This window comes from Nitrosospira sp. Nsp18, from assembly GCF_900103145.1.
Classification (GTDB): Bacteria; Pseudomonadota; Gammaproteobacteria; order Burkholderiales; family Nitrosomonadaceae; genus Nitrosospira.
The window spans coordinates 1-46,039 of record NZ_FMWY01000030.1; the positions used below are offsets into that span (position 1 = coordinate 1).

39 protein-coding genes are annotated in these 46,039 nt (G+C 52.9%); 17 read left to right on the forward strand and 22 right to left on the reverse strand.

All coding sequences use genetic code 11. The features are described from left to right. Positions 1–563 precede the first annotated feature (563 nt). Positions 564–830 (forward strand): hypothetical protein, encoded by a 267-nt coding sequence (locus BLS94_RS14645; protein ID WP_143021694.1) that lies wholly within the window; start codon positions 564–566, stop codon positions 828–830. A 643-nt stretch (positions 831–1,473) separates the two neighbouring features. On the opposite strand, the gene BLS94_RS15345 is transcribed toward BLS94_RS14645, so the two are convergent. Then, positions 1,474–1,599 (reverse strand): hypothetical protein, encoded by a 126-nt coding sequence (locus tag BLS94_RS15345; protein ID WP_256325414.1) that lies wholly within the window; start codon positions 1,597–1,599, stop codon positions 1,474–1,476. A gap of 71 nt (positions 1,600–1,670) precedes the next feature. Here BLS94_RS15345 and BLS94_RS12040 point away from each other — a divergent pair, with 71 nt between their 5' ends. Further along, positions 1,671–2,828, forward strand: a complete 1,158-nt coding sequence (locus BLS94_RS12040) for a sensor histidine kinase (protein ID WP_090961386.1) — start codon at positions 1,671–1,673, stop codon at positions 2,826–2,828. A gap of 328 nt (positions 2,829–3,156) precedes the next feature. On the opposite strand, the gene BLS94_RS12045 is transcribed toward BLS94_RS12040, so the two are convergent. The 6 genes from BLS94_RS12045 to BLS94_RS12070 form a co-directional block, all read right to left on the reverse strand. After that, entirely contained in the window at positions 3,157–4,509 is a 1,353-nt protein-coding gene (locus BLS94_RS12045) for a c-type cytochrome (RefSeq protein WP_090961389.1), read from the reverse strand. A gap of 5 nt (positions 4,510–4,514) precedes the next feature. Further along, positions 4,515–4,973, reverse strand: coding sequence for a hypothetical protein (locus tag BLS94_RS12050; RefSeq protein ID WP_256325415.1), 459 nt, complete (start codon positions 4,971–4,973; stop codon positions 4,515–4,517). A 7-nt stretch (positions 4,974–4,980) separates the two neighbouring features. Continuing rightward, entirely contained in the window at positions 4,981–5,580 is a 600-nt protein-coding gene (locus BLS94_RS12055) for a cytochrome c oxidase subunit 3 (RefSeq protein ID WP_090961392.1), read from the reverse strand. After that, the gene (ctaD, locus tag BLS94_RS12060; RefSeq protein ID WP_090961394.1) at positions 5,573–7,603 is read right to left on the reverse strand and encodes a cytochrome c oxidase subunit I; all 2,031 of its coding nucleotides are present in this window, start codon (positions 7,601–7,603) and stop codon (positions 5,573–5,575) included. The genes BLS94_RS12055 and ctaD overlap by 8 nt, the downstream gene beginning before the upstream one ends. Positions 7,604–7,851: 248 nt before the next feature. Next, a complete protein-coding gene (gene coxB, locus BLS94_RS12065; protein WP_090961397.1) occupies positions 7,852–8,919 on the reverse strand; it encodes a cytochrome c oxidase subunit II in 1,068 nt (355 codons plus the stop codon). A 754-nt stretch (positions 8,920–9,673) separates the two neighbouring features. Continuing rightward, positions 9,674–11,263, reverse strand: a complete 1,590-nt coding sequence (locus BLS94_RS12070) for a porin (protein ID WP_090961400.1) — start codon at positions 11,261–11,263, stop codon at positions 9,674–9,676. A 428-nt stretch (positions 11,264–11,691) separates the two neighbouring features. Here BLS94_RS12070 and BLS94_RS12075 point away from each other — a divergent pair, with 428 nt between their 5' ends. Continuing rightward, on the forward strand, positions 11,692–12,021 hold the full coding sequence (locus tag BLS94_RS12075) for a hypothetical protein (RefSeq protein WP_256325416.1): 330 nt from the start codon (positions 11,692–11,694) through the stop codon (positions 12,019–12,021). A 267-nt stretch (positions 12,022–12,288) separates the two neighbouring features. Here the strand turns inward: BLS94_RS12075 and BLS94_RS12080 are convergent, their stop codons facing one another. From BLS94_RS12080 to fur, 14 genes are all read right to left on the reverse strand, one after another. Next, on the reverse strand, positions 12,289–12,609 hold the full coding sequence (locus BLS94_RS12080; protein WP_143021695.1) for a hypothetical protein: 321 nt from the start codon (positions 12,607–12,609) through the stop codon (positions 12,289–12,291). 112 nt (positions 12,610–12,721) lie between these two features. Next, on the reverse strand, positions 12,722–13,162 hold the full coding sequence (locus BLS94_RS12085; RefSeq protein ID WP_090961407.1) for a hypothetical protein: 441 nt from the start codon (positions 13,160–13,162) through the stop codon (positions 12,722–12,724). A gap of 390 nt (positions 13,163–13,552) precedes the next feature. Beyond that, positions 13,553–14,419, reverse strand: coding sequence for a carbonic anhydrase family protein (locus BLS94_RS12090; protein ID WP_090961410.1), 867 nt, complete (start codon positions 14,417–14,419; stop codon positions 13,553–13,555). 181 nt (positions 14,420–14,600) lie between these two features. Beyond that, positions 14,601–16,019 carry a glucose-6-phosphate dehydrogenase gene (gene zwf, locus BLS94_RS12095; protein WP_090961413.1) on the reverse strand — a complete coding sequence of 473 codons (1,419 nt, stop codon included), beginning with the start codon at positions 16,017–16,019 and terminating at the stop codon, positions 14,601–14,603. A 1-nt stretch (position 16,020) separates the two neighbouring features. Then, positions 16,021–17,040, reverse strand: a complete 1,020-nt coding sequence (gene gnd / locus BLS94_RS12100) for a phosphogluconate dehydrogenase (NAD(+)-dependent, decarboxylating) (protein ID WP_090961416.1) — start codon at positions 17,038–17,040, stop codon at positions 16,021–16,023. 89 nt (positions 17,041–17,129) lie between these two features. Then, on the reverse strand, positions 17,130–17,417 hold the full coding sequence (locus BLS94_RS14945) for a cation efflux transmembrane domain-containing protein (RefSeq protein WP_176767870.1): 288 nt from the start codon (positions 17,415–17,417) through the stop codon (positions 17,130–17,132). A gap of 193 nt (positions 17,418–17,610) precedes the next feature. Next, on the reverse strand, positions 17,611–19,311 hold the full coding sequence (gene pgm, locus BLS94_RS12110; RefSeq protein ID WP_090961420.1) for a phosphoglucomutase (alpha-D-glucose-1,6-bisphosphate-dependent): 1,701 nt from the start codon (positions 19,309–19,311) through the stop codon (positions 17,611–17,613). Between the two features lie 74 nt (positions 19,312–19,385). Then, positions 19,386–21,479 carry a transketolase gene (gene tkt, locus BLS94_RS12115; protein WP_090961423.1) on the reverse strand — a complete coding sequence of 698 codons (2,094 nt, stop codon included), beginning with the start codon at positions 21,477–21,479 and terminating at the stop codon, positions 19,386–19,388. Positions 21,480–21,727: 248 nt separating this feature from the next. Beyond that, on the reverse strand, positions 21,728–23,368 hold the full coding sequence (gene pgi, locus BLS94_RS12120; RefSeq protein ID WP_218124801.1) for a glucose-6-phosphate isomerase: 1,641 nt from the start codon (positions 23,366–23,368) through the stop codon (positions 21,728–21,730). Then, positions 23,365–24,138, reverse strand: a complete 774-nt coding sequence (pssA, locus tag BLS94_RS12125) for a CDP-diacylglycerol--serine O-phosphatidyltransferase (RefSeq protein WP_256325417.1) — start codon at positions 24,136–24,138, stop codon at positions 23,365–23,367. The genes pgi and pssA overlap by 4 nt, the downstream gene beginning before the upstream one ends. 267 nt (positions 24,139–24,405) lie before the next feature. Continuing rightward, on the reverse strand, positions 24,406–25,422 hold the full coding sequence (gene ilvC / locus BLS94_RS12130) for a ketol-acid reductoisomerase (protein ID WP_090961425.1): 1,017 nt from the start codon (positions 25,420–25,422) through the stop codon (positions 24,406–24,408). 86 nt (positions 25,423–25,508) lie between these two features. Next, positions 25,509–26,000, reverse strand: coding sequence for an acetolactate synthase small subunit (gene ilvN / locus BLS94_RS12135; protein ID WP_072766586.1), 492 nt, complete (start codon positions 25,998–26,000; stop codon positions 25,509–25,511). A gap of 3 nt (positions 26,001–26,003) precedes the next feature. After that, complete coding sequence (locus BLS94_RS12140) at positions 26,004–27,725, reverse strand: acetolactate synthase 3 catalytic subunit (RefSeq protein ID WP_256325418.1); 1,722 nt, start codon at positions 27,723–27,725, stop codon at positions 26,004–26,006. Between the two features lie 303 nt (positions 27,726–28,028). Next, positions 28,029–28,484: a ferric iron uptake transcriptional regulator gene (gene fur / locus BLS94_RS12145; RefSeq protein ID WP_090961428.1), complete on the reverse strand. Its 456-nt coding sequence runs from the start codon at positions 28,482–28,484 to the stop codon at positions 28,029–28,031. A gap of 53 nt (positions 28,485–28,537) precedes the next feature. On the opposite strand from fur, the gene BLS94_RS12150 reads away from it, so the two are divergent. The 5 genes from BLS94_RS12150 to greA all read left to right on the forward strand — a co-directional run bounded on the left by BLS94_RS12150 (position 28,538) and on the right by greA (position 35,594). Continuing rightward, positions 28,538–29,284, forward strand: coding sequence for an outer membrane protein assembly factor BamE (locus BLS94_RS12150; protein ID WP_256325419.1), 747 nt, complete (start codon positions 28,538–28,540; stop codon positions 29,282–29,284). Positions 29,285–29,454: 170 nt separating this feature from the next. Next, complete coding sequence (dapB, locus tag BLS94_RS12155; protein ID WP_090961435.1) at positions 29,455–30,270, forward strand: 4-hydroxy-tetrahydrodipicolinate reductase; 816 nt, start codon at positions 29,455–29,457, stop codon at positions 30,268–30,270. Positions 30,271–30,430: 160 nt separating this feature from the next. Continuing rightward, positions 30,431–31,570, forward strand: coding sequence for a glutamine-hydrolyzing carbamoyl-phosphate synthase small subunit (gene carA / locus BLS94_RS12160; RefSeq protein ID WP_218124802.1), 1,140 nt, complete (start codon positions 30,431–30,433; stop codon positions 31,568–31,570). Between the two features lie 209 nt (positions 31,571–31,779). Then, positions 31,780–35,064 carry a carbamoyl-phosphate synthase large subunit gene (gene carB, locus BLS94_RS12165; RefSeq protein ID WP_256325420.1) on the forward strand — a complete coding sequence of 1,095 codons (3,285 nt, stop codon included), beginning with the start codon at positions 31,780–31,782 and terminating at the stop codon, positions 35,062–35,064. 53 nt (positions 35,065–35,117) lie between these two features. Next, the gene (gene greA, locus BLS94_RS12170) at positions 35,118–35,594 is read left to right on the forward strand and encodes a transcription elongation factor GreA (RefSeq protein WP_072766580.1); all 477 of its coding nucleotides are present in this window, start codon (positions 35,118–35,120) and stop codon (positions 35,592–35,594) included. Between the two features lie 47 nt (positions 35,595–35,641). Here the strand turns inward: greA and yhbY are convergent, their stop codons facing one another. Further along, positions 35,642–36,013, reverse strand: a complete 372-nt coding sequence (gene yhbY, locus BLS94_RS12175) for a ribosome assembly RNA-binding protein YhbY (protein WP_090961462.1) — start codon at positions 36,011–36,013, stop codon at positions 35,642–35,644. Positions 36,014–36,043: 30 nt separating this feature from the next. On the opposite strand from yhbY, the gene BLS94_RS12180 reads away from it, so the two are divergent. The 9 genes from BLS94_RS12180 to rplT all read left to right on the forward strand — a co-directional run bounded on the left by BLS94_RS12180 (position 36,044) and on the right by rplT (position 45,897). After that, positions 36,044–36,664, forward strand: coding sequence for an RlmE family RNA methyltransferase (locus tag BLS94_RS12180; protein WP_090961442.1), 621 nt, complete (start codon positions 36,044–36,046; stop codon positions 36,662–36,664). Between the two features lie 161 nt (positions 36,665–36,825). Next, complete coding sequence (ftsH, locus tag BLS94_RS12185) at positions 36,826–38,721, forward strand: ATP-dependent zinc metalloprotease FtsH (RefSeq protein WP_072766577.1); 1,896 nt, start codon at positions 36,826–36,828, stop codon at positions 38,719–38,721. 145 nt (positions 38,722–38,866) lie between these two features. After that, a complete protein-coding gene (folP, locus tag BLS94_RS12190; protein ID WP_072766576.1) occupies positions 38,867–39,643 on the forward strand; it encodes a dihydropteroate synthase in 777 nt (258 codons plus the stop codon). 54 nt (positions 39,644–39,697) lie between these two features. Further along, entirely contained in the window at positions 39,698–41,059 is a 1,362-nt protein-coding gene (gene glmM / locus BLS94_RS12195; protein ID WP_090961445.1) for a phosphoglucosamine mutase, read from the forward strand. A 151-nt stretch (positions 41,060–41,210) separates the two neighbouring features. Beyond that, the gene (locus BLS94_RS12200) at positions 41,211–42,215 is read left to right on the forward strand and encodes a PstS family phosphate ABC transporter substrate-binding protein (protein WP_072766574.1); all 1,005 of its coding nucleotides are present in this window, start codon (positions 41,211–41,213) and stop codon (positions 42,213–42,215) included. 384 nt (positions 42,216–42,599) lie between these two features. Further along, positions 42,600–44,516 carry a threonine--tRNA ligase gene (thrS, locus tag BLS94_RS12205; RefSeq protein ID WP_090961448.1) on the forward strand — a complete coding sequence of 639 codons (1,917 nt, stop codon included), beginning with the start codon at positions 42,600–42,602 and terminating at the stop codon, positions 44,514–44,516. Between the two features lie 20 nt (positions 44,517–44,536). Continuing rightward, complete coding sequence (infC, locus tag BLS94_RS12210) at positions 44,537–45,127, forward strand: translation initiation factor IF-3 (protein ID WP_371130291.1); 591 nt, start codon at positions 44,537–44,539, stop codon at positions 45,125–45,127. 201 nt (positions 45,128–45,328) lie between these two features. After that, positions 45,329–45,526: a 50S ribosomal protein L35 gene (rpmI, locus tag BLS94_RS12215; protein ID WP_072766571.1), complete on the forward strand. Its 198-nt coding sequence runs from the start codon at positions 45,329–45,331 to the stop codon at positions 45,524–45,526. A gap of 11 nt (positions 45,527–45,537) precedes the next feature. Next, positions 45,538–45,897, forward strand: a complete 360-nt coding sequence (gene rplT, locus BLS94_RS12220; RefSeq protein WP_072766570.1) for a 50S ribosomal protein L20 — start codon at positions 45,538–45,540, stop codon at positions 45,895–45,897. Positions 45,898–46,039 lie beyond the last annotated feature (142 nt).

A 46,039-nucleotide genomic window follows, 5' to 3' on the forward strand; every position in this document is an offset into this window, starting at 1 on the left:
AAAGCCCCATCCTTCCCTACCATTCCTCACGGGTGGGAGGCGTCCATACCATTTCTCTCAGATGTTGGAGCCTCCTCAAAACCCGGGGCGGTTCAATCTTTTGTAAAGCAGAATAGAAGAGGGGCTCCTAAGCAATTTTCGCGCGAACAGTAAATCGATGGGCTGGGTGCGGCAACACCAACACCGGAGGGAAAGAAAGTCGCCTACTACTCGAGAAATGGCGCCTTCCTTACCTTATTGCCACGAATATTGGTCCCTCTTGATTAAAGGCGCCTACATTTGTACCAACGGGCGCCAAGGGCAGAGTGTATTTGAAACAGGTCAAAGTAGAAAAAGAACAAGGCTAAAAAGGAGCCAATAAAACAAAAGACCAGCAAAACAAAAGACCAGCCGAAGCGGGTTTGAGATGGGAAATATCGGAAAGCTGCTTAAAGCTTGTCGCGCCCGGGAAATCAGATTAATACTTTTTGCTAGCTCATACAGTTTGGACCACGCACTCCTGCAGTCAGGAGTGCGACAGTCGTTGCAGATTCCGGTTATTCAAATGGGGAACAAGGCAGCCAATGCGAGCAGAGCGCATTACGGCCATCGTGCCGCGGCCAAGGATCGTCAACAAGCGCGGCAAGGTACACTTTAGCCGCGATGAGTTCGCCTACGATGCCAAAACGGACAGCTGGCGCTGCCCGGCCGGCGCAACCTTGACCCGATCCAGCGTTTCATTGACCGCGCAGAAGAAGGATTACACCACAAAGGCCTGTGGTGACTGTGCGCTGAAGGATCAATGCACGAAATCCAGGCGGCGGGTGGCATTCTTGAGATTCTCGTCTTGAATACCAAATGTCCCTACTTCTGTGTCGGTAATGATGTGCTCGACGCTTCCCGAAGCGTTGACGCTGGAGGTTGCTGCGTTTTCCCAGCTCTTCCTTTCGTTTTTGTTAATGTTTTTTATTTCCTCTCTGGGGCACTTGATCACTTTTTGGACCTTAAGAGTTGACTGAGTTTAGTTGGTCTCCTTGAGTGTCAAACCGAGAATAAGATGCGATAAAAGGTCGATATTTAGCCCATTGATCTGCTCCCGATAGGCGGAGCAAACAGCTGGGGAACCTTGGCTCAACAGATGGAAAGCAGAAGTTACCTTCGGCCCTTTTGTTTATATCTCCACAAAAAGACCGTTTATTGGAAGGGGCAAGGGGTAAAAATGGAATTAGGTTTGCTGTAAACACTTCATTCCCTTTACTTGCGCCGGCTGCGAATTTCAAGGCCAGGGCTCGGCGCGGTATTTTCATTACAGGAACCTTATGGCTGATTTACCTACACTGAATGTCGCCCACTACCAGATAAAGTAAGTGCCATACTATTGGGAGAACATTTTCTTTTGCAGAAGCATCGCGCGCCGGCTCACGAATGTCCTTGGCAATCTCACAATCTCCTAGACCAAGCCCGTGACGGGACGCTAAAATGCGCGCCGTTCCATCAGTCACCCACCCCGTACCCCTGATCCAGCACGTGGTAAAGCCCAATTTGTTTCCCCTTGATATCCACAGGCAGACATGGCAGCCGCAGCGGCCACACCTCGAATTGCACATTTGGAAACGACATAAGACAGCCCTTGAAAGACCTTACCTGTCAGATGCTGTTTTTTAAATCCCTACAGACAAGAGCAATCATTTATGACTTTAGCAACCGACCAGAATCTCGATCCCCATAGGCTTTCTCCAACTGCCAGAAGAATGCTGGAGCTCCGGGATGATGTCCTTTGGGAATGGGCAGAAAGGGTTCGGCAATCCCTCAAGGAAGCTGAGCAGCTGCCCCACCCGATCCTGATCAATACCTTCCCGTCCCTATACGACAACATCGCAGAAGCGATTACACCGGGCTACCCTAGGGCAACAGGTAATGAAAGCAACACGGTAGCGAGTGAGCATGGCGGCGAGCGCGCGAGGCTGACGAACTACAACGTCCATTCAGTCATATTTGAATATCAAATACTGCGATGGACGATCTTTGATGTTTTAAAGGCGAATGATGTTCAGCTTAACGACAACGAAATTTATCGGATCAATGCTTCCATCGATGGATCAGTGCGTGAGGCCGTAAATGCTTTCGCTCTTGCGCAATTAGCACTGCGCGAAAGATTCATGGCCGCCCTGACGCATGATCTGAGAAACCCATTATCAAATGCAAAACTTGCTGCCCAATTGATTGAACGGTCATCAGATCCCGACAGGATAAAGGAATTTGCGGGACAAATTGTTGCAAGCCTCAAGCGTATGGATGGAATGATTCAGGATTTGCTCGATGCTGCCAAATTCCAGAGCGGAGAACGGCTAAAACTTCGTCTCGAGGAATTCGACATGCAGGAGCTTGCGAAGGAAGTGTGTGAACAATTCACCTTCGCGCATGGACCGCGTTTTCAACTCATTGCCCAATCGGCCAGAGTCTGGTGGGACCGGGAGGCCGTCAAAAGGGTAATGGAAAACCTTCTTGGCAATGCCCTTAAATATGGCACTCCTGACGCTCCTGTAAGGATCAAAATTGATCCGGTGCATGGGCGTGTGATGCTGACCGTGCATAACGAAGGAGAGCCCATTCCTCCGGAACAGATCGAAAGCCTATTCCAGGTATTCCAAAGAGCAGCCGCTGCAAAAGAGGGGAACAGGGACGGCTGGGGCATAGGCCTGCCGTACGTCCGCAGTGTTGCGGAAAGCCATGGCGGAAGTATTGAAGTTGATAGTGCAGAACAGCGTGGAACAACTTTCCTGATAAGCATGCCAGCGGATGCAAGGCCCTATCAACATGCCCCAACACTCGAGGGAAAACGGGAGTGATCCTGCATAGCAGAGTCAGACGTAAAGTTGAATAACTTTTCGACTTCAGGCTTGAAGTCTTTTTTACTCCCGGTGGTTGCATGAAAGGTAGGAAGGGTCTGTCCGCACCTATCTTTCTTTAGGGCTAGCCCTAGTGATAGCAAGTTTAAACCTCCCACAATCCTCTCAATAGATACCGATCTGATTTTTGATTGATCGTCTATCACAGCATCTTTAATCCGTGGGAGGACCAAATGATCATTGGATAAGCAATTACAGCAATCGATTTCCTGCGCTCGTATCACCAACTTATCCTCGTTGCGTCCATCGAAAAAGCGATGGAACCCCGTCACGGTGCGGATTGTGGGAGTCGATCGTCGCGCAGCGCTTTTCGCAATAAGGATACATCGCGCGGTGTCACTGCGGGTGCTGCATTCCCCCAGCTATTGCGTACGAAGGTAAGGACGTCCGCTATCTCGCGGTCAGAAAACTTTTTTTCATAAGCCGGCATCTTTTTCGGTTTCGGCCCATTTTTCGTTAGCGGCGCTTTTCCTCCTTCCAGCATGAGGCGAACGAGGGAGGATGCGTTTTCGGAGAGAACCATCGCGCTACCGCCGAGCCGTGGAATTTGCGGTGACTTGCCTGTGCCATTATCTCGATGGCATTTGGCGCAAAACCCTGAGTAGAGGCCCGCGCCGGGACGTTCAAATTTGCTCGCAACGGTTCCGGTCAGGACGAACTGGCCTTGCATGGCGGGTGGTTTGTAGGACGTCTTTCCCTTCTTCGCCGGTAGGGATTTTAGATAGCGCGCAATGGCATCCAGATCAGCCTTACGTAAATGCTGGGTGCTGTTTTCGATAACGGTGACCATACTGCCGAAGGCGACACTATGTCCGCTATGGCCTGTTTCCAGGAATGTGGAAATTTCCGACTCGGACCATCTGCCCAGACCCGATGCATCCGTTCCAGTCAGGTTCCCGGCAAACCAGTTATCTATCACCGCGCCGCTCAAGTAATCGGGCGATGATTCAGAGTATGCTTTTTCCTGGAAAGCCAAGCCACGCGGCGTATGGCAGGCGCCGCAGTGGCCCAATGATTGCACCAGGTAAGCGCCGCGATTCCACTGCGTATCGCGGTCGGCGCGCGGCTGGTACGTTTTCTGATTGGCAAATGCCGCGCTCCAGAACATCAGGCCCCAGCGCTGGCTGAAAGGAAAAACGAGTCTGGTCTGGGGTGGCATGTGACGAACCGCCTTCACTCCTTTCATGAAGTAGGCATATAACGCCTGTATATCGCTATCCGATATCGCCGCGAACGAGGCATAAGGCATTGCCGGATAGAGGCGTCTGCCGTCCTTGGCGATGCCTTCGCGAACGGCGCGGCTAAAATCAGCATAACTGTATTGACCAATGCCGGTGGCCGGATCTGGCGTGATATTAGTTGAATAAATAACCCCGAAAGGTGAATTGATCGGTAAGCCGCCGACAAAAGGCGGATGATGCGGTCCGGCCGTATGGCAACCGGCGCAATCAGCCACCTTCGCAAGATATTCGCCGAGGGCGATGGTTTCGGGATCGGCAGCCTGGGCGTTTGCCACAATTATCCCCCCTACGGCAACCCGGGCAATCCATGCAACCCATGAACGACCTGCAGCTAAAACCCGGCTTATCCAATCCCTGAATGCCGTTCCTGATATCTTCATCCCTGTTAAATCCATGCGCTGCAAGGTGGCACCAATAAAACAGCGCACCCGGTAAATAAAATTGCGACGATAAACACGAAGCTCGACATTGTCCCCAGCCTTGCCAGAAATCGTGTCTGTCCTCCATCTGCTTCGAAGGCGTGTTCTCCTGCTCCTGTCACGCCTGGCAGGGGGCTAGCTTGTCGCCATAGATTCCACGCAACGTATCCCGAAAGCAAGCCACCCGCCAGACAAATCAGGCTGATCATTGCCAGAATTACCGACAGGTCGGCCCACAACGGGGCGGGGAGCGGAACCTGATATGGATAGCAAGCATAGGCGGCAAGCGGTTCGCTTAAAGACATCTGGCCTACCCAAGAGGTAGGCGCACCAAAAAGTGCCAGCAATGTTCTATATGTACTTACCGAACGATCAGGAGGAGCACGATGTTCTTTCGCTATGTCCTGTTTGCCGGTAGAGCTCATTTGAATTTTAGAGGTAAGGAAATAGGTGCAAAGTAGCGAAAACGAACAACCAGACAACGTCGACAAAGTGCCAATAAACTCCCCCGATGGTGATGGCGACATGGCGTTTCTCGTTAAAGTAGCTGAACGATATCCATACCAGCAGGAGCAACAGGATGGCCAGTCCGATGACCACGTGAAGCAAATGAAATCCGGTGATCGTGAAATATAGCGACCCATACAGATCCGAAGTCATTCCATAAGTCTTTTTATCCCATTCGTTGAGCTGAATTCCGACAAAACAGGCGCCCAGCACGATTGCGAGCGCCATCGCCGCAATGGCCCACTGGGTTTGTTTTTGCCGGATGCAGCGTTCGCTTGCCCAAACGCAGACACTGCTCACAAGCAAAATCGCTGTATTTATGCTGGGCAGGAGCAAATCAGGCAAACCTGCCGGTGGCCAATGCTGCTCGGCTTGAGATGCCAGATAGAAGTAGGCAAACAGCAGATATCCAAATAGCGATCCCTCCGTCACGATCAGCGCCAGAACGCCCCACCACCCACCCGATAGTTTGCCCTTGCTCCCTACGGGTAGTGGCTGTGCCAGCAATTGATCGGCGTTAACCATGGGCTTCTCGCTGTGGTGCGTCAGGCAAGCGTTGAGCAAGCGTTTTTCTGGGCCACATCCAGACGATAAGCGCGACAATGGCCAATATAATCATCAGCCCGGTGAAATTCCACCAGTGAAGCAGCATACCAACGAACACCAGTGAAACGAACAGCCCGACAAAGAAGGGCGTATAGGAGTCATCAGGCATCTTCAGGATGATCTCCGGTGCTGCGTCGATCGGAGAGGTGCCAATCGTTTCCCGGCCTTCCATCAGCAGGTAGCCTTCTTCAAGGCTCGAGCGATTCCCGCTTTCCCGGGTTTCGTCAAGCCGATCCTCCCATAGCGGATGCCGGCTTCCGACAAGGGGAATAACGGCAAAGTTATAGGCGGGGGGCGGCGAGGGTACGGACCATTCCAGCGTGGCGGCATCCCATGGGTTTGCGCCTGCCCGAGCCCCACGCTTAAGGCTGATCGCGACATTTACGAGAAAAATCAGGACACCAACGGCAAATACGAAAGACCCGATGGAGGTGATCATATTGACTGTATCCCATCCCATCCGCGATGAATAAGTGTAGATACGGCGCGGCATGCCCAGTAGACCCGATATATGCATCGGAAAAAACCCTACATTGAAACCGATGAACATGACCCAAAAGCTACATTTACCCATTTTCTCATCCATCATGCGTCCGGTGAATTTTGGGAACCAGTAATAGATGCCGCCTATGACCGGAAATACGTTGATTCCCAGCAGCACATAATGCAGGTGTGCGACGATGAAGTAGGTGTCGTTAAGCTGCCAATCGAGCGATACGGCTGCCGTCATCACACCCGATAAGCCGCCGATCACAAACAGAATGACAAACCCGGCAAAAAACAGAAATGGCGTCTTGAACACCGGCCTTCCAAGCCAGATAGTTGCAATCCACGAAAACACGGCGACCGAGCTCGGGATTGAAATCACCATGCTGGCAGCACCGAAAATTGATAGGGCGACAGTCGGCAAACCAGTAGCGAACATGTGGTGAATCCATACCTCGAATCCAATCAGCATGGTCGCCATGGTAGCAAGGGCCATGGCTGCGTAACCCACCAGGGGGCGGCGGCAAAACGTGGGTAATGCATCCGAAACAATGCCCATCGCCGGAAGCACAATTGCATAAACCCACGGATGGCCAAAGATCCAGAATAGATGCTGCCACAGCAGTGGCTTGCCGCCATTGGCCACGTCAAAGAAGTAGGTGCCCACCTGACGGTCAAGCCACAGAAGAAAAAACGCGAGGCTGACTGCGGGGATAACCAGGAGATTGGCTACGGATGCAGTGAGCGTGCCCCAGACCAGAATGGGTACGCGATTGATTGTCATGCCCGGCGCCCGCATCCGGAATAGCGTAACCACAAAATTGATCGATCCGACGGTTGTCGATATTCCCAGCAGCACCATGCCGAGCGCGAAGACATCGATATTGGGGCCGGTGTTATAGATGGGTCCCGCAAAGGGAACATAGTTGAACCAGCCGGCATTCGGTGCCTGCCCGATGGGGAAGCTCGCATACATGAATATGCCCGCAAATAAAAATATCCAGTAAGAGAGCGCATTCAGACGGGGAAATGCCATATCGCGCGAGCCCAGCAGCAGCGGCCAGAGATAGTTGGAGAATCCGGACAATATCGGCAAGGCATACAAGAAGATCATCGTCACGCCGTGCATCGTGAACAATTGGCTGTATTGTTCCGGCGTCAGCAGCGTAAGGCTTGGTCCAGCGAGCTGCAAGCGCATGATCAGCGCCTCGATGCCGCCAATCAGAAGGAAAATAAATGCCGTGACGATATATCGGAGGCCGATCGTCTTATGGTCGACCGTTGAGAGCGAGCCGCGCCAGCCTGGGGCCGCTTCCCAGATATGGGCGAGGTGCGTTTCGGCGGCCGAACCAAGCGGTGCACGGCCAAAGTCCGGCACGCGGCTCAGGCGATCCTCGCCAAGATGATCGTTTCGGCGGCCATCCGCTGGGCTATGGGGCAAGTCAGAGATAGCCATAAGTATTTTAACCTAAATCCGGTAGTTGACCGCTCATTGGATAGATCAACATTATGATTAATAACAATATTTCATATTATTTGACGCTCACTTTCCGGGTGAGGGCGCTACGGGGAGAATTGCACAGTTTTTGCGGCACATGGCTGCGTTGCAACTTCTTGGAATGGAACGACCATTCCGCATCGTTGCGCCTTGCCCTGCACACCAAAAACCGTACACTTCACCCCGTCCAACTACCGGATTTAGGTTTAATCCAGTTTCGACAAAAATAACGCGAGTGCGGACTTTTCAGATTTTGATAACACCATGCTTGGCATGCGTGACCCCGGCTTGAGTTGTTGTGCGTTAACAACCCACTTCATCACATGTTCAGGCGTATTCGTTAATAATCCTCCTGCAAGCCGACGCCGTGAGTTCAAATGGGTCAGATCGGGAGCATGCTGGCCGGAAGCATGGGTTCCCCGAACCGTGTGGCAGCCAGCGCAACGATCCATGAACAGTTTGTGGCCAGGCATTTCATTCGCCGTCGGTGCGAGCGAAATGGTTTGTCGCTGGGCATCCTGCCATTTTTTAAAATCGCCGGCACTTTCCGCAACGATTTCGAAACCCATGTGAGCATGACCGGCGCCGCAAAACTGGGCACATTGCCCGGTATATACACCGGGCACATCAGCCTGGATCCATTGCTGATTCGTCAGTCCCGGGATCATCTGCGTTTTTCCGGCGAGCTTCGGTATCCAGAAGGCGTGGATAACATCGGCGCTTTTCAACTTGATCAGGACAGGTTGGCCTACAGGAACATGCAGCTCGTTAGCAGTGATGAAGCGTTGCGAAGGATCGTCATGGTCATATTCGATTTTCCACCACCAGTCATGCCCCGTAACAGTCAGCGTAACGGTCGGGGTTTGCGCCGGCTTGGCGACCGCGTTCAGCACCATCATCGCGTAAATAACCAGGCCGAATAATATGCAGGTGGAAATTCCCGTTCCGATATATATCCATCGAAGCCCTTCGCCTTCGCGCCCAATTGTGCGAGGGTCCATGGCTGGACGTTTGCGGAGCAAAGCTCCCAGCAGCAGTAGCGTGATAACGAGGAATACCAGCACCGATAGCCCGGCCAGCACCCATCCGAGATACATTGTCGGCCTGGATGCGGGCCCATAACTGTGCAGGAAATAATTTAGCGGCGCCTCCGCTGCGTCGGCCGCAGGTGTCATTATTACCACTGTGGCGGATATCACAGCCAGCCGTGCAGCCAGGCCTGATGCCTGTTTTAAGGCCGCATGAGAATAAAATCCTGACTTGATAATTTTCATTTTCAGGCTAGGCAACAAAAAACGATCATTCTCCAGCTAATGGCTATAAGGCTTATGGGAACGGACCTCCGACGGTGTGCTCCCAGCAGTGTGGCAGCCCAGTCGTCGGGGTGGTCAGATTGCAGCTGAAGTTGGCAGACATGCGTTGCGGCTCATCAAGTAGTGCCTACTGGATAGGCTGTTGTACTCATCAGTGCCAGCGATGGCTGGCGGGAATCGAGACGGGTAGGTTCGCTGACATTTCCCTTCATTTCGCAATGTCCTGTTTGATCTTGTGGTCTGGATAGGCGACCCCATCGCTGATTTCGTCGTCTTGCTGCAACCTTTCGGCCGAGCCGAGGAGAATGGTTAAATGCTACGCTCTGGACGCAATGTTTCTGTTCGCCATCGCACTCACGACTCAATTTTGCTATTCATAATCGTGAAGCCGGTAGCTGGACGGGTGAGTAAGCAGTTTTTGATTATTGAACTTATTACAAGCGAGTGAATCAGAACAAAAAGCGAAGAGAAGCGGGGTTGGCAGGACCGATTCAGGTGAGTTTAGAATCGAGGGCAAAGTGGGAGAATAAACGAGCGGGTGCTTTGTCTTTATTCTAAGCAGCGTAAAAATTACGGGTATGAGTGAGCAGCGCTAGGTCGAGTCTGCTTTTTAAGTATCGGGAAGAATATCAGGAGAAGGAAAGGATGACCCCAAGCGAGCCTGAACCATCATGGCTGCACTTGGGGCTGAGTGAAGGAGGGAAAAATTGAGTAGCTAGAAGGCGACCTGATATTGCAATACGAACTGTCCTCTGCTGGAAGTTTTGACGATATCGCCGGCAGAGTTGGCGCGGAATATTGGCCTGTTCTGGTAATCAAAGGTGATTTTACTATTATGACCGTGTAGCAGCCAGTTGACGCCACCGTTAAACACGTTCATCTGATCATGGAGTGCGTCCCAGCCTGCGCTTGTTATCGACGTGTAGACCTGCAGTTGGCCATTATTTGACCCAAGCAAGCTTTTAGGCAACAGATATCCCGCCTGCGCGTACCACATGTCGCCCGTGCCAAACATTGGGTAAGTATTGCCGGGACCGTTTCTACTGACGCCAAGGCCTGATCCATTAGCCGAATTCTGGCCATTTCCATTCATGCGAAGATAATTGGGCCCGTAGTTCATGTGGAAGTACCCAACGTAAGCGGATATGGCGGTTTCCTTTTCCTTGTCCAGCGGTGCATCCAGGTAACCGGCAACCGACCAGTGGGTCATGTCATGAAACTGCGGATTATCCAAAGTGCCCGTCCACATGGCGGCTTTCTGTGTGGCAAAACCTGCTTCAAGATTCAGGATGCTCTTCTTGCCGAGATAGGTTCCTTGCATGTAGGGGTTGGTATTTGGTTCCGTGTCCCAGAAATTCCAGTAGAACATCCCCGTGTAATTTTTCTTATGACCAACCTGGGCAAAATTGGCCACCGACGCGTTGATGGCTCCGTCATTCGTTATTCCGTCGGTTGTTATCGGAAAGGAATCATTCGCGGCTATCATGTAGCGAAATTTGCTGATCTGACCGCGAAGATAGACGCCATATTGCCTGTTGAACGAGGATGTCCGTTCCGTCGTGTATTGAGCAAGAAGCGGAACATCCAGTGTCATGATGGTGCTGACGCTGGGCGCACTGAAGCGGGACAGGCCGTTAAACATGCCAAGTCCCCCCCCTATGGTCATTTGATTTCCCTCGGTCAACCGCAGTTCAGCGAAGGCATCATGAAAATAAGCGGCGATGTGTCGATTACCGTTCTGTTGAGTCAGGAAGTTTTGATTATTCATCCCGTATTGGGTGTAAAAGTACACCCTATCGGTAAGCTGTCCTTGTACGACAAGACGGGTCCGGCGCAGACCAATATCTGTTGAATCGTCCACAGGTTGGTCTTGTATCAAGGAGCCTGGATTATTCTGTTCGTACCGTAACTGAACCTGGTTAAGAAGGCCAAATTTGATGTACTGGCTTCCATCGCCGTTCAGGTTCCATTTGAATGGATCTTTATCCTTCCAGTTTGCGAAGCCAAAACCGCCCTCCGGCTTTTTCACGCCTGCTACCGTCGCCCCCGGCCCCATTGGAATGGCTTGGCCAGCTCCCGGGCCCATCTGTACACCGGGAGGTAATGGACCCGTTTCTGCGCTGGAGGCGGGTTTTGCGGGTTTATCTGAAACTCTTTCGAAAGAGCCCATGCGGACGCGATCGACTCCTGGTTCGGCATAGATCTGCTTGGTCTTGGTATCTACATACAGATCAATGGCCTGGGCATATAGAGAAGCTGGAAACAGGCAGCAGGACAAAAGACTTAGGGGAAAGCGAAACTTCATCAGTTACTCCCGATATCAAAGTTGAACGGCAAAGACTTGAAGATTCAAAAAATGTCCATGTTTTATTTGTAAAACTATCTCCGTCAGATGGGAATCGCTCAGTTGATGCTGTTGTTAGGATTTATGCCTGAGTTGAAAAGTAACACTGTGCCCATGAAAAAAACGTTACGGGAATGTGAAAAAAGCGTGAGGAATATTAAATAGAACTGACGAGTTAGTCAAGGCGTTATGCAAAACCACTATGCATAAGGGGTTATCTGTTGCGGTGGGTATAGCGCGTCACGGATAGATCTACCTGATACGATCGTCGTCATCGGCGAATGCAGAACGCGGATCGGCCATGAGAATTTGAAACCATGATATGCAATCATCTGGCAAGATTTCTTTTTACGGCAATACTGCTTTTTAGCTCAGGTTGTTCCGTGTTCATGGCGATTGATCAGCCAGGCAAGAAGAATGTGGATTTGTTCAGGGTAGGAACCCCTGGAAGCGTGCTTCTTGGTGAGTTTGGCGCGCCTGCCGTGTCAGAAACGCGAAGTGGAAGGAAATACGAAATTTTCAAGTTCGTTCAAGGTTACAGCACGGGAGCAAAAGCTGGCAGGGCGCTAGTTCATGGCGCTGCCGATGTAGCCACATTCGGGCTGTGGGAGGTTGTCGGGACGCCCACGGAAGCAATCTTCAGCGGCGACGAGATGGCATACGAGGTTTCATACGATCAGGACAATAAGGTCGACGAGGTCACGACGCTGAAGAAATAAAATAATGGAAATCTGTTCTGCTGCCGCGACAGGCAGTGGCATTTTGCGCTTTCGCTGTCAGCCAGCTTTGCTCGGTAGCTCGAGCATTGAACAGGCAACAAGACGGGAGACGGTGCCGAGAATTCCCCCCAACTAATCATCCCATGACTTTAATAGCAATTTCTAACCGGAGTTTTCGCGAGCCCTCGTCCTCGTAATGCCTGATTAACCTACATCAAGCATGGCAATCCAGCTCCGTTTTTTTCAAGTTGTAAACTTACCCGGAGATTACCCTCCCGCCGCTCCTCCGGCTGAAATATTCGTATCCACGTCGGTATTGGGTCCAGGGGGCGTATTAGGTCCGTAGAGAACCCTTAGAATTTTTCTTAACAGGCTCTCCTTCGGAGGCGCAGCCCAACTTGCGGCTGCCTGTTCTTCACATATCTTGCTTGTTGCGCTTGCCTGATCAGGCGCGTTCTTCGCGGATGTCGAGTTTCCGCTTCCCGACGGGGGAATATCTTGACAGATGACCTTGCCTTTCTCGTCTTGGGAGGTGGGAGGCTCTCCGCCGGCCTGCGCCTGGAGTGGGCCTATTGGAAGGAAAATCATGATAGCAGCAAACAATATAAAGCGAACCACCGCGTTTTTTTCAGCACAAAAAGTATGTTTAATGTTTGCTCTCCTTTATTCGCCTTGTCTGATTATATCCCTGACCGCAAAATCAACCTCCAGCACCGCCAGCCGAGACGTTTTCGTCCATGTCACGGTTCGGCCCGCGTGGCGTCTCAGCTCGATACAGAATTCGTACAACCTTACAGAGAAAACTTTCCTGCTCAGGAGTGGCGTGCTTGCATGAGCCCGATGTCTGCCCACCTGATGACCAGCCTGACGAGGGGTCCGTTTGGCTCGGCGCAGCCTGGGCTGGTGCAGCCTGGGTAAGCGCACCGGTGTTATCCTCGGGAGCAGCAGACCGGCCTGTTACAGGGTCTTTCCAGCCGGAAGCCTGCTGCTCGGCGCCTGAACCAGCCTGCGCGAGCAAATGGGCTCCACCTTGTGCGGCCATACCAGGCTGTGCATGGGATACTCCGACTGCGCCGAAAATAAGGGTCCCGGCAAATATTAAAGACTGGATTGAATTTTTCAGAATGAAAGTATGTTTCATATGCTCCTTTTATTCAGGTCGGGAGAAGACAACAATGAAATTACACACGTTTCTCAAATCTTAACGCAAAGTAGACCAACTGGCAGCCTCATGTTCATAAATTTTGCTCCATTACGCCACAATGAACAACTGGTGAATGCGGGGGTTTGGACAAAAGAGGAGCATGCGGGTTCCATCATTAGTGGTTGATGCGTTCCTGCTTCCTCGTATGGGCGAAAGATTCAAAGATAAACAGGAAAAGAAGACGAGCGGGATTGAGTGACGAACAGAGCCGTTCGTCCCGGGCTAGTGCGAAAATCAGATTGTCGGCAAGAAATTGGATTGGAAGAAGGCTGGCCATCCACCATCTCGCGATGGCGGATGCATATCGTATTTAACTGGCTTTGGCGCTTACGCTATAGACCCGACAAGCCCCGGCTTGCTCAAGCGCCCATTTTTGCGGCGTGCGGCGAAGCCTATCAAGCCCAGTCCGGCCAGCAGCATTGCATAGGTTTCCGGCTCGGGAACCGCTGAAGCGAAGCCCGGTACATCCGTAAGCACGATTCGCCCGTTAAGGTCCTGAATCTCTCGCGCATCTCCATTCGGGAAGAGCGAACTATACGCATTGATTTCAGCCGCGGACATTTGCATCGGCTGAGCAAGATCGATCCATTTTACACCTTCGTTGAAATCAGGCGTCGTTAGTGAGCCATCGTAGCGGAAGGATTCCAGGTTGGTCGGCAGAAGGGCGTTCAAATCGAAGTGGTTGAAAACGTGTGTCTGCGTTGTGGTCTTGGGTAAATCAGCGAAAATAGGTGCCAGCGCGTCGTTGGACGCGCCTTCCTCGACCCACCTGCCGACGACGAGGATGTTGTTGCTAGCGTCATTGAATACCAGATGCATTTCCATCGGAAACACCTTGCCATTCTCCAGATGCTCCGCGGGGGTATGGAAGTGAAACTGGGCCAATTGATAGGTGTCTCCATCAACCGTTACCGATCCGGCACCATCGTCGACATTAGCTCTGGCAGCGGTTTTGAACACACCAGGCGAACCATTATTGATAACGGTTAACTTGGTGTCAGAGCTCAAGTCAAATAGCATCGGCGATAGCTGCTCGAACTTTGTATTCTGGGCAGTGATGTCAATGGGGCTTTGCGCTTCCATTTTGGCCAGGTTCTCCGCCAGTGACGCCGCATGCGCAGCAGGCAGGCCGGACAGGAAAAGGGCGGAAACAATCGATGCCAGCGGTAATAACCGAGTCGATGGTGCATTCATAGTAAGTGTCCTCAAAAGTGTGATGCTCGAAATGAAGGGCATGGGTATGACGTTATGCGATTTAAAAATAACATGCCCGGTGTGAAAAAACAGTCGCCTAAATGTTAAGAATGCGTTAACCCTACTTGCTTAGGTATTAAGCCGTTTGTCATTGCCGAAGGGCTTGGTTGCCTGTTTCATATCAGGTTCCCTTCTGGGGATTTTGCCAGCAATTATCGGGTGCAATCAATGTATCCGCGGCCTCGGGGCCCCAGCTCCCGCGTGCGTAGGGAATGACTGGATGGTGCGTCTTGAGAACATTATCAAGCGTTGCCCAGGCGGCTTCCACCGTATCCTCCCGCGTAAACAGCGCCCCGTCGCCTATCATGGCGTCATGCAACAGCCGTTCGTAAGGCAACTCCTGTCCAAAATGTTCTTCAACCAGGCAGAGCTCCCGCTCGTCGCCAATAAACTCTTTTCCGGTACGTTTAACGCGTGCAGCGATAGCGATGGTGGAAATAGGGGAAAGCCGGAAGCGCAAGTAATTGGCGCCGCAAGTTTTAAGATCGGGTATCGAGTCGGCGAAAAGCTGTTGCGGCGGGGGTTTTAGCTGGACAAGAACTTCCGTTACTGTTTCGGCGAGAAACTTGCCTGAGCGCAAATACCACGGGACCCCCCCCCAGCGCCAGGAGTCGATAAACAGGCGCAAGGCGCAAAAAGTTTCGACGTCGGAGTCTTTTGCTACGTCTGGTTCCTCACGATAACCCGCATATTGACCTCGCACCAGATCATCCGGGTTCAATGGCCGCATTGCGCGGAAGACGTTCGCTTTTTCCCCTTGAACCGCACCGAAGCCCCGGTACGCTGGAGGCTCCATGGCAAGCAGCGCAACGATCTGGAAAATATGGTTTTGAACTACGTCACGCAGACAACCGGCGGATTCGTAAAATCCTCCGCGTCCCTCTACGCCAAAGTCCTCGGCCAGCGTCACCTGTACGCCGGCTATATAGTTCCGGTTCCAGATGGGTTCCAAAAACGAGTTGGCGAAGCGGAAGTAGAGGATATTCATTATCGCCTCCTTCCCCAAAAAATGGTCGATACGGAAAATCGAATCTTCCGAGAATGCCCCGCGTGCGACGTGGTTGAGCTTGCGTGCCGAGGCAAGGTCGCGTCCAAACGGCTTCTCGACGATGACTTTGGCATCATCGGCGAGGCCTGCGGCACCCAGATTTTTTATAACAATAGCGAAAAGAGCAGGAGGTATGGCGAGGTAATGCACTGGCCGCCGCGCGTTTCCCATTGCCTGCTTGAGCACTTTGAAAGTTTCCGGATTATTGTAATTGCCGGAAACGTATCGAAACAAAGAAAGAAGGCGGTCGAGCGCGGGTTGGTCATCGATCTTTCCTGAATGTTTTACGGCTTCCGCTACCCTGTGGCGAAGATGGCTAATATCCCATGGTGACGAGGCGACGCCGATTATGGGTACATCCAGGGAGCCTTGCTTCACCATCGCATAAAGCGCCGGAAAAATCTTTTTGTAAGCGAGGTCACCTGTCACGCCGAACAGCACCAGCGCATCGGACACAGCCTGTTCGTTGTTTGCCTTATTTTCCCCATCCATCTCAGTTCGTTCCTTTTTTCTCGTCATGTCCGCCAAACCGCTTTCTCATCGCCGAGAGCAGCCGATCGGCATAATCGGCATTACCCCGGGATTCAAAACGGCTGAAAAGCGCGGCGCTGATTACCGGTACGGGCACGCCCTCGTCAACGGCTGCCAACGTTGTCCAGCGCCCCTCACCCGAATCCGACACGCGTCCCGAAAACTTGGTGAGATCGGCATCTTCAATCAAAGCCTCCGCTGTCAGATCAAGCAGCCACGACGCCACGACGCTGCCGCGGCGCCAGACTTCCGCGATTTCCGGAAGATCGAGTTCATACTGGTAGAATTCGGGATTGCGCATCGGCGCTGTTTCGGCATCCGCATCGTGCGCTCCCTTGCCGGCGTTGGCGCTATGCAGGATATTCAAGCCTTCGGCATAAGCCGCCATCAAGCCATATTCAATTCCGTTATGAACCATCTTGACGAAATGGCCAGCGCCGTATGGTCCACAGTGAAGGTAGCCTTCCTCGGCAGTGCTGCCGGTTCTGTCGCGGCCAAAGGTACGCGGCGCTGCCCGCATGCCGGGCGCCAGCGCAGCAAAGATCGGGTCGAGGTGCTGGATGATCTGGTTTTCCCCGCCGATCATCAGGCAGTATCCGCGCTCGCGGCCGGCAACGCCCCCGCTTGTTCCTACGTCAACGTAATGAATCCCCCTGGACCGTAGTTCGGCGCCGCGCCTGATATCGTCGTGGTAATAGGAATTGCCGCCATCGATGATGATGTCGTCCACCTCCACAAGGGGTACCAGTTTTGAAAGAATTCCATCAACCGCGGCGGCGGGTACCATCAACCACACTATGCGCGGCTTGCTTAGGCGCGCGACCAAATCTTCCATTGAGCCTGCTCCGATCGCGCCTTTTTGCTCCAGTTCCTGGACAGCTTCCTTGCGGGGGTCGTAAACCACGCATTCATTCCCGGCTTGTATCAAGCGGGCTGCCATGTTGATACCCATACGTCCTAGTCCGATCATTCCGATTTGCATCTTGGTCCTCCTTGCAGTTAAGAATCGAATTCCGTGCACGCTAAGTTGGTCCGAACGTATGGCATATCTCTGCCCGCGCCCCTCGATTGTCATCCTTTCATCGGTGCCACCTCCATGAATATTCTCTTGATGTTGGGGTGGTAACGACGCAGCTGGGAAACAACCTTCGCCAGTTCATTTGCCGACAACGTTAGAACGAATTGGGCCTCGATATTCAGTAATACTTCCTCGGTGTCGGCGGTGGAATGAATGCCTTCGGAAAGCATGGCAGAACTACCAGTATGCGCAGCGGCCAGGAATTTCATCGAGGCGATCACAAGGTTGCCCATGATGGCTACGTAAATGACCAGTTCGGTTTTCGACGAACCCGAAGTCATATCGTTGCCGCCACCATTTGAGACTGGAGTGACGAGGGGCAGCGGGAATAGTTACTTTCCCAACGAACACCGGGATTTCCGCAAAACATCTTCGATGTCTGCATCTCGGGGGAACACGCCTGAACCAGGCAAGCAATTTTCATTTGAGTTCCTCCCCCGGCAGAATCAAGGTGATAAAGTGACTGGAATTGGCTTATTTATTAATTGTCTCGGCGGGTTCGCCGATGGACGCCCCAGCAAGCGCATCGCCGACAATTGCCTGCGCTTCCTCCACGATGCGATGCAGGTGATCTGTCCCCCGGAAGCTTTCCGCATAAATTTTAAAGATATCTTCAGTACCGGACGGGCGCGCTGCAAACCATCCGTTTTCAGCGATGACCTTGATCCCGCCGATAGGCGCATGATTCCCCGGCGCCTGGGTGAGAATATTCTTTATCTTTTCACCGGCCAGGTCCGAGGAGTGAACCTGCCGTGGAGAAAGTTTAGCCAGCAGCCCTTTTTGCTCCCGGGTGGCGGGCGCATCGATGCGTTTAATGACGGAATGGCCAAATTCCCCTTCGAGCTGGCGGTATATCTCGCCGGGATCCCGACCCATGCGCGAGGTGATCTCGGCCGATAGCAGCGCGGGGATGATCCCATCCTTGTCCGTCGTCCAGACCGTGCCGTCCCGGCGGAGGAAAGATGCTCCCGCGCTTTCCTCACCGCAAAAACCGAGCGAGCCGTCGCACAGCCCATTTGCGAACCATTTGAAACCGACCGGCACTTCGTAAAGCTCCCGGCCCAGTTTCGCGGTCACCCTATCGATTATCTGGCTGCTTACCACTGTTTTGCCTATCGCAATGCCACTACCCCATTCTGGGCGATACTGGAGCAAATAATAAACAGCCACTGAAAGATAATGGTCCGCTGGCAGCAGGCCTGCGCTTCGGGTTACGATGCCATGCCGGTCATGGTCCGTATCACAAGCGAAGGCAATGTCGTAGCGATCCTTCAAATTGATCAAGCCTTGCATGGCGTAGCGCGACGACGGGTCCATGCGAATTTTGCCGTCCCAATCGACTGTCATGAAGCGGAAGGTTGGGTCGACAACATTGTTCACCACCGCGAGATTGAGCCGGTAATGGTCCGCAATCGCGCTCCAGTAGTGGACCCCTGCGCCGCCAAGCGGATCGACTCCCATGCTGATATTCGTGCCGCGTATGGCGTCTACATCGATTACATTATGAAGATCATTCACATAAGTGTTGAGAAAGTCATGCCGATGTGTTGTAGAGGCGCGCAACGCGTTTTGAAAACGCATTCTTTTCACTTCTGCCAAATTCTTTTCCAGGAACTCATTGGATTTGATTTCGATCCAGCCAGTGATTTCAACGCCCGCCGGGCCACCGTGTGGCGGGTTGTACTTAAAGCCGCCACTCTCCGGCGGATTGTGAGAAGGCGTAATGACGATGCCATCGGCAAATCCGTCCGTCCGTCCCCGGTTATACGTCAATATGGCGTGGGAAACAGCGGGGGTAGGCGTATATTCGCCATTTTTTGCCAGCATGACTTCAACGCCATTCGCGGCCAGCACTTCAAGTGCGCTGGTATATGCCGGCTCTGAAAGCGCATGCGTGTCAATTCCAAGGAATAGTGGACCATCGATGTGTTGCCGTTGGCGATACAGGCAGATCGCCTGGGTCATAGACAGGATGTGCCATTCATTGAAGCTTGCGTCCAGTGAGGACCCGCGATGTCCCGAGGTGCCGAATGCGACCCTTTGTACCGGCACCGTCCAATCGGGAATCAGTGCGTAATAAGCAGTAACAAGCTTGGGCACGTCTACCAGCATTGCCGTCTGGGCAGGTTTCCCTGCCAGCGGACTGATCTTTTCGGTAATTTTTTCAGCGGCCATGCTGCCTCTCTTCACCGTGCGGTAACCGACGCAAGAGCGTCAACCGGAATTCAGTTTTCCTTGAAACTACTCTTCTACGCATGACGTGCAATTTGTTCCCGGGCTGCGGCAACAACTTGCCCAGGCTCGAATCCAAAGTGCTGTGCAACGGCCTTGCCTGGCGCCGACAAGCCGAAGCTGCGCATGCCGAGAGTGCATCCCGCTACACCGGTGTAACGCTCCCAACCAAAGGTGGAAGCTTCTTCAACTGCAACACGCGCCGGAATTTCGGGCGGCAAAACGTTGTCACGATATTCCTGGCTCTGATTCTCAAATAGTTCCCACGACGGCATGCTGATGACGCGAGCATTGATTCCTGCCGACTTGAGTTGTTCATAAGCCATAATACACAGTGAGACTTCACTGCCGGTAGCCAGCAGCAGCACTTCAGGTTTGCAATTTTCGGCGTCGGCCAGTATGTATGCACCACGAGAAAGCCCGCTTGCAGAAGCATACCGTGAGCGATCCAGCGTGGGTATGGCCTGCCGCGTCAATATCAGGCAAACCGGTCGATCTGTGTAGTGCATGATGACGCGCCATGCCTCGACGACTTCATTCGCATCCGCCGGGCGTAACACAGTCATCCCCGGCATCGCCCGTAAAGACGCAAGTTGCTCGATTGGCTGATGCGTGGGGCCATCTTCTCCCAGACTGATCGAGTCGTGAGTCCAGATGTAGATAACCGGGATTTCCATCATTGCGCTTAGCCTGATCGCCGCGCGGGCATAATCGGAAAAGATCAGAAAGCTCGCAGCGTAGGGCCGAAGCTTTGACAGGCTCATCCCGCTGGCAACGGCGCACATTGCGTGCTCACGAAGGCCGAAATGAAAATTTCGTCCTGAATAACTGTTATCTGGCTTTCCGCCCTGCCCCGGCGCCTGAAAATTGCCGTAGAACGTGTCCTTCCCCTTCAGTTCCGTTTTTGTCGAAGGCGCCAGGTCTGCCGCACCCCCAAGTAGCCAGGGCATTTTTTTCGCAATCGCATTCAGCACCTTGCCTGATGACTCACGCGTCGCAACGCCCTTTTCATCCGCTGGAAATGTTGGTAATGCGCTATCCCAACCGGCAGGCAGGCCGCGCCGTTGCAGACAATCTATCTGTTCGGCGAGATCGCCATATTGCGCCCGGTAGGCCTCCAGCAACCGTTTCCAGGCAGCATGGGCAGCAGTTCCGCGCTCGCCGAATTGCGCTTTAAAATGTTCCCGGACACCTTCCGGTACATCGAATTGCTTATCGGGATCGCAGCCGTAAAATTCTTTCGCCAGCCGTACTTCCTCCGCGCCAAGCGCCTCGCCGTGCGCTTCCTTTGTATCATGCTTGTGGGGTGCGCCATAGCCGATGTGGCTACGCACGATAATAAGCGTGGGGCGATCCGATGTATTCAGGAATGACTCATAAGCATGAGACAGCTGGCCCAAGTCGTTGGCGTCTCCGACACGCGCAACATGCCATCCATAGGCGGCAAAACGGGCGGCCACATCTTCCGAAAACGTGAGATCGGTTGATCCCTCGATGGTGATCCGGTTATCGTCATAAATCCAGCAAAGATCCGCCAGCTTGAGATGCCCCGCGAGGGACGCGGCCTCGCTGCTTATGCCCTCCATCATGTCGCCGTCGCTGCAGAGTGCATAAACATTATTGTTAAACAGTTGGAAACCGGGCCGGTTATAGGTTGCCGCCAGCCATTGGCGCGCGAGCGCCATGCCAACACTCGTGGCCGCGCCCTGCCCGAGCGGGCCGGTAGTGGTTTCGACACCGGAGGTCCAGCCGTATTCAGGGTGGCCGGTGCAGCGGCTTCCCGCCTGCCGGAAGCTCTTGAGGTCATCAAGCATGACAGCCAGCCTGTCAGCTTTGTCATAATGAGGACTCGTCGCTTTTACACCGGTCAGATAGAGAAGGCTGTAGAGTAAGGCCGAGGCATGGCCAGCCGAAAGCACGAAGCGGTCGCGATTCAGCCATTCGGGATCGTTCGGATCGTAGCGAAGAAAGCGCTGCCAGAGGCAATATGCTGTGGGCGCCGCGCCCATCGGTGTTCCGGGATGACCGGAGTTTGCCTGTTGCACCGCGTCGATCGATAGCGTGCGAAGCGTATTGATACAAAGCTGGTCTGATTGCGTTTGTTGGGTCATGGCATGGTTCCAGTGGAGCAAGCCACTACGCTTGCCTGAAAAAGATTTGCCCCTTTAAACTTTTAATCTCCCGCTCTTGTGTCTGCCCTTGTGTCTGTCGTTTGCAGGCCCGGCGTATCGCTATCCTCTATATGAAAGTATTGCAGTTCCCTGAATTGCAGAGTTATTAGAAAACAGGTTTGAGACGGATATTATTCCATATATCAAGCACCGGGCAAGGTAAGGGTCGAGCGATGGGCGACGTGCAACTATTTCAGTTTTTGCCGGTTGTAGCGTCGTATCAGTGCATTGGTTGAGCTGTCATGCTTCAGCGGTAACTCGCTGATACTCTCCAGTTCCGGCATGATGCGCTTAGCCAACGCCTTGCCCAATTCGACGCCCCATTGGTCGAACGAGTCGATGTTCCAGATCGATCCCTGTGTAAAAACACTGTGTTCATAAAGGGCTACCAATGTGCCCAGCGCGTAAGGCGTGAGGCGCTCGATAAGGATGGTGCTGGTTGGACTGTTTCCTTCGAAGCTTCGGTGGGGACATAACCAATCCGGGACCCCCTCCGCTTTCACTTCGTCCGGGGTCTTTCCAAATGCCAGTGCTTCAGTCTGTGCGAACAGATTGGCCATGAGCATGTCGTGATGATTACCCAGCGGCTGCAAAGTCTGGCAAAAACCGATGAAGTCACACGGGATCAGGCGGGTGCCCTGGTGTATGAGTTGATAGAAAGAATGCTGGCCATTAGTGCCCGGTTCGCCCCAGACAATGGGCGACGTCTGGTAGTTAACGCGAGCGCCGTCGAGCGTAACGCTCTTGCCGTTGCTCTCCATTGCGAGTTGCTGCAGATAAGCCGGGAACCGCTTGAGGTATTGCTCATACGGCAGCACAGCAATTGTCTGCGCCTGGAAGAAATTGTTGTACCAGATGGCAAGCAGCCCCATGAGAGCGGGCAAGTTTTTCTCGATCGGGGTGGTGAGGAAGTGCTGATCCATGGCGTGAAAGCCTGCCAGCATGGCGCGGAAATTCTCGGGCCCGATGGCGATCATCGTCGAGAGGCCGACTGCAGAATCCATCGAGTAACGGCCACCTACCCAATCCCAAAAACCGAACATGTTGCCCGTATCGATACCGAACTTGGCCACTTCATCCGCGTTTGTCGAAACAGCGACGAAGTGCGTGGCCACCGCGCGCACGTCTTTTACCTTATCCAGAACCCATTCACGCGCCGAGTTGGCGTTCGCGAGCGTTTCTTTCGTAGTAAAAGTCTTCGAGCAGACGATGAATAACGTTTCTTCGGGATCGATATCCCTCGTGGCTTCTTTGAAATCCGTGCCGTCCACGTTGGATATGAAGCGAAAGTTCATGTCGCGCAAGCTGTAATAACGTAGCGCTTCATAGGCCATCACCGGACCAAGATCCGAGCCGCCTATGCCGATGTTGACAATATTGCGAATTCGTTTGCCGGTATATCCACGCCATTGCCCAGTGCGCAAACCGTCAGCGAAATCGCCCATTCGGTCCAGAACCGCCTGCACCTCGGGTACAACGTCAATGTCATTGACGCGGATTCGTTCGCCCTTCGGGGCGCGTAGGGCAATATGTAATGCGGGACGCTGCTCGGATAAATTAATTGGATCGCCCCTGAACATTGCGTCAATGCGACCACGCAAGTTGCATTCCTCGGCAAGCTGGACAAGTAGCCGGAGTGTTTCGTCGGTTATCCGATTTTTTGAATAGTCCAGATAAATTCCGGCGGCTTCGGCTGTAAATCGTTCGCCGCGGGTAGGGTCATTCGCGAAAAGCTGGCGCAGATGCAGGGCTTTGATTGACTGATAATGCACTTCCAGCGCTTTCCAGGCGGGACGCCCGGTCAGAGTCGGTGTCGCGAATGAAATCACGGTTGCGGCCCATCAGGTATTCTTTTTCTCTTGGTGAACCGCCACATCCACATGACATAGCCCGACAAGGCATAAAGTAAAAAGAGACAGAACAGCACAACCGGTGGATGACTTGGGATCAAAACGAAAAAAAACAGCGCCAGTAGCAAAACGGTGACGAATGGCACGGTTTTGCGTAAATTGATTTCCTTGCCGCTGTAATAGGGGATATTACTGACCATTGTGAGGCCCGCGAATAGGGTGATACACCAGGCGAGCCATCTGATATCCGTACCCGCTATGCCAAAGTCTAGCATTACCCAGACCAGTCCTGCAATCAGCGCAGCCGCGGCGGGGCTGGGCAGCCCCTGAAAAAAACGCTTATCGACGACCTCTATGTTGGTATTGAAACGCGCCAGGCGAAGCGCGGCACAGACGCAATAAATAAATGCTGCAATCCATCCCAGTTTGCCCATGCCTTTCAAGGCCCATTCGTATATGACCAGCGCGGGTGCAGCGCCGAATGACACCATGTCGGACAGGCTGTCGTACTCCGCTCCAAATTCACTTTGAGTATGAGTCAACCGGGCTACCCGCCCGTCCAGCCCATCCAGCACCATTGCAATGAAAATGGAGACCGCGGAATGTTCAAAACGGCCGTTCATCGCCTGCACGATGGCATAAAATCCCGCAAACAAGGCTGCAGTGGTAAACAGGTTGGGCAGTAAATAAATGCCGCGACGGCGCAGTTTGGATTTGAGTATGAGGCGTGGATGAGGATCATGCATCATGTGTGCAATCCCATAGGAGACTGATGCATGTTAGGCGCTTATGAGCCTTTGGTAAACAGTCGGTGCGCGGGACCCGAAATCGGGAGATTCCCAACGTTAAGCGCCCAGCTATCCGCATTACAACCAATCCGGCAGCTTTTCATGAGTTTTTCCCGAATTTGACAGCTATGCGACAGCCGCTTTACTGACAGCTTCCGCTTTGCAAGCCTCAAGCAAAGCGGAAGCTGTCAAACACCCGTATTGATGTACCCGTTGTTTCTTCGTTCCCTAGTTTTTTGCCTGATCAACGAGCTTGTTCTTATTGATCCATGGCATCATGCCGCGCAATTTCGCTCCAACCGTTTCAATCTGATGAGCTGACGCAAGGCGGCGGCTGGCTTTTAGCATGGGCGCTCCGGCACGATTTTCCAGAATGAATTCACGGGCATATTCACCCGTCTGAATTTCGTGCAAAATCTTGCGCATTTCATCCCGGGTGGCATCTGTAACGATGCGTGGGCCCCGCGAAATGTCTCCGTACTCGGCGTTGTTGGAGATGGAGTAGCGCATATTGGCAATGCCGCCTTCGTAGATTAAGTCGACGATCAGCTTCACTTCGTGAAGGCATTCAAAATAGGCCATCTCCGGCGCGTATCCTGCTTCAACCAGTGTTTCGAAGCCAGCCTGGATCAAAGCGGTAAGACCTCCGCACAGCACGACCTGCTCGCCGAAGAGATCGGTTTCGGTCTCCTCGCGGAAATTGGTTTCTATCACTCCACCGCGCGTGCCCCCGTTGGCTGCGGCATAGGATAGCGCCAGGTCTCGTGCCCTGCCTGACTTGTCCTGATGCACGGCAATGAGTGACGGTACTCCGCCACCCTGTGTGTATGTCGACCGCACCAGATGGCCCGGACCTTTGGGAGCGATCATGATGACGTCGAGATCTTCTCTTGGCGAGACCTGGCCATAATGAATATTGAAGCCATGAGCAAACGCAAGCGTGGCGCCTTCCTTGAGATTGGGCTCGATTTCCGATGCGTAAACGGCGGCGATCTGCTCATCGGGCAACAGCACCATTACTACATCGGCCGCCTTCACGGCTTCAGCCACTTCTTTTACAGTAAGACCGGCCTTCTCCGCTTTGCTCCAGGAGGCTCCTCCTTTGCGCAAGCCGACCGTCACCGTTACGCCGGAATCGCTTAGATTATTGGCGTGGGCGTGGCCCTGCGAGCCGTAGCCCACAATAGTAACTTTCTTGTCCTTGATGAGCGACAAGTCGGCATCTTTATCGTAATAAACGTTCATAGTTTCCTTTCTGCTCAAAAATAGAAATACATCAGGGCCAGGCGATAGCGGAAATATTTCGCCATTCCGCAGAGCGCAGAGCGCTGCTACACCTTCAATATCCTTTCACCACGACCGATGCCGGAGGCCCCCGTCCGCACGGTCTCCAGGATAGCGCCCCGTTCCATTGCCTCAAGAAATGCATCAAGCTTGGAACCGGTACCGGTCAGTTCGATCGTGTATGATTTATCAGTCACATCAATGATGCGGCCACGAAAAATATCAGCCATGCGCTTTATCTCATCACGGTCCTTTCCTACCGCGCGCACCTTCATCAACATAAGTTCGCGTTCGATATGGTCGCCTTCGCTCAAATCCACCACTTTGACCACTTCAATGAGTTTGTTCAGTTGCTTGGTTATCTGCTCGACCACGTCATCCGATCCCGCGGTAACCAGCGTCATGCGAGACAGGGTCGGGTCTTCTGTGGCGGCGACGGTCAGCGATTCAATATTGTAGCCACGTGACGAGAACAGGCCGGCTACGCGAGACAGCGCGCCCGCTTCGTTTTCCATCAAAAGAGAAATGATATGTCGCATTGTTTATACCAGAATCATCTCGGAGAGACCTTTTCCCCCGGGCACCATGGGGAAAACGTTCTCGGTCTGGTCCGTTATGAAATCCATGAATACCAACCGGTCCTTGAGTTTGAAGGCCTCTTGCAACGCGCTTTCCACGTCACCGGGTTGGTCGATCTGCATGCCTACATGGCCGTAGCTCTCCGCCAGTTTGACGAAATTGGGCAGCGCATCCATATAGGATTCAGCATAACGATTCCCATGGAAAAATTGTTGCCACTGCCGCACCATCCCCATGTAACGGTTATTCAAATTAATGATCTTCAGCGGCAGGTTGTACTGCTTGCAGGTGGACAGTTCCTGAATACACATCTGGATGCTGGCCTCGCCAGTGACACAAGCCACCATTTCCCCCGGATTGGCAAACTGCACGCCCATCGCTGCCGGAAGACCAAAACCCATGGTTCCCAAACCGCCGGAATTGATCCACCGCCTCGGCAGGTCGAATTTATAGAACTGGGCTGCCCACATTTGATGCTGGCCCACATCCGAAGTGATGAATGCGTTACCTCCGGTCACCTCATATAGCTTTTCCACCACCATCTGCGGCTTGATAATCGAGCTTGCGCGGTCATACTTGAGGCAATCGCGTGCGCGCCATAAATCAATCTGCGTCCACCACGCATCAAGAGCGACCCGATCGGGCTTTTCCTTGCGCGCCCTGATTAATTTTATCAGCTCGTCCAGGACATCGGAGACGTTGCCGACAATGGGAATATCCACTTTCACACGTTTTGAAATAGATGAAGGATCGATATCTATGTGTATTATTTTTCGGTCTTCATTGGAAAAATGCTTGGGGTTGCCTATGACTCGATCATCAAAGCGGGCGCCCACCGCCACCAATACGTCGCAATGCTGCATCGCCATGTTGGCTTCGTAGGTGCCGTGCATGCCCAGCATACCGACAAACTGCTTGTCGGTTGCCGGATAACCGCCCAATCCCATCAGTGTGTTGGTGCATGGGAACCCAAGCATTCGTACCAGATCGGTCAGTTGCGCGGCCGCGTCGCTCAGGATGACGCCGCCGCCCGCGTAGATCATCGGACGCTTGGCTTCCAGTATCAGTTGTACCGCTTTCCTGATTTGTCCGGCGTGCCCCCTGGTGACCGGGTTGTAGGAGCGCATGGTGACACTCGCGGGATAATCAAATTCTGTTTTCTGCTGGCTCACATCCTTTGGAATATCCACCAGCACCGGCCCCGGGCGGCCGGTGGAAGCAATATAGAACGCCTTCTTGATAGTGGCAGCCAGTTCGGTGATATCTTTAACCAGAAAATTATGTTTAACGCAGGGACGTGTGATGCCTACGGTATCCACTTCCTGAAATGCATCCAATCCGATAGCATGGGTTGGTACTTGCCCGCTGATGATGACCAGGGGAATCGAGTCCATATAGGCGGTGGCGATACCGGTTACGGCGTTCGTCACGCCGGGTCCGGATGTCACCAGCGCCACCCCTACCTTATTACTGGAGCGAGCGTAGCCATCCGCTGCATGCACCGCCGCTTGCTCGTGCCGCACCAGCACGTGCTTGACCTTGTCCTGCTTGAACAATTCGTCATAAATGAACAGTACGGCGCCGCCAGGGTAACCAAAAATATAGTCTACCCCTTCCTTTTGCAAGCAACGCACTGCAATCTCAGCGCCCGTCAATTCCGTGCTCATGCTTCCTTGAATTTCCAATGTTGAGTGACAGCAAAAAAATATATGAATAAAAGCTGAACAGTAATGTTTAGGTGGTCTTTGGTCAACTTCTTTGATAAGGGGTCAGCGGGGACATGGCAGGTTGATAACCGCGTATGCCCGGGAAGTCGATTTATCGAACAGATTGCCCCAATCAGTTGAGGACGAGGAGCACGGTAAATTCGGCAGACCGTAAATGGTGCAAGCCGAATCTCAGCGTTTTCCGGGCTAATGAATCGATATCCGGAGCATTCAAGTGCATAACTATAGCCTGAATCTGCGCGCTTCAGAAAAAAATTAAGCTCAGCTTTTCACGTTCCCGCCCTTTTCGTCGGTTTTTCGATAGGGACAAGCAGGTTTAATACAATCCGTGTAAAGTGAAAGCGAGTGTTCATGTATGGCAAAGCCTCGATCTTTGGCAATTTTAATTTGACGCTTCTCGATTTCAGCGTCGTAAAATTCTTCCACTCTGCCGCATTGCAGGCAAACCAGATGGTCGTGGTGACTGCCGCTGGCAAGCTCAAACACTGCCTTGCCGCCTTCGAAGTGGTGGCGTTCGAGCAATCCTGCCTGCTCGAATTGGGTCAACACCCGGTACACGGTGGCAAGGCCGATGTCCTCCCCTTCTCCGATGAGGGTTCTGTAAACATCCTCGGCCGAGAGATGGCGTACCGCGCTGCTTTCAAACAAGCTGAGTATTCTAAGGCGGGGCAGCGTGGCCTTCAAGCCCATGGTTTTGAGATTGTTTGGCTTGCTCATAGCTATATTCATCCGTAAGGTTATTTGCTGTATCATATAACGTTGAGTTCGCTTTGGAAACCTACGTCGTCGCGATGCGCGCAAGAATACTCACGTTAGTCGGTTTGCTATTGCTCGCCGGATGTTCGTCTATTCCATCCTTGCTCTACAAAATCGAAATCCAGCAGGGTAATGTCATTACTCAGGAAATGGTGAACAAACTAAAGCCCGGCATGACTCGGTCGCAGGTACGCTTCGCGCTGGGTTCCCCCATGATTAGTGACGCTTTCCATGAAAACCGCTGGGATTATGTATATCGCCTTGAGCAGAAGGGCAAGCTAGTCGAGCAAAGACATCTGGCAGTTTTTTTTGAAGGCGATAAACTGGTGCGCACGAATGGCACTTTTACGCCTTCGCTTGCTTTTGTTCAGCCGCCGTCAGTCGAGCCTTCCATGCCGGGTGAGTCAACCAGGCCCATGGTAAAGGAAGAAAGCAACACTCAAATTACCAAGAAAGAGGGCGCTGATCAAGTACCCGGCGATATCCCTGCGTCGAGTAAAGAGGAAGGCCTTTCTCACCCCGAGACTCATGCCGTGACCGACATTCCCGCTTCCAATAAAGAAGTATCCGGTGTTCCAGGTTCCAGCGATATCGCCGCCCGGGGAGAAACGCCGGCTGCCGCCAGTATGGCTGCCTCAAGTGGAATTCCATATGTGAGTGAGGCTTCAGGTTTGCTGGAGCCGGAAAAACGCGGCCCCAGGCTGGTGCCATCTCCATCAGCGGATTTGGGCAATAAGGAAGCAGACCTGCAGAAAGAATAGGATCACCTTGGGCGATCCGAAAAAGATATTGCTTAGATAAACCTAAATCCGGCAGCTGACCACTCATTTTTCAGCTCTTTTCAATTAAGCGCTATAACTAAAAAAGATTTCTCATGCTCCATGAGCTTCACCTTCCGGGGTGCGCTCGCTACAGGGCGGATTTAGGATAAATGACGACATTGAATATTGCCATCGCTGGAAGCTCGGGCCGGATGGGGCGCGCTTTGCTGGAGGCTATCGCCCAAGCCCCGGACATGCAATTGAGCGCTGCACTGGAGCGTACCGGTAGCCCATTTCTCGGAAGGGATGCGGGGGAATTGGCGGGTGCGCCGTGCGGCGTTAATATTACCGATGATGTTGCTTCCGGGTTGCGGGCAACCGATGTACTGATTGATTTCACCCGGCCTGAAGGAACGCTCGCGCATCTGGCGGCGTGCCGTGCGGCAGGGGTGAAAATGGTAATCGGCACAACCGGTTTTTCGACCCAACAAAAAGAAAAGCTCAAGGCCGCATCAAAAGACATATCAATGGTATTTGCGCCCAATATGAGCGTGGGTGTAAACGTTACCTTCAAATTGCTGGAGACGGCGGCCAAGGCATTGAACGTGAACACGGGTTACGACATAGAAATTATTGAGGCGCACCACCGGCACAAGGTTGATGCGCCGTCCGGCACTGCGTTGCAGATGGGCGAGGTGATCGCGGGAGCGCTCGGCAAAGAGCTCTCCGAAATCGCAATTTACGCACGCGAAGGCAATACCGGAGAACGCGCGCCCGGCACCATTGGTTTTGCCACCGTGCGCGGCGGAGACATCGTCGGTGATCACATCGTGATGTTTGCAGGGACAGGCGAGCGCATCGAGATTTCACACAAGGCTGGCAGTCGCGCAACTTTCGCCGAGGGAGCGCTGCGTGCTGCGCGATTTCTTGCCGATAGGCAAAGCGGATTGTTCGATATGCAGAACGTGCTGGGATTGCGCGAGTAATCATGTATCAGGTATGCCGTTCACACCTCCGCGATCGCGGGTTACTGCCGGGGTTTCATTGAAGCAGGCAGCTTTTCGAAGTATAATCTCGCACTTATAAAATGGGACAATGGGCAGCTTGTCCCATTTTCATGTCTTGTCTCGTTCGCAGGAGTCTCCCGTGTCACAACGCCCGTATGCCGTTCTCGCACTCGCCGACGGCACAGTTTTCCGCGGCACATCTATCGGCCTCGAAGGCGTCAGTACGGGCGAAGTCGTATTCAACACTTCCATGACCGGCTATCAGGAAATACTTACTGATCCTTCCTATTGCCGGCAAATCATTACGTTGACTTATCCACACATCGGCAATACGGGTACTAATCCGGAGGACGCGGAATCCGGCTGCATCGATCGCGTATATGCCGCCGGCCTTGTGATCCGGGATCTTTCCCTCGTCTCAAGTAATTGGAGGCAGACCCAGACCTTACCGGAATACCTCAGGCAACATGGGGTAGTGGCGATTGCAGATATTGACACGCGCAAGCTTACGCGTATCTTGCGCGAAAAAGGTGCGCAGTCAGGCTGTATCATGGCAGGTTTTCCCGATGAGGCTGAAGCGCTGAAACGCGCTCGGGAATTTCCCGGACTGATGGGAATGGATCTGGCTAAAGTGGTGAGTTGCACTCAGCCTTACGAATGGAACGAAGGCGAATGGAGGTTGGGGTGCGATTACCAGGTCGATAAGAACCCTCGCTTTCATGTTGTCGCGGTGGATTTTGGTGTTAAGCGCAACATGCTGCGCAAACTGGCGCACCGCCGCTGCAAGGTTACGGTATTTCCTGCTCAAACTACCGCTGACGAGATTCTGGCATTACGGCCCGACGGCGTATTTCTTTCCAATGGACCTGGCGATCCGGAGCCTTGCGATTATGCAATTGCCACAATCAGAAGATTACTTGAAGAAGAAGTACCCATTTTTGGTGTTTGCATGGGGCATCAACTGCTGGGGTTGGCAAGTGGGGCCAAAACCATAAAGATGAAATTCGGCCACCACGGCGCCAATCACCCCGTGAAGGATCTGGACAGCGGAACGGTAGCGATTACCAGCCAGAACCACGGCTTCGCGGTGGATATCGATACCCTGCCAAAGAATGCACGCATTACGCATCTGTCGTTATTTGATGGTAGCTTGCAGGGATTCGAACTGACCGGTCAGCGCGCATTCTGCTTTCAGGGACACCCTGAGGCGAGTCCGGGACCTCACGATCTGGATTATTTATTCGATAAATTTATCGGATTGATGGAAAGAAACGGTTGAAATACAAATATGAAAGGGACTCCGGAATAGGTCCGGCACGGGCGCTCACTGCATAGAATTCCCTGGCATCGCCAAAGGAAGAATGATGCGGCTGCGGCCTGCAATGCCCGTGTGATTATCCCGATTTTTCTGAACGTGCTTCTTACGGAATTTAGCCAGAATTTCCTGAAGCAGCGTACCGATATCACGCCAAAAATTTCACTGCATCCATGCCTAAACGTAACGACATAAAATCCATCCTCATTATCGGTGCGGGGCCCATTATTATCGGGCAGGCATGCGAGTTCGATTATTCCGGTACCCAGGCGTGCAAGGCGTTGCGGGAGGAAGGCTATCGTATCATCCTGGTAAATTCCAATCCCGCAACCATCATGACCGATCCGGAAATGGCGGACGCCACCTATATAGAGCCCATTATCTGGTCTATGGTGGAAAAAATTATTGCCATTGAGCGCCCGGATGCGCTATTGCCGACGATGGGCGGACAGACGGCGTTGAATTGTGCGCTCGACCTCGCCAAGAATGGCGTGCTTCAAAAATACGGCGTCGAGCTGATTGGCGCGTCGCGCGAGGCTATCGACAAGGCTGAGGATCGCGAGAAATTCAAACAGGCAATGACCCGTATCGGGTTGAGTTCGGCACGTTCTGCCATTGCCCATAGTCTGGAGGAAGCGCTGCAAGTACAGGCAATGGTGGGTTATCCAGCTATTATTCGGCCGTCATTTACCATGGGTGGCAGCGGCGGCGGTATTGCATACAACCGCGTGGAATTTCTGGATATCTGCGAACGCGGCCTGGAAGCTTCGCCTACGCGGGAATTGCTGATCGAGGAATCGGTCATCGGTTGGAAAGAATTCGAGATGGAGGTGATACGCGACAAGAAAGACAATTGCATCATCATCTGCGCCATTGAAAACCTCGATCCCATGGGAGTGCACACTGGGGACTCCATCACCGTAGCCCCGGCACAGACCCTGACAGACAGGGAATACCAGATCATGCGTAACGCATCAATAGCGGTGTTGCGCGAAATAGGGGTGGAAACAGGCGGTTCCAATGTACAGTTTGCTATCAACCCGCAGGACGGGCGCATGCTCGTAATCGAGATGAACCCTCGGGTATCGCGCTCCTCCGCGCTGGCTTCGAAAGCGACTGGATTTCCCATCGCCAAGGTGGCGGCCAAGCTCGCGGTAGGTTATACATTGGATGAACTCAGGAACGATATTTCTGGCGGGGCAATGCCGGCGTCATTCGAGCCATCCATAGATTATATCGTCACCAAAATACCGCGCTTCGCTTTCGAGAAATTTCCACAGGCCAATGATCGCCTCACCACACAGATGAAGTCGGTGGGCGAGGTGATGGCGATTGGACGAACTTTTCAGGAATCTCTTCAAAAGGCGTTGCGCGGGCTGGAGATCGGCGTAGACGGATTGGATGAGAAAACAGCGGATATCGAAACGATCGCGGCCGAACTGGCTGATCCGGGTCCGGATCGGATCTGGTACGTTGCCGATGCGTTTCGTTGCGGCATGGCTTTTGATGAAATTCAAGAGCATACGCATATCGATCCCTGGTTCCTGGTTCAGATCGAAGATCTGGTAAGGCAGGAGCAGTCCGTTGTCGGAAAATCTCTGGATACATTTGATCTGCATGCATTGCGTAAATTGAAACGCAGCGGTTTTTCAGATCGGCGCCTGGCGAAGCTGATGAATGCTACACAGGAGGCGGTCCGCGCACGGCGGCATCAGCTCGGCCTGCGCCCGGTGTACAAACGGGTTGATACTTGCGCCGCCGAGTTCGCTACGCGTACTGCGTATATGTATTCCACTTACGAAGAGGAATGTGAAGCGCTGCCGAGCGACAGGAAAAAGATAATGGTACTGGGAGGTGGGCCCAACCGTATCGGTCAGGGTATCGAGTTCGATTACTGCTGTGTTCACGCAGCGCTGGCCTTAAGTGAGGATGGTTTCGAGACTATCATGGTCAACTGCAATCCCGAGACGGTTTCGACCGATTACGATACTTCGGATCGGCTTTATTTCGAGCCCGTGACTTTGGAGGACGTACTCGAAATCGTCGCAGTGGAGAGGCCTTTGGGTGTGATCGTGCAATATGGCGGGCAGACGCCGTTGAAGCTTGCACGCGATCTCGAGGCTAATGGCGTCCCGATTATCGGTACCAGCCCGGACATGATCGACTGTGCCGAAGATCGGGAGCGTTTTCAGAAAATGCTGCATCAGCTTGGGCTGAAACAACCGCCAAACCGCATCGCGAGAAATGCGGAAGCAGCGATTGCCGCTGCCGGCGAAATCGGTTATCCCCTGGTGGTTCGTCCCAGTTACGTATTGGGAGGGCGAGCCATGGAAATCATCCATGAGCAAGCGCATCTCGAACGGTATATGCACCAGGCGGTAAAGGTTTCGCACGACTCCCCCGTGCTGCTGGACCATTTTCTGAACGACGCCGTGGAAGTGGATGTGGATGCGATCTGCGATGGCGAAGCCGTGCTGATTGGGGGAATCATGGAACACATCGAGCAGGCCGGTGTGCATTCAGGCGATTCGGCATGTTCATTGCCGCCGTTCAACCTGCCAGCGCCAATCCAGGATGAGCTGCGTCGTCAGACTTCGGCAATGGCGCGCGCGCTCAAGGTTGTAGGATTGATGAATGTGCAATTTGCCATTCAGGGTAGTACCGTTTACGTACTCGAAGTAAATCCGAGAGCCTCTCGTACCGTCCCTTTCGTATCCAAAGCCACCGGATTACAGTTGGCAAAAATTGCTGCGCGCTGTATGACGGGAATAACGCTTGCACGCCAGGGTGTAGTCAAGGAATTCATTCCCTACTATTATTCCGTAAAGGAAGCTGTCTTTCCTTTTATAAAATTTCCTGGCGTAGACACCATACTCGGACCCGAAATGAAGTCGACCGGCGAAGTGATGGGAGTGGGGCAAACGTTTGCCGAAGCGTTTGTGAAGTCGCAACTGGCCGCGGGAGTAAAACTTCCGCTCTCGGGTAAAGTCTTCATCAGCGTCCGCCAGGCGGACAAGCCCCGTGTGGTGGAAATCGCGCGCAATCTTGCACAACTGGGATTCACGCTTTATGCTACCCGTGGTACTGCAGCAGTCCTGAGCTTGGCCGGACTGGCCGTAACGCCGGTAAACAAGATGGCGGAAGGGCGCCCGCACATAGTGGACATGATCAAAAACGGTGAGATGTCTTTGATTATCAATACCGTGGAAGACAAGCGGAGCGCGATTCACGACTCTTACTCGATCCGCCATGCAGTGTTGCAGGCAAGGGTAACATATTACACTACGCTGGCAGGCGCACGCGCTGCCTGCATCGGCATGGCAAGTATGCAGGAGTTGCAGGCCTACAGTTTGCAAACACTCCACGGATTGCGAGGAGCGATGCCGGCATCCTTTCATGCAGATGGAGATGGGGATGTCCGGTTTAAGGCGCAGGGAACGGACTTGCCGCAAATTTAGCGAAATAGATCGGTCAACGAATCGAAAACAAAACAGGTGGTGATAAAAGTCTTATGAGCACAATTCCCTTAACAGTAGTCGGCGCCGGAAAACTGCGCGCCGAATTGCAAGAAATGAAAACCGTGCAGCGTCCCGCCGTTATCGCGGCGATTGCGGAAGCCCGCGCTCACGGTGATCTTTCCGAAAATGCGGAATACGAAGCCGCCAAGGAACGACAGGGTTTTATCGAGGGACGCATCGCCGAATTAGAGAGTAAGCTTTCCAATGCTCAGATCATCGATCCCGCTTTGCTCGATGCGGATGGCGCCTGTGTATTTGGCGCAACTATCGATTTGGAGGACATGGCCAACGCGACGACGGTAACTTATCAGATTGTCGGGGACGACGAAGCCGACATCAAGGAGGGAAAAATCTCCATCAGCTCCCCCATTTCTCGCGCGCTGATCGGCAAGTATCCCGGGGATGTGGCCGAAGTCATGGCGCCGGGTGGATTGCGGGAGTATGAGATTCTTGACGTGAGATATGTTTGAGCATCGCTATATCTATATCTTTCCGATAAGCTATGTGCAGTAACGTATCAGCTCGGGGCGCCGCCCGGTAAACCATGTCTGGCAGGTCTGGTCCGGCGTGACTTCTTGTCATTGCGACCAGGGGTATTGCCGGGTGAACTTATCTTTTCCGGCCTGGGACGATAGATTACCAATATCTTGCCGATATGCTGTATAGGGGCGGCTCCGAGGCGCTCGCAGATTTCAACCAGCAAGGCGTTTCTTGTTTCGCGCTCATCCTCAGACACTTTGACTTTGATCAGCTCGTGACTTTTGAGCCCCTGATCCAGCTCATGGATAACGCTTTCCGACAAACCTGCTCCGCCTATCCAGACAATTGGCTTGATGGCATGGGCAAGCGCCTTGAGTGCTCGCCGTCGCGCGAGTGCGAGTTCTAGCATAAGTTTTCCGAAAAGCATCCATTTTACGCGATGAAATCCTCCAAAACCAGCAAAGCCTGGATGAAAGAGCATGTGAATGATTTTTTTGTAAAGCAGGCAAAAAAAGAAGGTTACCGTTCACGTGCTGCCTATAAGCTGATCGAGATTGCCGAGCGTGATCATCTGCTTCGGCCAGGCATGACAGTGGTAGACCTTGGTGCGGCACCGGGTGGGTGGTCGCAGGTGGCAGCAGAAAAACTGGCTGGAAAAGGCGGGGTGATTGCGCTGGATCTGCTGGAAATGGCGGCTTTGCCCGGCGTCACATTCATTCAAGGCGATTTCACCGAAGCGTCCATTTTGGCGGAATTGAAAATACATCTCGGGAAATGTCCTCTTGACCTTGTAATCTCGGATATGTCACCTAATATAACGGGCATAGGAGTAACCGATCAAGCGCGCGGCATGTATCTGGCGGAGCTTGCTTTGGAGTTTTCCGTGGAGCGATTGAACTCTGATGGTAACTTTCTCGTCAAAGTATTTCAAGGTTCCGGTTTTGAGGAATTTTTACGCGCAATGCGTGCTACATTCAGTCGGGTGATAACACGTAAACCTGAGGCATCCCGGGGTCGCAGCAGTGAAATCTATTTGCTGGGGATGGGGAAGCGGAAATGAGTACTTGAACCGAAAGCAAGTGATATGCAGGCGAGTTTACGAAACATCAGGTTTACGAAACACTATAAGAGCCATGGAGGGCATGCTGGCTATTATAAATCTCGAAATGGGTTTAGAATGAAGCATTCAAGGATTTTGACGGCGCAAGCCAAGGAGCTATCTTGAACAATCTCATTAAAAACATGGCCATCTGGCTTGTGATTGCTTTGGTGCTGATGACGGTGTTCAATCAGTTCAGCACCCGACAGGCGGCACAGGCGCCGATGGAATACTCGCAGTTCATCGACGAAGTGAAGCAGGGCAGGATTGCCAAGGTGACCATTGAAGGACGAACGCTGAAAGGCACCAAATCCGATGGTCGGCGTTTTACCACTTACACGCCTTCGGATCCCTGGATGGTAAGCGACCTGCTGAAGGCCGGCGTCATCATTGATGCCAAGCCGGAAGAAGAGCCTTCGCTGCTGATGAACATTTTCGTTTCATGGTTTCCGATGCTTCTACTGATAGGCGTATGGATTTTCTTTATGCGCCAAATGCAGGGTGGCGGCCGGGGTGGTGGTGCATTCTCTTTCGGAAAGAGCAAGGCACGCATGCTTGACGAGTCCACCAATCAGGTAACGTTTGCTGACGTGGCGGGTTGCGAGGAGGCCAAAGAGGAGGTTTTCGAGCTGGTCGAATTCTTGCGTGATCCCAGCAAGTTCCAGAAGTTGGGCGGGCGGATTCCCCGCGGTGTATTAATGGTGGGAAGTCCGGGTACGGGTAAAACTCTTCTGGCTCGTGCAATTGCGGGCGAGGCCAAAGTTCCGTTTTTCAGTATTTCCGGCTCTGATTTTGTGGAAATGTTCGTCGGTGTCGGTGCGGCAAGAGTGCGTGACATGTTCGAGCAAGCCAAGAAGCACGCACCCTGCATTATTTTCATCGATGAAATCGACGCGGTCGGCCGTCAACGCGGCGCGGGCCTCGGCGGCGGGAACGACGAGCGGGAACAAACATTGAATCAGCTGCTGGTCGAGATGGATGGCTTCGAGGGAACCGCCGGCGTTATTGTGATTGCAGCTACCAACCGGCCTGATGTGCTTGACCCGGCGCTATTACGTCCTGGCCGTTTCGACCGGCAGGTGACGGTACCGCTCCCCGACATTCGTGGCCGCGAGCAAATACTGCACGTACATATGCGCAAGGTACCGATCGCGCCCGATGTGCATGCGGAAATCATTGCGCGAGGTACGCCGGGGATGTCCGGTGCCGATCTGGCCAATCTGGTGAACGAGGCAGCACTGTTTGCGGCACGTAGCAATAAGCGACTTGTGGATATGGACGACTTCGAGCGTGCGAAGGACAAGATCTTCATGGGTGCGGAACGACGCTCTGTTGTGATGCCGGAGCGCGAACGGCGCAATACTGCCTATCACGAATCCGGACATGCGGTAGTGGCGCAGTTGCTGCCCAAAACCGATCCGGTGCACAAGGTTTCCATCATTCCGCGAGGACGTGCGCTAGGCGTGACGATGCAGTTACCGACGGAAGACCGTTTCAGCATGGATCGCGAGGAAATTCTGCAGAACATTGCAGTCTTGTTTGGTGGACGTATTGCCGAGGAAGTATTCATGGGGCAGATGACCACGGGCGCATCCAACGACTTTGAGCGTGCTACGGAAATGGCAAGGCGCATGGTCACGCAATGGGGCATGTCGGATTCCCTCGGTCCGATGGTGTATGGGGAGAATGAGGGAGAAGTTTTTCTCGGCCGCTCCGTTACCACCCACAAGAACGTCAGCGAAGCCACCATGCAGAAGGTGGACGTAGAAATTCGCCGTATCATTGATATGCAGTACACACTGGCGCGAGGGCTGATCGAGGAAAATCGCGACAAAATCGAGGTGATGGCCAAAGCCCTGCTGGAATGGGAAACCATAGACTCTGATCAGATCGGCGATATAATGGAAGGCCGTCCACCCCGGGCCCCGAAGCCTAGCAAATCCACGCCGACGCCGCCCAGGGACAATACGCCGCCGACGGCGCCAGCACCAACAGCGACGCCAGCTCAGGAAGTTTAAGCGTTGAAGGTATTTCCGAGCTGTACAAAATGAATTAGGCGGGCTCGTCCCGCCTTTTTCTTTTTCCAATTGACGGCTACACCGCCAAATTTCCGTGTTCCCATTCCCGCAATTTAACGCGCATCATCCTCGCGCCGCCCTCGTGATGGGGATCCTCAATGTAACGCCAGATTCCTTTTCTGACGGAGGTTTGTGCGGCTCGACCGAGCACGCGCTCCGCCATGCGGCACGCCTGATTGAACAGGGGGCGGACTGGCTGGACGTGGGCGGCGAGTCTACTCGCCCCGGCAGCACCTCCATCAGTGTGGAAGAAGAATTGCGCCGCGTCATTCCGGTAGTTGAGGCTTTGGCTGGCATGAATGTATCTGTTTCGGTCGATACATCCAAGCCGGAGGTGATGCGTGCGTCGATAAAGGCGGGCGCCACCATGATTAACGATGTCAATGCGCTACAGGCAGCAGGTGCGCTTGAAGCGGTTGCCGCCGGAGGCGTGGCAGCATGCCTCATGCACATGCGCGGCGCTCCGCAGAGCATGCAAATCAACCCTCGATACGATGATGTGGTGGCGGAAGTGAAAGTCTTTTTGCAGCAGCGCCTCAATGCGGCGCAAGCCGCAGGTATCCCGCGTGAGCGGTTGGTGATAGATCCTGGCTTTGGCTTTGGCAAAACCCACGACCATAATATCCAGTTGCTGCGCTACCTCGACCGCTTCACCGATCTTGATGTACCGGTAATGGTAGGATTGTCGCGCAAGGCAATGTTGGGGAAAATAACCGGCAACCAGGTGGATGACCGCGTTCACGCCAGTATTTCCGCCGCTTTGCTGGCAGTGGCGAGGGGTGCGGCAATTGTGCGGGTGCACGATGTAAAAGCAACCAGGGATGCGCTAGCGGTTTATAATATTATCGAACAACGACAATAAACTGCAGGGTGGCGCTTGCGCTGCCACTGTAGTAACTATCCACGGAACATTCAATTGACAAAAAAATATTTTGGCACTGACGGCATACGCGGGCGTGTAGGAGAGATGCCTATTACGCCCGAATTCGTTATGCACCTCGGTTATTCTGCCGGTAACGTCCTGGCGTCGTCGGAATGGCATCTATCCAAGGGCGAACGTCCAGCGGTACTGATCGGTAAGGATACTCGCATATCAGGGTATATGCTTGAATCAGCTTTACAAGCGGGGCTTTCCGCCGCAGGAGTGGATGTGCTGCTTTCCGGGCCTATGCCGACGCCGGCGGTAGCCTACCTCACTCGCGCACTGCGACTGCAGGCGGGTATAGTCATTTCCGCTTCACATAACCCGTTCGAAGACAACGGCATCAAATTTTTTTCCGCAGCGGGCACGAAGTTGCCCGATGTGACCGAGCATGCGATAGAGGCAGGACTGAAGGCGCCCATCAAATCGATGCCGTCAGCGCAGCTTGGGAAAGCGCGCAGGGTCAATGACGCCAGAGGGCGTTACATCGAATTCTGCAAGAGCACCTTTCCGAATCATCTCGATTTGCGTGGTTTGCGCATCGTAGTTGACTGTGCTCATGGTGCGACATATCAAATTGCTGGCCCAGTGCTGCATGAGCTGGGCGCGGATGTTGTTGCCATCGGTGCGCAGCCCGACGGTCTCAATATCAATCTTGAATGCGGCGCGACGCATAGTGCCGCCCTGCAGGAAGCGGTCCGGCTGCATCGGGCTGATATTGGCATTGCGCTTGATGGAGACGGTGATCGCGTAATCATGGCTGACAAAAAAGGCGTGCTTTACGATGGTGACCGGCTGATCTATATCATCGCCAAGCATCGCCAGCAGAAGGGGTTGCTCAAGGGTGGGGTAGCGGGAACATTAATGACTAATCTGGCGGTAGAAAACGGTTTAAGGAAACTGGATATTCCGTTTGCTCGCGCTAACGTCGGCGACCGCCATGTATTGGAGCTCTTGCAGAAAGAAGGCTGGCAACTGGGCGGCGAAGGCTCTGGCCATATTCTTTGCATCGACAAGCATACCACCGGTGATGGCATTATTTCCGCGTTGCAAGTGCTATATGCCATGAGAGACTCCGCCAAAACGCTGCCGGAGCTTGCGCATGGCGTCACGCTTTATCCTCAACAGTTGATTAACGTCAAGGTCCCCAAGGGCTTCGATTCGCGCGCCAACCTCGCGATCAGGGCGGCCCAGGCGGATGCCGAGCGCGATCTTGACGATAGCGGCCGCGTGCTGTTGCGCCCATCAGGCACAGAACCACTGGTACGAGTGATGGTGGAGGGTGAGTCTAAGCAGAAGGTTAAGCATTGGGCAGAAAAAATAGCGGATATTGTGCGAAACGCTGCAGCGGAATGAAAAGCTGATAAATCAGTGCAAGACATTCCAGCGGACATGCACGGACTTATCCAGAGGTTTACAAGGAATGTCACAAGACCGTAATACTAATGATCTAGCATGACGATACTTCAAGACTAATATCTGATCATCCGACAAGTGAACGGGGGAAATGTTGAACTTACCGAATAGTAATAAACTGGGAATGTCTGTCGTATTTGCCGGATTGATCAGTATCAACGGTATTGCGGGGGCCGATGCAATCGTGAAAATCGATGGTTCCAGCACTGTCTATCCCATTACTGAAGCAGTGGCGGAAGATTTTCAGAAGGAAAGAAAAGGTGCGGTTAAAGTGACGGTGGGCATTTCAGGGACTGGTGGGGGCTTCAAGAAATTCTGCCGTGGTGAAACGGACATCGTCAACGCGTCGCGCCCAATTCTGAAAAAGGAAATGGACGACTGCAAAAAAATGGGCATCCAATATGTCGAAATGCCGATCGCATTTGATGCGCTGACTGTAGTAGTGAATCCCAAGAACGACTGGAGTAAAACGATTACTGTCGCAGAGTTAAAGAAGATTTGGGAGCCTGCGGCGCAGGGCAAAATCACCAAGTGGAGCCAGGTGAATCCAACATGGCCCGATGAAACGATAAAGCTCTACGGTGCGGGCGCCGATTCGGGTACTTTCGACTATTTTACGGAAGCCATTGTTGGTAAAGCCAAGTCGAGCCGTGGGGATTTTACCGCATCCGAGGATGACAATGTGTTAGTGCAAGGAGTAGCTAGCGACAAGAACGGCCTCGGATTTTTTGGTTTTGCCTACTACGCCGAAAATAAGAAAAAACTCAAGGTAGTCGCCATTGACGCAGGTAAGGGCGCTGTCGTTCCATCCGCCCAGACCGTGGAGGACGGAACTTATCAGCCGCTGTCCCGCCCTGTTTTCATCTATGTGAACATCAAGTCGGCAGAGCGGCCTGAAGTCAGACAGCTTATTGAGTTTTACATGAAAAATGCGCCTGCGCTGGTGCAGGAAGTTAAATTCTTTTCCCTGCCGGCTCAGGCCTATGCCACCAACCTGAAGCATTTTGCCGAAAAGAAGGTAGGAACTGTGTTTGGGGGCAAACCCGAAGTGAATCTCAGAATTGAAGAAGTACTCAATCGCGAGACCAGTCTATAATTCCACATATAGTGGAGCATCAGATCGCGGATGGGTTGAGGTGACGTAAGACCCGCGGCAGATTCGGTAAAAACAAACGGATTTGCTGAACATCACTGGTACCCGCCCAACCGCATCTGTCCTAGCGTTTCGTTTTCCCCTCTTTCCCGGTTTTCCCAAGCTCTGGAACTGGAGCAGTTCCTCTACGGAAATTGCCCTACGTCCAGGGCTGGAGCTCACTTATTCCACTCGTTACGACTTTGTCTTATTGCATGAGGCAAATTGGGCGCGGACGCAAATATATGGGAAAATAGGCTCTTGGAGCCATAAGCAGTGAAAGAACTTTGATTCCTGTAAAATTTTTATCGTTTGTGTAATTTCATATCTTTTAAAAAGGAATAAGTCGTGACTGTCATTCGTTTACCGGACGGATCGGAACGCAGGTATGACCACCCGGTGACGGTTGGCGACGTCGCGGCATCGATTGGTGCAGGACTGGCTCGAGCCGCGCTGGCCGGCAAAGTGAATGGCAAGCTGGTGGATATGTCCAGCACCATCGAAACTGATAGCGACTTGACGATCATCACTGAAAAGGACGCGGAAGGGCTGGAAATTATCCGTCACTCCAGCGCCCACCTGCTGGCGCATGCAGTGAAAGAGTTGTTTCCGGAAGCGCAGGTAACTATTGGACCCGTGATTGACGACGGCTTTTATTATGATTTTTCCTTTCACCGTCCATTCACGCCGGATGATCTGGCAGCAATTGAAAAACGTATGGGGGAAATCAGCGCACGCAACCTGAAAGTTGAGCGTAAAGTTTGGGAGCGTTCCCAGGCAATCAATTTTTTCAAGAAACAGGGCGAGCACTACAAGGCGCAGATCATCGAGAGCATTCCCGGCAATGAGGAAGTTTCGCTCTATTCCCAGGGAAACTTTACCGATCTATGCCGGGGCCCGCATGTGCCTGCCACATCAAGGCTCAAGGTTTTCAAGCTGATGAAGCTTGCGGGAGCTTATTGGCGCGGCGACTCGCACAATGAGATGTTACAGCGAATTTATGGCACCGCCTGGGCCAAAAAGGAAGATCAGGACACCTATCTGCGTCGCCTTGAGGAAGCGGAAAAGCGTGATCACCGTAAACTCGGCAAGCAACTGGATTTGTTTCATATTCAGGAAGAAGCACCGGGTATGGTATTCTGGCATCCCAAGGGGTGGATCATATGGCAGGAGATAGAGCAGTACATGCGGGAAATATTCCGCAATAACGGTTATCAGGAAATCCGCACGCCCTCAGTATTGGATAAAGGTCTATGGGAGCGATCAGGGCACTGGGAAAATTTCCGCGAAAATATGTTTATCACCCAATCGGAAGAGCGTGAATTTTCGGTCAAGCCCATGAACTGCCCTGGGCATGTCCAAGTGTTCAAGCAGGGACTGAAAAGCTATCGGGACCTGCCGTTGCGTCTGGCGGAATTTGGTTCGTGTCATCGGAATGAACCATCCGGCGCTTTGCATGGCATTATGCGAGTGCGAGCGTTTACTCAGGACGACGCGCACATTTTCTGTACCGAGGCCCAGGTACAGGATGAGGTGATACAATTTATTGACCTGTTGCAAAAGGTTTATACCGATTTCGGCTTTGATGAGATTCTGGTCAAGCTTTCAACCCGTCCTCAAAAACGCGTGGGATCGGAGGCGCAGTGGGATAAGGCGGAAGCCGCATTGCAAGCTGCATTGGATCACAAGAAGCTCATATGGGAGCTGCAACCTGGCGAAGGCGCCTTCTACGGACCCAAAATCGAGTTTTCGCTCAAGGATAGCATCGGCCGTTTGTGGCAGTGCGGTACTCTCCAGCTTGATTTTTCAATGCCGGAGCGATTAGATGCCGAATTTGTGGCCGAGGATAACTCCCGTCGGGTTCCAGTCATGCTTCACCGGGCGATTCTCGGATCATTGGAGCGTTTCATTGGCATTATTCTGGAAAATTATGCAGGCGCCTTGCCACTTTGGCTTGCGCCGGACCAGGCGGTAGTATTGAATATTTCTCAGGGACAAGCAGAATATGCCCGGAAAGTAGCCGAAGAGCTCAAGCATAATGGCATACGGGCGTGTGCGGACTTGAGAAATGAGAAAATAACTTATAAAATACGAGAACATAGTTTACAAAAGTTACCCTACCAAATCATCGTGGGGGAGAAGGAAGTGGCTGCACAAACGGTTTCAGTACGAACACGGGTAGGCTCCGATCTCGGTCAGATGTCTTTGCCGATGCTGATAGAACGGCTTAAAGCAGAGATATGCCTGAGAGCGGGTGAGGTTTAATTTATTAACACATTTGGGGAATTACTATAGTTCAAGAAAAAGCAGCCCGTATCAATCAGGAGATTAACGCGCCCGAAGTGCGCTTGATTGGTGTAGATGGAGAGCAAATAGGTATAGTCGCGTTGGCGGCCGCTAACACTTTGGCGGAGGAAGCCGAGGTCGATTTGGTTGAAATCGCCCCCACCGCTCGTCCCCCCGTGTGCCGGCTGATGGATTATGGCAAGTTTCGTTATCAGGAGAGCAAGAAAAAACACGAAGCCAAGCTCAAGCAGAAGCAAATCCAGATCAAGGAAGTCAAGTTCCGGCCCAACACGGACGAGGGCGATTACAACATCAAGCTGCGTAACCTGATCAGTTTTCTTGAAGAAGGCGATAAGGCCAAGATCACGTTACGGTTTCGCGGACGTGAAATGGCGCATCAGGAATTTGGTGTGCGTCTGCTTGAGCGCGTCAGAGATGATCTGGAGCCGCATGCGGTGGTTGAGCAGTTTCCCCGGATGGAAGGACGGCAAATGGTGATGGTGCTGTCTCCCCGAAAGAAAGAAGTAGCAGTCAAGCCAAAGGAAGCAAAGCCAAAGGTGGCTACGGAAACTGATGTAGCCCCCGATTAAGGGCAGAAACTCGCCTGACTGTATAGCGCAGCAGCAGGAAGTTGGAGAGAGGATAGCAGGACCGCTTATCCAAGCGTGAATCAGATAACGCAAAAGTGGGCACCGGTGTGATATTGCGCCATTCGAAAAACAAGTGATCTCCGGGTTTAAAGTGTTCCGATCAGGAAACACCCGGCGTCATGTTAAAGCAGGAGTAATGCAATGCCAAAGATGAAAACAAAAAGTGGGGCCGCAAAGCGCTTCACGGTGCGAGCGGGCGGCAGCGTCAAGCGTGCGCAAGCGTTCAAACGTCATATACTTACCAAGAAAAGCACGAAAAGCAAACGTCAGTTGCGGGGAACCGTGGGCGTTCATTGCAGTGATGCGCCATCCGTGCGTGCCATGTTGCCTTACGCCTAGGAGAGACTGAGATGCCAAGAGTAAAACGTGGTGTAACGGCTCATGCTCGTCACAAAAAAGTCCTCGATCTGGCGAAAGGCTATCGGGGCCGCCGAAAAAACGTTTATCGTATTGCCAAGGAAGCGGTGATGAAAGCGGGGCAATATGCATACCGCGACCGCCGCCAGAAGAAACGCCAGTTTCGGGCTTTGTGGATTGCTCGTATCAACGCTGCTGCCAGGGAATGCGGGTTATCCTACAGCGTTTTCATGAACGGTTTGAGGAAAGCCGCGATTGAAGTGGACCGCAAGGTTCTGGCTGATATTGCTGTATTTGATAAGCCGGCTTTTGCGAAAATAGTTGAGCAGGCCAAAGCCAGCCTGACCGTATAACAATAGTAGCAAAAACCGCTGCGAGGAGGTTAAAGGCAGAGACGCCTCGAATTGCGCCGAATTAAATGTAACCGAAAGGTATTCTGAGAAATAACGTTGCGCCATATTGAAGGTTACCGAAAAGGAGACCTTGATATGGTAA

Excerpts from the sequence above, each read along its gene's own strand:
- ilvC (WP_090961425.1), bottom strand. The coding sequence starts at position 25,422 with ATGAACGTTTATTACGATAAAGATGCCGACTTGTCGCTCATCAAGGAC.
- BLS94_RS14945 (WP_176767870.1), bottom strand. The coding sequence starts at position 17,417 with ATGACTTCGGGTTCGTCGAAAACCGAACTGGTCATTTACGTAGCCATC.
- BLS94_RS12200 (WP_072766574.1), top strand. The coding sequence starts at position 41,211 with ATGTTGAACTTACCGAATAGTAATAAACTGGGAATGTCTGTCGTATTT.
- BLS94_RS12085 (WP_090961407.1), bottom strand. The coding sequence starts at position 13,162 with ATGAAACATACTTTCATTCTGAAAAATTCAATCCAGTCTTTAATATTT.
- ctaD (WP_090961394.1), bottom strand. The coding sequence starts at position 7,603 with ATGGCTATCTCTGACTTGCCCCATAGCCCAGCGGATGGCCGCCGAAAC.
- zwf (WP_090961413.1), bottom strand. The coding sequence starts at position 16,019 with ATGGATGGGGAAAATAAGGCAAACAACGAACAGGCTGTGTCCGATGCG.
- BLS94_RS14645 (WP_143021694.1), top strand. The coding sequence starts at position 564 with ATGCGAGCAGAGCGCATTACGGCCATCGTGCCGCGGCCAAGGATCGTC.
- BLS94_RS12180 (WP_090961442.1), top strand. The coding sequence starts at position 36,044 with ATGAAATCCTCCAAAACCAGCAAAGCCTGGATGAAAGAGCATGTGAAT.
- coxB (WP_090961397.1), bottom strand. The coding sequence starts at position 8,919 with ATGAAAATTATCAAGTCAGGATTTTATTCTCATGCGGCCTTAAAACAG.
- tkt (WP_090961423.1), bottom strand. The coding sequence starts at position 21,479 with ATGACCCAACAAACGCAATCAGACCAGCTTTGTATCAATACGCTTCGC.
- BLS94_RS12075 (WP_256325416.1), top strand. The coding sequence starts at position 11,692 with ATGGCGATTGATCAGCCAGGCAAGAAGAATGTGGATTTGTTCAGGGTA.
- fur (WP_090961428.1), bottom strand. The coding sequence starts at position 28,484 with ATGAGCAAGCCAAACAATCTCAAAACCATGGGCTTGAAGGCCACGCTG.
- rplT (WP_072766570.1), top strand. The coding sequence starts at position 45,538 with ATGCCAAGAGTAAAACGTGGTGTAACGGCTCATGCTCGTCACAAAAAA.
- folP (WP_072766576.1), top strand. The coding sequence starts at position 38,867 with ATGGGGATCCTCAATGTAACGCCAGATTCCTTTTCTGACGGAGGTTTG.
- BLS94_RS12080 (WP_143021695.1), bottom strand. The coding sequence starts at position 12,609 with ATGATTTTCCTTCCAATAGGCCCACTCCAGGCGCAGGCCGGCGGAGAG.
- pgm (WP_090961420.1), bottom strand. The coding sequence starts at position 19,311 with ATGGCCGCTGAAAAAATTACCGAAAAGATCAGTCCGCTGGCAGGGAAA.
- ilvN (WP_072766586.1), bottom strand. The coding sequence starts at position 26,000 with ATGCGACATATCATTTCTCTTTTGATGGAAAACGAAGCGGGCGCGCTG.
- carB (WP_256325420.1), top strand. The coding sequence starts at position 31,780 with ATGCCTAAACGTAACGACATAAAATCCATCCTCATTATCGGTGCGGGG.
- greA (WP_072766580.1), top strand. The coding sequence starts at position 35,118 with ATGAGCACAATTCCCTTAACAGTAGTCGGCGCCGGAAAACTGCGCGCC.
- BLS94_RS15345 (WP_256325414.1), bottom strand. The coding sequence starts at position 1,599 with ATGTCGTTTCCAAATGTGCAATTCGAGGTGTGGCCGCTGCGGCTGCCA.
- BLS94_RS12045 (WP_090961389.1), bottom strand. The coding sequence starts at position 4,509 with ATGAAGATATCAGGAACGGCATTCAGGGATTGGATAAGCCGGGTTTTA.
- dapB (WP_090961435.1), top strand. The coding sequence starts at position 29,455 with ATGACGACATTGAATATTGCCATCGCTGGAAGCTCGGGCCGGATGGGG.
- BLS94_RS12090 (WP_090961410.1), bottom strand. The coding sequence starts at position 14,419 with ATGAATGCACCATCGACTCGGTTATTACCGCTGGCATCGATTGTTTCC.
- BLS94_RS12070 (WP_090961400.1), bottom strand. The coding sequence starts at position 11,263 with ATGAAGTTTCGCTTTCCCCTAAGTCTTTTGTCCTGCTGCCTGTTTCCA.
- BLS94_RS12050 (WP_256325415.1), bottom strand. The coding sequence starts at position 4,973 with ATGAGCTCTACCGGCAAACAGGACATAGCGAAAGAACATCGTGCTCCT.
- yhbY (WP_090961462.1), bottom strand. The coding sequence starts at position 36,013 with ATGCTAGAACTCGCACTCGCGCGACGGCGAGCACTCAAGGCGCTTGCC.
- BLS94_RS12040 (WP_090961386.1), top strand. The coding sequence starts at position 1,671 with ATGACTTTAGCAACCGACCAGAATCTCGATCCCCATAGGCTTTCTCCA.
- pssA (WP_256325417.1), bottom strand. The coding sequence starts at position 24,138 with ATGATGCATGATCCTCATCCACGCCTCATACTCAAATCCAAACTGCGC.
- BLS94_RS12055 (WP_090961392.1), bottom strand. The coding sequence starts at position 5,580 with ATGGTTAACGCCGATCAATTGCTGGCACAGCCACTACCCGTAGGGAGC.
- rpmI (WP_072766571.1), top strand. The coding sequence starts at position 45,329 with ATGCCAAAGATGAAAACAAAAAGTGGGGCCGCAAAGCGCTTCACGGTG.
- gnd (WP_090961416.1), bottom strand. The coding sequence starts at position 17,040 with ATGCAAATCGGAATGATCGGACTAGGACGTATGGGTATCAACATGGCA.